Origin of the sequence: Sphingobacterium sp. InxBP1 (genome assembly GCF_026191775.1) — a bacterium.
In the GTDB taxonomy this organism is placed as follows: Bacteria; Bacteroidota; Bacteroidia; order Sphingobacteriales; family Sphingobacteriaceae; genus Sphingobacterium; species Sphingobacterium thalpophilum.
In genome coordinates, this window is the sequence record NZ_JAINDX010000044.1 from 346,030 (window position 1) to 403,700 (window position 57,671).

Genomic DNA, 57,671 nt, shown 5'->3' on the forward strand with positions numbered 1-57,671 from the left:
GCGGCACAGTATATTTTCTTATTGGTCGCCTGTCAGAAAGCGGACGAATTTGCAAAAGATTAAATTTATCCCTCCTTTAATGCCATAATAGCATACACCATCGGAATTTTATCGTCCAAATGCTTGATCCTATATTTTTTAGGTTCTTGTTCGACTGTGTTGTTGAAGCAGTCGTAGGGCGAATAATCGTACTCTTCAAAAGACTTTATTAGCAGTCCATTCGTGATCAGACTAGTGATCACCTCGCTTAGACTATGGTTCCAGCCCACCGTTTTGAGCGATATATCTGCAGTTCTTTCTGCATAAGTGCCTGTTTCATAAGTTACAATGGGGCCTGCATTAAAATATCTGTAGGATATCTTATCAAAACTATCGTCAAACATCCATACCACAGGGTGAAACTCCACGAATATCAGCCTTCCATTGGGCTTCAGAAATCTGGAGATCAGGTTAGCCCACTTGTCGAGATCGGGTAACCAGCCGATCACACCATAGCTGGTGAAGACAATATCAAACCGCTCATTCAAGTAACAGGGTAGATCATATATGTCGCAGCATATAAACCGAACTTCCGCACCGGCTTCCTGTGCCAGCTGCTTTGCCCGCTCTATGGCGACATCCGACAGGTCTACCGCTGTTACTTCTGCTCCCAGCCTATTCAGCGAAATCGAATCCAGACCAAAGTGGCACTGCAGATGCAAGACTGATTTGCCGTTTATATCGTTCAGCAATTGTCTTTCAACTTCATTTAGCGAACTTTTCCCCGCAAGAAATCCGTCGACATCATAAAACTCTGACCGCAGATGAATCTCTGTTTTCGTATTCCAGGACTGACGGTTTATCTCTATATAATTTTCTTCCATCTGAGATTTATAAGTGCTGCTAAATCTACTTAAGCATGGCGCAAATCGGGCAGCTGTTACTTACTGTGCAAAGCTGTCCATTCCTCATAGCTGATCACACCAAGCTGTGGCTGCCCCTGACCGTCCAATATATGGATAAACTCAAGCTGATTGCCATCCGGATCGTCAAAATAAAGAGCCAAAGCCGGCATCCACGCAAAAACCATCGGCTTATTCGTGCCGTCCTTCAAAAAATTATAAGCTTCTAAGCCGTTGGATTGTAAAAACTGGTTGGCTGAGTCCAGGATAAATGACTTGCTACAATGAAAAGCGAAGTGCCTTTTCTGCAGATGCTCTTTTTGTTCCCACAATCCGAGCATTGCTTTCTTGTTTTCCCCGATCCATAAAAAAGCGATGGGCCGGGTGTCATCATAATGGGCGAGCTCCAGCCCCAAAACCTCTGTATAAAATTTTACTGCATTCTCCAGGTTACTTACCTGTACATGTGTTTCGTATAAACCTTCGATCATCTTTCTCCTATTAACAAATTTCCGCGAAGGGATCGTCTTAACTGCTTCCCTATACCGTTAAGATACTAAGTTACGCAAATTATAATTAATCCAGCCTCTACTGGGCGTGATGTTCTACGTTGTCGGCAAACGGGCTGTTTACTTACGTGTAAAAATAGGCCAACAGCTGTATGATCACGTTCTAGTCAAACCTCATACGTTGTATCCGAACGGCGTTCAGGATTGCCAGGAGTGCCACACCGACATCTGCAAACACCGCTTCCCACATCGTGGCCAGCCCACCTGCCCCCAAAATCAGCACCACTGCCTTTACGCCAAATGCCAGGACGATATTCTGTAGCACGATTCTTTTGGTCTGCCTGCCAATTTGGATAGCCATCGGAATTTTGGAAGGCATATCGTCCTGTATGACAACATCAGCAGTTTCTATGGCGGCGTCGCTGCCCAATCCTCCCATGGCGATCCCCACGTCACTCCACGCCAGTACAGGCGCGTCATTTACGCCGTCTCCCACAAAGGCAACAAGCCCCCGTTCCGTTCTGATGTCCTTTACTTTGTTGACTTTATCCTCGGGCAATAGGTCTCCATAAGCACTGTTAATTTGCAGCTGGTCTGCCACTTGCCGCACGACCAGGCTTTTGTCGCCGCTGAGCATGGTTGTATGCACACCGAGTTTATGCAGCTTACTTACCGCGTCCGCAGCGTCGGTCTTGACACTATCTGCGATAGTCACATATCCTGCATAGCGCCGGTCATAAGCAATTGCCACAACTGTCGAAGCGATTTTTTGGGGGGCCAGATCATAGCTGATATTGTATCGGTCCAGTAGTTTAAAATTGCCGACCAATAGTTCTTTACCATTGGCCAATGCACGAAGACCATGTCCCGGAATTTCTTCCACATTGTGCACCCGGATCTGGGCATCAGGTTCACCCAAGTAATTACGGATGGCCGTTGCAATGGGATGTGTGCTCTGGCTTTCAAGTGCGTTGACGAGACCAAGTATCTCATCCCGGTCGTATTCGTTGCTGATGAATAACTCCTGAATATTAAAAACCCCTGCTGTCAAAGTACCGGTTTTATCCATCACCACATGTTGTACTTTGGCCAGTGCATCCAGAAAATTGGAGCCTTTAAATAGAATGCCATTTTTGCTGGCGGCCCCTATTCCCCCAAAATAGCCCAGGGGAATCGAGATAACCAGGGCACATGGACAGGAAATCACCAGAAATACCAAAGCCCGGTACAGCCAGTCACTAAAGACATAGTCATTAACGAAAAATGCAGGCATTAAGGCAATTGCTATCGCCAGGTAAACAACGATAGGTGTATATATTTTCGAGAATTTTCGAATAAACAATTCCGTAGGTGCTTTTTGCGATGCAGCATCCTGTACCAGTTTGAGTATTTTACTGAGCTTACTGTCACTATAGGCTGTCGTCACCCTGACTTGGCAGACGACAGTTAAGTTGATCATACCTGCCAGGACGGTTTCCCCTTTCCGCTTGGTGTCCGGTTTACTTTCTCCCGTGAGGGCGGCTGTATTGAAAGAGGCACTTTCTGAAAGCAGTTCAGCATCCAGCGCCAGCTTTTCACCCGGCTTTAGCTGCAGCACATCGCCTATGGCAGCTTGCTCAGCAGGTTTGGTTATCAATTTGCCGTCCTGCAGTACGGTTACTTTGTCGGGACGCTGATCCAGCAACATTTTGATGTTGCGTTTCGCTCTTGACACCGCGAGCGTCTGAAAGGTCTCCCCGACAGCGTAAAACAGCATGACGGCCACAGCCTCAGGATATTCGCCGATTGCAAATGCGCCAATCGTGGCCAAGGTCATCAATAAAAACTCGGAGAACAAGTCTTTTGAACGTATGCTGTCTGCCGCTTCTTTAATGACCGGTAGACCGACAGGAATATACGCTACCACATACCATAGTAGCCTGACCCATCCCGCAAACCAGTCCTGCCTGAAATAGTTGTCAAACCCAATGGCTGCAAGAAGCAGGATCAGCGAAATCGCTGGCTGTACAAAAAGACGGAAAGCCGACGAGCCTGCCGTCTCATGACTATGCTCATGTCCGTTACCGTGGTCATGGCTGTGATCTTCTTCCCGGATGCCCGGTCCTTTAGCGACGCTTTCTGAGGGATGGCAGCATAGCTGCCCCGTCTCAGTGTCGTATTGATGTACGTGATCATTTTTTTTGGTAAGTTCCAGATGATTATCTGTACTGCAACATATTTTTGACATAGCTGTTTATTTTAATGATTCAACAAGACAAAGCTATGTGGAGAGTTTGGCAACCTGGTTGCAAAGTGAGGTGAGTTGCCCTTGACGCGGACTAGTCTGCTGCAGTCTAAGTTTTAAAAAAACGTGAGCAGTCGTCACAATACCCTTTCATGACGAAGTTGATGCTTGCAAGTAAAAATTTTTCAGGCAGCTGAATCGGGGGCACAGAGATGCTTTCAAGACAAAAGGTATTTTTACAGCGTATGCAGTTAAAATGCACATGGAGATCATCGACGGTACACATGCAGTCGTCGGTACAGATGGAATATTTCATTGAACCGGAGCCATCATCAATACTATGAATGAGCAGATTGTCGTGAAATAAATTCAGCGTCCGGAAAATGGTGGACCTATTGACAGTTTCCAGTTCTACCTCCAGGTCAATCAAGCTGAATGCTCTCTTAAAACCATGCATTGTTTTAAAAATCAGTAATCTTACCGCCGTTGGCTTAATGTTTCTGTTTAACAACTTTTCTTCCAAACTTTTCATGTGTGCCCTCCCTTTAAATTTAATCCTTTCAATTCGACTAAATTTATGAAAGCTTACTATAAGAGTTTTATAATTTTTTGGTTAAGAGTTGTACAATGTACTGGGGTTTAGCTTCAGTATTTTTAATGCACCAGATATGTTCGCTAATGGACAGAACATGTCCGGATATGAACAGTAGGCGGCCGGATTGACATGATACATGCGATTCTATTCATTGCAGGATTTATTTTAGTGATTGCCTGCATCAACTTTATGAATTTAAGTACTGCTCGCAGTGAAAATCGCGCTAAGGAAGTTGGTGTCCGGAAAGTGACAGGAGCCTACAGGAGCTTACTTATTGCCCAATTTCTCACCGAGGCTATCCTCATCGCTTCTATTGGCGGCGTCATCGCCCTTGCTGCAGTATGGCTCTGCCTGCCAGCTTTCAATAATCTGCTTGGAAGCAAAGTTGCTCTGGATTTCACCTCGCCGATGTTGATGAAGCCTACGCTAAGAAATTTAAAGACACTCGGCGACAAGGCATATTGGCTGGGACCTTTACCATGGTTACCATTTTTGTATCCTGTCTTGGCCTCTTTGCCCTAGCAGCGTATATGGCCGAAAAGCGCAAAAAGGAAATCGGAGTCAGAAAGGTCTTGGGGGCTTCTGTCTTTTCCATCACTGGCCTGCTGTCCATGGAGTTTATCCTGTTGGTACTTGTATCGTGTTTGGTCGCCTTTCCTTTATCGTATTGGTTTACAGATCACTTTTTTTTGCAGATGTACAGTTAACGTACGCCTATAAGCTGGAGTATCTTTATCCTCTCCGGGATAGGCACCCTGTTATTGGCTCTGGCTACCGTAAGTTCGCAGGCAATCCGGGCGGCTCTGGCCAACCCTGTGAAAGCATTGCGGGATGAATAGGCTGCCCGTGGCAACAAAAAACACTGTGTCTGCCAGCAGAGTCAAGGTGTTTAAGAACAGGAAAGTTCCGTTCCGGCCTTTCCTGTCTTCAAAATCTGCACTGTACTAATCCAAGTCCTCGATTGTAGCTTTCGGGGCATTGGCTTTTACTGACTCAATCCCCTTTTCTCTACCGCTCTCAGTTTCATATAACTCACTGTTGCCGATGATTTGGCCATTTGTAGCCTTCAGGTTAAAATAAAATTTGCCGTTCGCGGTAATCTTACGTTCAAATTTGTTGTCGTCCTGTGAATTTCGTTTGACCGATTCCACACCATTCAGGCAGCTGGCTTTCGTGCTGTACCCTTCGCTGCTCAAAATGACCTGCCCGTTGCTCGCTTTAAGATTAAATTGGAATTCTCCGTCTTTTCGTGTTTTTACTACAAATTTTCCCATTGTATCAATTATAAATATGATGTATTGTGTTGGAATGTTGTTCCACCCCAATCATAACGATCTATTTTATTTTTATTGTAATACAATCTAAAAATTAATACGCTGCTAACGCTAAATTTATGGATTCAATCATTTTAGTAGCTTTTTTTCTACAAAGCATCGAGAAAACGATCCATCGTTCACTACTCGTTACGGAGATCATACATGGTTTTCCTCATGGCATGGAGATACTCATCCGGATCAAAAGCATCGCCTTTGTTGGTGAGTACGATCAAAGTGAGCTTATTTTTTAGATCTCGCCAGAACAGGCACCGAAATCCGTCCAGACCACCGGTATGGAATACTTCCATGGCTGACCTGTCAACATACCAGCCAAATCCGTAACCCCTTGTGTTTCGTTTATCGATTGTAGGAATGCTGTACATCGTCTCGGTATTTTCTTTATTGAGGAGCGTCCCCTCTCTCAGCGCTTTATCAAATTTCAATAGATCTCCTGTGGTTGAATAAATCCCTCCATCTCCTGTTGTTAATTGCCTATAGTCAAGAATCTGGTTTTTCTTATCAAAACCCGTCACTTTACCCGGAATCGGATGAGCCATATTGTCAAATACAAATGTGTGCTTCATGTCTAGTGGGGCAAGCACGGTTGTACGCAGAAATTCAGCAAACGTTTTTTTTTGATCCGTTCGATAATTATTGACAGCAAGATATAACCCGAACTGCTATATTTAAACTTCGTCCCCGGTGGAAAATCCAGTGCAGCGGCCCGGCTAAGCCATGCTAATACATCAGCGTTCTTCAACGCATTAATACTCGTTTGTGTCGGTGCTTCATAATCTTTTATGCCCGAAGTGTGATTAAGCAGCTGCCGGATGGTCACATCGGCTGCATATTTTGGCAGCTCTTTAATATATGCGGAAGCATGGTCGTCATAACGCAGTAAATGTAATTCCTGGAGCTTCATGATGGCAGCCGCGGTTAAGGGCTTAGCCAGTGATGCAATGTAGAAACAGGGATCCGGTGTATTAAATTCAGTACCCAGCGAAGGGTTGCTGTATCCGAATACACTGTCAATAACGATCTGGCTGTCTTTTGCCAACAGAATAGCCCCGTTCAGTTTCCCCTGTTGGTAAAACGTTCTTGTGATGTCGGCTGCTGTTTCTTTTCTGCAGGATTGGAATGTGATCGAAATACAAATACAACAGTAAAGAAGAGCCTTTGCCGGGCGAGCTGACGTGAAAAAGGACTTTGACACCATACTATACTTACTATTCATTGCGCAAATCATCCGAAATATTGGCACGCGATACTCTGATAATATGGATGCCGACGGTAGTTGCCACGGCCAGTAGAATGCCTATTGCGCTCAATCCAAACAGCCAGCCAGTCAGGCTGATGCGGTAAGCAAAGCTCTGTAGCCATTTCTCTGCTGCCCACCAGCTTATCGGAATGGCGACCACGATTGCAACGGCTATGAGCTGTAAATATTGACTGCCGAGTAACACGCTAAGATGCAGTAAATCTGCCCCCAGTACTTTGCGTACGCTGATCTCTTTCTGGCGCTGTCCAATCAGGAAAGCCGTCAGTGCAAACAAACCTATCAATGAGATCATGATGGCAGTAATACCGAAAAACGATACGATACGCTGCAGACGGATATGGCTTGAAAACAGCTGCTGAAAATTAGCGTCTAAAAACGAGTATTTTAAGTCAAAATCGGGTTCGATCTTCTTCCATACTTCTTCTATTGCCTCCACGACCCTTTTGACATCCGTTCCTTCGATTTTGACCAGGATGGCTCCCCCAGATTGGAATCTGCACGCATTGTTACCTATGGTATATACCGCAGGCTGCACCTGCTGCTCCAGCCCCTGTACATTGAAGTCTTCGACTATACCTACCACGGATAACGGTACGCTATCGCAGCCAGCAAACGCTATTGAAGTAGCTTTCCCATGCCGATGTCCCAGTTTGTCGGCAGCGGCTTTGTTGATAATTGCCGAACGGGTATGCTGATCTGCATAACTTCCGTCAAAGTAACGCCCGCTTATCAGGCCAATATCCAGTGTTTCAAAATATGCTTCGCTAACTTTCACTGAATTCATCCTATAGGTTTGTCCCGCTGCATTAAATTCAATTGTTGTCGTGTCCACATGCTGGTCACCGGGTACTGTTGTTGTCTTTGCGACGGATTGCACGCCACTTATTCGCATCAGCTGGGATCTGACGGTTTCAAAATTCTCTTCCCTGGTACTCATTTTGTACGCCTGTATCCGTAGAACCTGTTCAGCAGAGAATCCCTTGTCCCGGGTCTGCATAAAATCGAGCTGATGGCTAACGACTGTTACGCCGTAAATGAAAAATGCCGCCACCGCAAATTGTACAATGATTAGTCCATTGCGGAATGCTATGCCCCCCCTCCCTCTTGAATAATCGCCTTTCAGTACTTTGGTCGTATTAAACCGTGTAAGAAAGAGCGCAGGATATAGACCAGACAGTACGACGACAATAGAAAGTGACAACAGTACCTGCAACACGAGGCGTAAGGTTATCCCGCTGTTTAAAAAGTTGATATTGACATTAAATTGTGCGTTGAAATGCGGCAGGATGAGCGAGAGCATCAGTATAGCCAAAACAAAAGCAATACTACATTGGATGGCCACCTCCCCCATAAATTGCCAAAATAGTCTGGCCCGGCTGGAACCCAATACCTTTTTGACGCCGACCTCTCTGGCTCTACGCAAGGAAGCTGCAATAGAAAGGTTGCTAAAATTGATGGCTCCTGCGATCAGCAGCATTGCTGCGAGCACTAGCAATATGGTCACGGTTTTGATGTTGCTGCTGCCATGTTTCGGAAAATTGTGAATGTCATGAGCAAAATCCAAAAACAGCCCTTCCTGTGATCCGCTCTTTTTAAATTCCGGATACCCCTGGTTATTGTGCTCTTTTCTTAATTGCTCATCGTAATAGATCCGATCCACTAACGTTTCAACAGCGACCCGGTTTACTAACGGTTTGGTTTTGATATAGGTTAAATAAGAATGGTTTCCCCAATGATAGTTATTCTTTTCATTGGGATTACGGAATACTGCCTCAATATTTAAATGCGACGGGCCTGTTGCTCCTTTCATCACAGCAGTCACGGTACACTCATAGGCATTAAATATCTTGATGGTTTTGCCGACCGCGTCCTCTTCTCCAAACATTTTTTTTGCCAGATGCTCACTGATCACGATGGCGTTGGGTTTATTGAGCGGTGCTATGCTTTCTCCCGCGGTGATTTCGTAGGGAAATACACTAAAAAATAGCGAATCTGCTGCTACGATCCCTTTCTGTATTATCCTTTTTTCTGCGGTGGACAGTGGTGTTTCGAAACTTTCATCCCGAGTCATGTTTGTGGCTGCTGCCACCATCGAGACTTTGTCGCGCAGTAATGCAGCCAATGGTGCCTGAGTCGATTGATATACATCCTCCTTTCCCTTTAGAGATACCCGCGCCACCCGCTCCAGCTCGGGGCTCCACCGGTCGTAGTTGAGTTCGTGATTGAGGTACAGCAGCAAGATCATGAAGCTGCATATGCCAACAGCAAGCCCGAGGATATTGATGAGCGAATAGCCGAACGAGCGTTTTATGTTTCTAAAAGCCAATTTTAAATAATGTCGCAACATACGGTGATAGAGGTCTAAAGGTTACACATGGCTTCACATAGTGCATATGCCGGACCATTTTTCTAAAACTCTATTTCATAGTTATTTAGATGGTTGACGCATTATCAACCTGTTCGAATTCGAACAGTAACTGTACAGAAGCGAACGATCAAAATCATTCCATTATTTAAGTTTCTTTTCCACGACATCCAGACGTTTGCGCCAAGCCATCATTTGAGGATCCTGATAGACTGGCTTGCCATCTTCGTCAATGAGGCCCAGGGCCTTCGCCAGATTCCGGCTGAGATCCGCAGATTTATCGTTTGATTTTTTCCATTCACGCTGGTCTTCGAAAATGTCTTTTTCATAGGCGCTGAGCGCTTTTTTAATCATACTTTGTTCTTTCTTGTAGGCCTTCTGCTTACGGTACAGGATCATCAGCCGGTTGTAGGCGGTGGTGTTCAGACTGTCTTTTGTGAGGATCGCCTTGTAGTCCTTTATAGCCTCTTCCGTCTTGCCTTCAGATTCTAGCGCACGCGCGTGTTTGAGCTGCTCATTGATAGAGACACGTTTAGCCTTGCTGTCTGCCATACTGTGTTACTTTCATTGTTTATGGTCAATAACAATCATCAGCTACCGTTGGTTTGAGGGCACTTTCTTCAGAACACCATGTTTTTTGGATCGGCTGAGAGTTGAAGGGGAAAATACGGACGTGCGCCAATTAATACGTTCTTCGTCCGTGCTTGTGACATATACGCAAAATATCCAAACCATTACCGGCAATATAGCCTTCATCAGTAGCAAGGTGACCATTTATCTTTAACCGGCAACGCTGTTTCTCAGTTCCGCTAAAGATGATGTATTGAACTGAAGTTTAATTTAAAATATCTGTAATATGCTTGCAATGAACTACCGTGGACCATACCGTATTCGGGCCGACCGTAATATGCCACTACCAGAAATCCTCCATCCGCAGGATGCCATCGTCAAGGTGCTGCGTTCCTGTATCTGCGGATCCGACCTGCATCTCTACCATGGGCTGGTCCCCGATACCCGTGTTGGGACCATATTTGGCCATGAATTTATTGGCGAAGTGGTGGAAGTCGGTTCCGCCATCGACAACCTGAAGGTGGGTGACCGCGTGATGGTACCCTTTAATATCGCCTGCGGCAAATGTGCATTTTGCCAGCAGGGACTGTATGGCAATTGTCACGAGTCCAATCCGGAGGCCACAGCGGTCGGCGGTATATTCGGCTATTCGCATACTGCCGGCGGCTATTCCGGTGGACAGGCCGAATATGTGCGGGTACCCTATGCCGACGTGGGGCCGGTAGTCATCCCGCCATGGATGGATTCTGACGACGCAGTGCTGCTGACTGACGTGGTCCCCACAGGCTATCAGGCGGCAGAGATGGCCGGCATTCAGCCCGGAGATACCGTGGTGGTATTTGGTGCGGGGCCGATTGGAATCATGGCTGCTAGATGTGCATGGCTCTTTGGTGCAGGCCGTGTCATTATCATAGACCAGGTCGAGTACCGGCTTGAGTTTGCCGAACGGTATGCACAGTGCGAGGCGGTCAACTTCCGTTCCATCGGTGATCCGGTCGTATTCATTAAAACCATCACAGATTCACTGGGTGCCGACGTGTGTATCGACGCGGTCGGCTGCGAGGCTGCCGGCAATGCCATAAATACCGTTTTGGGACGTTACATGATGCTTCAGGGTGGCTCCACCACTGCCCTCCACTGGGCCATCAATAGTGTCAAAAAGGGTGGTATTGTATCCATCGTCGGCGTATATGGTCCCATCAATAGTCTCGTGCCGATCGGCAACGTGCTCAACAAGGGCATTACGATAAGGGCCAACCAGGCTTCCGTCAAACGGCTGCTGCCACGGCTCATCGAGCATGTACAGTCCGGCATCATAGATCCCAAGGCGCTGATTACCCATCGGGTTCCCCTCGAGGAGGTCGCAGATGCATACCACATGTTCTCCAGTAAATTGGACGGCTGCATCAAAACGGTATTGTTACCCCCATCCATGTAAAATTTAATATTGTCAATTATGATCACAGACCAAACCACATCCAAAGATTTTATCCATGACAGAAAGCATAACTATGCCCATATCAAAGGCTGGGGTATAGATGCCGATCGGAAAAACGATCCCACCTACCCCATCAAACAGCGAAACAATGCTGAGCATCGGGGCTATTCCTGGCAGCGTCCGCTTCCGCAGGACAAAACGGTGGAGATCCTGCAGTCTGTCGAGCGCCCCAATCTGACTGCCGTATTCGGTACGTCGGTCCCACCCGCTGGCATCAGTGGCATGGTCAGGCGCGTGGCGTTTAAATACAGCGAGTCAAGCTATGGACGCTGGCTGCCACTCATGCTCGCCGACCGCGTCCAGGTGCTGGAAGGCATTGTGAAAGATCTCAGCAGTGGACATATCCCCAATATACCTAAAGAGCTTGGCCTCTCATCCGAATGGAAATACAATAGAAAGGCGATGCTCACAAAAGCGGCCGTAGGCTTATTGGTCGCGGGAGCGGTCATATTCCGGCTCTGCAGATCAGGAAAGCGTCCATAACTTAAACTGACAACAGCTATGAAAATATTCAGCACCAGGACTCACGGCTACCTGGATTATCTGGTAGGCGTTTTTCTCATCCTTTGCCCATTTTTATTTCACCTTGCCAATGATCGGCCCGAGGGAGCCGTGTTTGTGGTGCTCGGAATACTGACCTTGGTATACAGTGCGATAACCCACTACGAGCTGGGCTTGGTCAGAATCATTCCCATGAATGTGCATCTCGTCCTTGATGTGCTTTCGGGCTTGTTTCTGGCCGTCTCACCCTGGCTGTTCGACTTCGCAGATATAGTGTACTTCCCACATGTCATCATCGGTATTATCGAAATCGGTGTGGCACTGACGACGAAGTCGGTACCTAAAATACCGTTTTGATTGGAGGAGTGCCCGTTGCAGCCCACGAAAGGGCTAAATAAACTGCCAACCAAATCGTCCCAAGGGACGTTTGTTTAAGGAGCGATAAGCCCTTCTGAACGGTAATTTTATGAATATAAGAGAATTTAACAAATTGTATAATTTCATTGGATGTCAGCAGATAATCCGATATATTTGGTTCCTGTACACAGCATCGACTATGAAACAACATCACCTTATCCTGCTTTCGCTTGGCTTGTTCGCAGCAACGGCATTGAAGGCGCAGGAGAAATCCAATTTGGTCAAACTGAATCTTCTGCCGCTGACGGCTGGCAATGTGGCGCTTGAATATGAAAGAGCCCTTCAGGACCGCATTTCACTGAGCGGTACACTAAGCTTTCGGCCCAAATCCGGACTACCCTTTCGTTCACTATGGGAGTCTGCAGTTGATGACGAGTACGATATCCTGGGCGGCGCCAAACTCGGGGCTTTTTCGTTTACGCCCGAGGTCCGGTTTTACCTGGGCGACAAAGAAGCACTGCGGGGATTCTACGTCGCTCCTTTTGTCAAATATTCCAACTATACGCTGAGTACAGTTCTTTCGGTCGACCAGTCGAACTACCAGAAAGAAGTCGCCATATCGGGCGCATTGAATGCCTTTACTGCCGGTGTAGCCATCGGTAGCCAGTGGCGCCTCGGCGAAGATATTTATCTCGACTGGCGTATCATCGGTCCCAGCTATGGTTTTAACAAGGGGACGTTTGAGGGCAAGACGCCGCTCAATGCGGACGAACAGCGCGAGGTGCAGAAACAGCTGGATGACTTTGACATCGACGTCATCGATCTCCAAAAAGAAGTCAGCGCTGAGGGGGTGACCCTCCGTACGAGCGGACCATTTGCCGGGATCCGCACAGCCCTGTCTTTTGGTTACCGTTTTTAGACTGCCGCCCTGAGGATCGTTAACTGGTATAACTGATTGTAAATCAGTTGTTCTGTTCGCTCTCAGGCGCAGCAGGATACCAGTTTTTAGCTTCAGACCTGTGCTCCGTTTCCATTTCCTTTTCTGCCAGTATTGCAGGATAACTGGTTCTAAGCGTCAGACCAGGCTAGCTGATGCGCCCAGCAGCAGCCTTGTGTCAACTAATGTCTCTCCGCTAAAACACAGCAGTGCTTTTGATTGTTAAGCTATCAACGTCTTTGGTCGCATCGAATGTGATACAGCCAAGGCTTAACAATATGCAGAAAACCATATAAGCCGATGAATGCACTTCAAAAACGGATCAAAGTCCTGCTGCCGGGGTACTTTGCCATGGTCATGGCCACAGGAATTATTTCCATTGCCTGTCTTCTGGAAGGATTTTCCGTCCTCGGCAGGGTACTTTTTTATCTCAATATCCTGTTTTTACTCACATTATTTGCCGCCAATCTCTATCGGATGATCCGTTACTGGCCCGATATGGTAGCGGATTTCAAAAATTATCAACGCGGACCCGGATTTTTTACGCTTATCGCGGCTTTGTGCATTATGGGCAACCAGGTTATCCTTTTTGAAGGCATGAGCGGCCTGGCTACGGCATTGCTGATTCTGGCTGCCGTGATATGGGCTTTTACGATTTACGGTTTTTTCTACAATCTGACGGTGACGGATGATAAAAAACCGTTGAAAGAAGGCATCAACGGGACCTGGCTTGTCATTATCGTTTCCATTCAGGCCATATCTGTACTGATCTCTTTTGTGTCGGATGGTCTGGGCGACGCTGCTGAGATCTACCTGTTCATTGCCGCCTGTCTATTTTCTGTGGGTTGTATCTTCTATTTGTATCTGATGTCTCTGATCATTTACCGGATTTCCTTCTTCCCCTTAAACGCGATGGAACTTGGTGCTCCATACTGGATCAATATGGGGGCCACAGCCATATCCACGCTTGCCGGATCCATGCTGATCCTCCATGAAAAGCAATTTACTTTCCTGGTCGAAATCCGGCCGTTTTTAAAAGGGTTTGTGCTGTTATTCTGGGCTGCCGGCACCTGGTGGATCCCTTTGTTGGTCCTATTGGGAGCCTGGCGGCATATTGTCAAAAAAGTGAAGGTGCCTACAACGGCCGCCGGTTATGACCCCACCTACTGGGCGATGGTATTCCCGCTGGGCATGTATGTCGTCAGTACTTTCCGGCTCAGTGAAGCCCTTGATATTGCCTTTCTGAAATTTATCCCCAATGGTTTCATCTACCTCGCCCTATTTGCCTGGACCGCCGTGATGACTGGCTTTGTCAGACAGCTGTTGAAGGTATTTTTGAGCCGTAAAGTTTAGCTGATTATACTGAGCAAACAATTTAAAATCTCTACTGTTATAAAAATAGACTAATAGATTTCTATGTTGAAGCTTGTAGACTTAAAAGCCTTTGTTATAGCCAGTGCTGCGACCCTTTTGACGCTCGGGATGATCCTGGTTGGATCGCGCAGGCTGCAGAATTTTGATGCAGCTCTGGTAGCCTATCTATTCGGTACACTGTTTGCCGTTTTTGGAATTGTCTATCGTTACACCGTCTGGATACAGCGTCCCCCCACCCGTGTTTATTTCAAGAGCAGCCTAAAGATCCTGTTTTCGGCGGAAGGACTCCGTTTTTTGGGATACACGGTCAAAGATTTTGTACAGAACATCGTTTTTCAGCGCTTTATTATCCGTAGAGGCCAGTCCCGAGGCTTTGCCCATCTGATGATGGCCATCGGCTGTATTTTAGCCTTTTGTATCACGATCCCTCTTACCTTTGGCTGGATACATTTTACACTTGTCCCCGCGTCAGGTTTGGATCCCGCTGCACCCAAAATTTATACCGCGCATTTCTTTGGATTTGCCGTGATGAATTTTCCGGTAAAGTCAGTCATGGGCTTCCTGACCTTCGGGGCGCTCAACTGGTGCTCGATTCTGGTGATCATCGGAGCCACTTATTTTCTGCAAAAACGGTTAAAGGATCCGGGACTGATTGCCACGCAGACTTTTGAAGGCGATATCCTGCCCCTGCTGCTGCTGATTCTCGTTTCTTTGACGGGTCTGGGGCTGACTTTGGATTATGAATTTATGCATGGAAAGGCTTACGAATTTATGGCCGTTACCCATGCTTTTTTTGTGATCGTCTTTCTCGTCTGGATGCCTTTCGGAAAGTTTTTCCATATCATCCAGCGCCCGGCCCAGATTGGTGCTCATATCTATAAGGAAGCCGGACGTAAAAAGGGCATGCAGCACTGCAAGTTTACCGGAAAGGAGTATACAACAAAATTGCATGTCGAAGATCTCAAAAAAATCACAAAACAAACGGGTTTCAACCTTGATAATGCTGAGGGAGACTCTATCCTGGATTATAGTCCCGAAGGAAAGCGGGATCTTCTTGCCATCGCGCATTATAAAGCCCGCAAAGAAGCCGGTGAATTTTTTGGATAATCTGTAGTTGGTACCTTAAATAAAAGAATTAAATGGCAAAATTACCCATACCCGTAGAACAGATCATTGCGCAGTTTGGTCCGCACTTACATTTTCCGGATCCTGAGGGTACTCCGGGCAGAGACGAGCCGGATAGAATTGTCGAAACCCACTGCTGCTTCTGTGGTATGCAATGCGGGATAAAGTTGCTGGCCAAAAATAATAAAGTGGTTGGATTTGAACCTTGGATGGAGTTTCCTTTCAATGAGGGAAGGTTATGTCCCAAGGGCGTGCAACGTTATTTACAGGACAATCATCCCGACCGGCTGACCAGTCCTCTGGTCAATACCCCCGGAAAGGGATATCTGCCGGTCGCATGGGACGAGGCCATGGACAGAACCGTATCCGAAATCAAACGGATTCAGGAGAAGTATGGCCATGATGCCTTTGCTGTTCTTTCGGGCGTATCCCTGACCAACGAGAAATCCTACATGATGGGCAAGTTTGCCCGTGTCGCTTTAAAAACCAAAAATCTGGATTACAATGGCCGTCTATGCATGGTATCGGCGGGTGCTGGCAACAAGAAGGCGTTTGGCCTTGACCGTACGTCCAACAACTATACGGATCTTGCCCATGCTGAGGTGATCATCGTTACAGGCGCCAATGTCTCCGAAACGTTTCCTACACTGACCTATTGGCTGTGGCAGGCCCGTGACAACGGTGCCAAGATCATTGTGGTCGATCCGCGGCAGATACCCCTGGCGCGCACAGCAGATATCCATCTAGATATCAGACCGGGAACCGACTCGGCACTGTTTGGCGCGATTCTTAACTATATGGTTCAGCACGATATGCTGGACCACGAGTTTATTGCCAACCATACTTCCGGATTTGAGGATGCTATCGCGGCGGTCAGGGACTATAGCCTCGAATGGGCCGAAGAAGTCACCGGTGCAAAAAAGGAAAAAATAGAAGCCGCTGCAAAGCTCTGGGGCAAAGCTTCCACCTCCTTTCTGTTGCATGCCCGCGGTATCGAACACCATACCAAGGGGGTCGAAAATGTGCTGAGCTGCATCAATATCGTACTGGCTTCGGGCCGGATCGGACGCCCCTACTGCGGTTATGGCACCATTACCGGGCAGGGTAATGGACAGGGCGGACGCGAACATGGCCATAAATGTGATCAGCTGCCCGGTAATCGCGACATTGAAAATCCCGAACACCGCCGGTATATTGCTGAGGTCTGGGGAATAGATGAAAAAGACCTTCCGGGCAAGGGGCTCACTGCATACGAGATTATCGAAGCGATCCACCGCGATGAAATAAAAGGACTCCTATCCATCTGTTTTAATCCGCTGGTGTCGCTGCCCAATAACAATTATGTGCGCGCCGCACTTGAAAAACTGGAATTTTACGTGGGTATCGATTTTTTTATGAGCGAAACCATCCGCCACTGTGACATTATCCTTCCCGGCTCCCTGCACGAAGAAGAGGACGGTACCGTGACGACTGCCGAAGGGCGTGTGGTGCGGATCCGGAAAGTCGTCGACCCACCCGTCGGCGCACGACCCGATTCGGAAATTATACAGGAGATCGCCCGACGCCTCGGTGCAGGCGACAAATTCTCCTATGCCAGCAGCGAAGCGATCTTTAACGAGCTCCGTATAGCTTCTAAAGGCGGTACAGCCGACTATTACGGCATCACCTACGAGAAAATAGAACGGAACATGGGTGTCTTCTGGCCCTGTCCAGACCTGGATCATCCCGGCACACCACGGCTCTGGGAGGACCGCAAATTCAAGACACCTGATGGAAGGGCGCACTTCAATCCGGTGCAATACCATCCCAGCATGGATCCGACGGACGCCGAATTTCCGGTCATACTGACCACAGGCCGCGTGGTTTCACAATATCTCAGTGGTACACAGACGCGACGCATCGGCAAGCTGGTCAAACAATTTGCGCAGCCCTTTCTGGAGATACATCCCGTGCTGGCCCACACAATGGGGATCAGTCAGCATGAAGACGTACGTGTAGTCACCAAACGCGGGGATGCTATTTTTCCGGCCAATATTGTGGAGACCATCCGCGAGGATACAGTGTTTATCCCCTATCACTGGCCGGGGAAAAAGTCAGCCAATCAGCTGACCAGCGGTTTTTTGGATCCTATTTCCAAAATCCCTGAGTTTAAGGTCAGCGCCTGCCGCCTGGAACCTCTGGGAACGCAGTCATATATTGGCAATGACGCACGGGATTATCAAAGTATCTAAATCACTATAAACGGAAAGACTATGGCAGAGTATTATAAGTTACAGGAAGAATTTTTTGTCGACATGCAGCGCTGTATCGGCTGTAAAGCCTGTGAGGCGGCATGTGCCGAATGCGAAACCAACGGACAGGAGTCCATGATCCATGTCAATTATGTGGACCGCAGTACCACCATTCAGACAACCGTGCAGGTTTGCATGCATTGCGAGGACCCCGTATGTGCCAATGTCTGCCCTGCTGATGCGATTAGCAAAGACGAGTTTGGCGTGGTGCATACTGCCAACACATCGCGCTGCATCGGCTGTTCAAACTGTGTGATGGCCTGCCCTTTTGGTGTGCCCAAAAAGATGGAATCCTACGACCTGATGATGAAATGCAATATGTGTTATGACCGGACCAGTGTGGGCAAGAAGCCCATGTGTGCCACCGTATGTCCCAGTGGTGCCCTCTTCTATGGTACGCGTGAGGAGATACAGGCCAAGCGTCCCAATTCAACCCCCATTAATACCTTTCTCTTTGGAGAGGAAAAGGTCAGCACAAAAGTCAACCTGATGATGCCCAAAGGCAGCACAGAACTGCGTGTCCTATAATCAGTGGTTTATGTGATTTTAATCCCTTTTGCTATGAGCAATGAAGATAAACATTGGAAGAGAGATTTCCCGATCAGCCGGCCAGAATCAAACGAGGTCAGCCGGCGGGACTTTGCCCGGATCTTAACAGTGGTATCGGGCGGGATGGTCCTGGGAAACGCTGCCATCGCAGCAAAGGCCTTCTTCACCAAAAAGGAAAGGGCTTCGAAACGGCAGCGGATCTGCAGCACCAGCGATATTCCCGTGGGCGGCACAAAATCTTTTGTGCTCGAAAACAGCGCGGTCCCCTATATACTGGTCCACACCGAAGATGGTAACTTTTATTCGTACGAACAAAAATGCACCCACCTTTCCTGTGCGGTGTATTATCGCCCCGGCACCATGAAAATAGAATGTCCGTGCCACAATGGCTGGTTTGATGTCAAGACCGGCGAGGTGCTCCAGGGACCACCGCCCAGACCGCTCAATAGACTTGATGTTTCCATTGAAGGTGACGATATTTACGTGCAGAAAACTTAATGATCAAACCGTATGAGTACATTTAGACGAGGACAGGAACAGTCCCACCCCCAAAAGAAAAACATGATCATGTCCACGCTGATCGCCGTATTGCTGATCAATCTGCTCATACAGATCTGGCTGCTGTATACGGCGCTCAACAATGCGCTCGAAGGTCATCCAGAGGTAGCTTACAGTACTTTTGTGGCCTCGCTTATACTCTTTATTGCCTGTGTGGTCTGGCTGTATCTTTTACCACGCAAATAGGATGCGTCCGAAAATCTGGTCTTGATCATGACTACCGAATTCTCTTACCGCTTTATTGAGCCGGACAGCAGCATCGCTGATTTTGTGGAAAATCTGGGCACCTTTCGTAATGACGGTGACCAGCCCAAGGAAGTGGTGGTCGTCCCCGACGGCCGCGTAGATCTGTTTTTTTCAGTTTCTCCGGCAGCACCATTTGAAGTAATCCTTATCGGACTGGAAACCTACCCCGAACAGCGGTATATCCCGCCGGGGATGACCGTCTTTGTCATCAGTTTTAAACCGCTTGCTGTAGAATATATCCTGCAGACGCCGCTGGCAGAATTTCTGAACAGCGCATGTGAGCTGCCGCCCGGATTCTGGGGTTTTGAGCCCGGGGATATCGCGGATTTTGAACGATGCTGCGCAAAGGCGACCCAAAAGATCTGCGCCCTGATTCCTGCCGACGTGGACGATCGGAAGCGCCGGCTATTTGAGCTGATCTATTCTTCCAAAGGAGAAATGAGCGTGCAGCAGCTCTCCGATGCCGTGGGCTGGAGCAGCCGGCAGATCAACCGTTATTTTACCAAACAGCTGGGATTATCTTTAAAGACCTACACAACGATTTTGCGCTTCAGAGCATCACTGGCGCATATCGCTCAGGGAAAACTGTTTCCTGAACTGAATTACACCGATCAGAACCATTTCATCAAGGAAGTCAAAAAATACTGCGGCGTGCCGCCAAAGGAACTGTCCAAAAACCGAAACGACCGATTTGTACTATTATCGGTTCTCAAAGGAGCATAATTTTGCAGGGTAAATGTAAAATAACATGCTGATAGACAACAAATCAATTGCTATTGTCGGCGGTGGTCCCGCCGGCCTTACCCTCGCTAGGCTTCTGCAGCTGCAGGATGCCGAGGTCAACGTGTACGAAAGAGATATCAACCGACATGCACGGGTCCAGGGCTCACCCCTGGATATGCATGAGCATTCGGGTCTCGCAGCTTTGCGGGCTGCCGGGCTCCTGCAGGTGTTCCGGACGACTTACCGCCCCGGAGCAGACCGGACGCTCATCCTCAATCCGCAAGCAGAGCTGCTGTACAGTGATCATGACACCAAACCGGCAGAAAATTTTGGACACGAGCACTTTCGGCCCGAGATCGACCGTGGCCCTCTGCGAAACATGCTGCTGGAATCGCTACGGCCCGATACAGTGGTATGGGATAGTCATTTTCTGTCCATGGAGCCACATGGCGACGGCTGGTTGCTGCATTTCAAAAACGGTACCTCAGCCTACGCGGATCTCGTTGTCGCTGCCGATGGCGCGAATTCCAGAATTCGTTCTTATCTGACTGCCATTAAACCCATGTATTCAGGGGTGATTATGCTCGAAGGCCATGTCGCCAAAGAGAATGCACCCCAGATCAACGCCCTGATCAAGGGCGGTAAAATCATGGCATTCGGAAACAAACAGAACATATTAATGGGACAGAAAGGCGATGGCGAACTGGGATTTTATGCAAGTTTTAAGGCCGATGAAAACTGGGCGGTTGCCAGTGGACTCGATTTTTCGGATAGCACGCAGGTGCTGGAGTGGTTTAAACGAGAATACGTAGGCTGGAACCCGTTGTGGCAGGAACTGTTTGCTCATGCTGACGTTCCGTTTATTCCCCGGCCAATTTACTATATGCCACTTGATCAGCATTGGGAAACCAGTCCAAGCCTCACATTGATCGGTGATGCGGCACATGTGATGCCTCCCTTTGCAGGAGAAGGTGCCAACATGGCCATGCTCGATGCGCTGGAGCTGAGCGAGCATCTTAGCGACCCGCGGTATGCGACATTGAAAGATGCCATTGCGGCCTACGAAGACAGGATGCGACGCCGTGCGGCAGCCGCTACTCAAGAGTCTCTGGATAATGGTGAAAGAATGCATTCCTCAACGGCACTGGAAACCATGCTCGGATTTTTCGGCGGACATGCTGAGCAGATCTGAACAGGATGACCATGGATCGGCTGCCTTGTTTCGGCCCGTCCGGCATATTATCTAAGTTTTTTTGAACGATCAGACGCCGACTGCTGTTCAGATTACAAACTAAACTCACAAAGCAATGAAAAGAACATTTTTGACCCTGACGATTGCCTTATCACTTTTTGCGATGCAGAGCTGTGGTGGCGGAGCATCCAAAGACAGTAAAGATACTGCAGACAGTATCAACGAATCTAAGGCACCTGATCAGATCGCCGACAATCCAGTAGCAGGCACACCGGTGGCTGTTAATGAATCCGATGCCAAATTTGTGACCGAGGCCGCAAACGGCGGCATGGCCGAAGTGGAGTTAGGTGAACTGGCACAGCAGAAAGCGCAACACGCCGACGTCAAAGCCTTTGGTGAGATGATGGTGAAAGATCATTCCAAAGCCAACGACGAGCTCAAAACGCTTGCGCAGTCCAAAAACATCACACTGCCCGCCGCGGTAAGCAGCGAACAGCAGAAAGTCAAAGACGATCTTTCGAAAAAATCGGGAGCTGACTTTGACAAAGCTTATATCGATGAGATGATAAAAGATCACGAGAAAGATATCAAACTGTTTGAGGATGCCAGTAAAAACCTCGCAGATGCTGAATTGAAAGCTTTTGTCGACAAAACGTTGCCGACCTTGCGCAGCCATCTCGACCACTGTAAAAGTGTAAAGGAAAAAATGAAATAAGGTTATCCGGGCGATAGCTGCCGTATGAAACAAAAAAGGTTTTTCCGCAGGAAAAGCCTTTTTTTGTGTTGTCATTGCCTATCAAGGTCACATTTTGTCTATCTTTGGGACACAAACCTACTAATCACGATCATGAACAACGCATCGTTCCGGCTCGCGCTGAGGCCGACCACAGTTGAGGACCTTGAGACGCTCTTTACATTTCAGCTCGACAAAGAATCCAATTACCTGGCTGCTTTTACTTCGGCTGATCCGGCGGACAAGGCTGCCTATCTGGCTAAGTACAGCCGTCTGCTCAACGAACCCAGCGTAAATAATCAGACTATTCTTATTGACGGAACGATTGCTGGCAGTATCGCAAAGTTTGTCATGGAAGGCGACCATGAGATCACCTATTGGATTGACCGCAGGTTCTGGGGACGTGGTATAGCGACACAAGCATTGCGTACACTTTTGGCGCTGGAGACGGTGCGGCCTATTTTTGGACGGGTTGCCTTCGATAACCGGGCTTCGCAAAAGGTGCTGGAACATTGTGGCTTTGTCAAAATAGGCAACGACAAGGGCTATGCGAATGCCCGACAATCCGAAATCGAGGAGTATATTTACAGATTGGATACATAGTATAAGACGATTGCATATGTTTAAACTTATTTATTGCGCTGCAGTTCTGATCCTGACATTAGTCAGAACCTGTGCGGATACACCGGCACAGCAGTCCGCCACCATCGAGAATAAGCCGCGTCCGGCCTGGCTGAAACCGGTATACCATGAGGCGGTGATGATAGAAGATTCCGATTGTACAGAAAAAGACGGTACCTACCTGATTGACCGCGCCGTCGATTTCCATCCCGATAGCATGGCGGTGTTTTTTGTTGCCGCGAGGCTGCCACGCGAGCTGTTTGAAAATGCGGAAGGGTTCTATCCCGAGCTCCGGGAGTTCATTCTGGTGATGCCCGACTACGAAGCCTATGAACAGGTCGCCAAGGATGCGGAAAAGCAGGGCATCACACTGGAGCCTGCTGTCAGCAATTATTACTACTACGTCAAGCGCGAGGACGGGAAGGCCACCGTGGACCGCTATCACCTGACGGGCGGAGGGCAGCCGCAGCTGCACTACGCTGCACCAAAGATTCCGAAAGATAAAATACTGGTCTATCGCACCGAAAGTTATGGATCTGTCTGTTGTCCCAAAGACGAGCGGCGCGTACTGGAGGCAGTTGATGCCTCTTTCATCCGGCAGTATGAGCAACAGCATGGTGTCCAGATTAAAGGCAGCTTCCGCCAGATCAACGGCAAGGAAGGCGAGCATAATAACTACTACACGCTCAGCGGCCTCAACAGCCGACAGCGGCTGGACTTTTTGCTGGCCAAAAACAGGCAATGGCAATTTGAAGGCAAAACATTGTTGCCAACATCGGGAAAGCAGATCATTACGCCGGCGCTGGTTCAGATAGAGACTGAAGGAATCCGCAAGCTGGAGCCTATAGCCTACCGCTAATTACAGTTAATAAGTCGCCTTGGCGAAAATCGTCCGCAGCTGATCTTCCAGTCCCTTGCCCCGCAGGTTGCGTGCGATGATCCTGCCCTCAGGGTCGAGGAGGAAACTTGCTGGAATCGCATTGATGCCATACAGCTTGGCGGCATGGCTATCCCAGCCTTTGAGATCGGAGACCTGTGGCCAACGGAGCCCATCATCCGCTATCGCTTTTATCCACTGCTGCTGCTGTGCTGCCCGGTCGAGCGACACCCCCAGTATCTCAAAACCCTGTGACCTGTATTTGTCGTATAGTGCCACAAGGTTGGGGTTTTCTTCCCGGCAGGGCCCGCACCAGCTCGCCCAGAAATCCAGCAGCAGGTATTTGCCGCGGAAATCAGAGACTTTCATTGTTTTGCCCCCGGGGGTCAGAAGCTCCATATCCGGAGCCAGCTGCCCGACTTTGGTTTTTACAGCCGATTCCAGCTGCAGGGGGATCTCCGCAGCCAGCGGGTACTGTTTGAGCTGTTCGGATATACCTGCATATACCTCGGCCGCAGCGGCAGCGAACTTTTCCTGGCCGGCCACAAAAGACAGGCTGATCAGGCTGAGGTAAGACGCGGGGTGCTGCCGCGCAAACGCCAGATGCACAGCATACAGCTCATCCATAATCGCTTTTTCCCTATCGATGAAACCGGCGCGTACCGCCGAATCGGCCTGCTGGGCCGCTGGCAGGGCGGCAAACTCCTTATTCAGAGCCGTAAACTTGTCGTCAACGCCGCTTCGCATCTTTCGGAAGATGTCCTGATCTGCGTTCACCTGCGATCCCGTGATCACGATATTTTTAAGGGAATCCGCTGCCCGCATATGCATCACAACAGGTTCGAGATAAAAGCGGAAATAGTCCATCTGCTCCTTCGGTGCCAGCTTTTCGACGTAAGGGTTTTTATGGAGATACAGGGTCGAGGACACAGGATAGCCGATCCTGCCCGAAAAGGAAAATTGGCCTCCGGCTGAGACGGTGGAGTCCACCACCGAATTCCCGTCAATCTCGTATATCAGAAAAATTTTGGAACCATTTTTTAACTTGCTCACCTCCCCTCTGATCGTGTAGCTGCGCTGTGCGCAGGCCACTACGGGGATTATGCAGAGCCATGCTAGCCATATTTTTGGGATTGTCATCGTCGTATCAGGTTTATATTCAAACTATTGTCTGTGCATAAATATACAGATTATTCCGCAGTCGCTGTATTTCCAATGGGTAAAACTATCGTGGGACCGTTTTTGTTCCTGTCTAAAAGGAGGAACTATGCCCTGGTATAATGGAAACTACCCACCGTCCTATAAGAATCAGCCTGCTAGGATCCGTGATAAGGCGACCGAAATCGCCAACGCCATGCTGGAAGAGGGCGTCGAAGAAGGCATTGCAATCGCCACCGGACTCAAAAAAGCGCGCGAATTTTATGGTGAAGATACGCAGGATGAGCAAAATCAAGAATCCAAATAAGAAAGTGAGCACCCGGGAGTGCTTGAATTGTTGACGTTAAATTGAAAAACTATGCCAGAACTACCCGACTTACAGGTTTTCAGCAAGAACCTCAACCGTATGATCAAAGGTAAAACGCTTGAAAAAGCGATCATTCACAACAAGCAGAAGATCAAGGTCAAAGAAGCGGAATTGCAAGCCCTGGAAGGAAAAACACTGAACAGGGTCTTCCGCCGGGGCAAAAGGCTCTTCCTTGATTTTGGTAAAGATGCCATCCTTGCCATTCACCTGATGCTACACGGCAAGCTGGAATACAGCGATACGCCCGATCCAAAGTATGCCCTTGTGTCCCTGACTTTTAAGGGAGGTAAAATACTTTCTGTCACCGACTTTCAGCAGATGGCCAATATAGAGCTGAATCCGCCCTCTGCGGAAGCCATCGACGCGCTGTCTCCCCAGTTGACGGCGGACAAGCTTGAGCAGCTTTTGAAGGCCAGCAGGGCCAAGATCAAGACCGTTCTGATGGATCAAAAACTCATCGGTGGCATCGGCAATGCGTATGCTGACGAAATCCTCCATGCGGCGCAGCTCTCACCGCTCTCCATTGCCGGCAAGATCCCCAAAAAGAAGGTGCAGCAATTGGCTAAGGCCATCAAGGACGTGCTGGAAGATGCCGAACGGCAGATCCAGAAGACGCATCCGGATATCATCAGCGGCGAGGTCAGGGACTTTCTGAAAGTGCACCGCAAGCAGGCAAAACACGATGCCTCCGGGCAGACCATAAAACAGACCAAAGTCGGGGGCCGTATCACCTACTATACCGCTGATCAAGAGGAGTTCAGCTAAAATGCATGGCCAGGATGAGCCGTGCGGGTTAGATCTCCATTCGCATTTCGAGCAGGTTGGGCTTGAAACCTGCTTTGGTATACGCTTTTTTTGCGCTTTCATTGGCATCGTAGACCTGAAGTCTTATTTCGGAGATGCCCCTTGCCCGCGCCCAGGCAGTCAGGCCTTCAAGGATCATCCCATTGATCCCACGGCCACGGTAGTCCGGTCTGACATACATAAATCCCAGATGGGCAAACTGCCCGTGCTTCAGATAAGGTCTGGCCGGCAAGATTTTAGCGTATCCTGATCCAACGAGCTCTTCCCCTGCCGCCGCCACCAGCACCTCGGCATCCGGAGAACGAACCAGTTCCAGGAGATCGTAATAATGAATCTCCCCTTCCTTTAATGTGCCGTCATATGGACGCTCAGCTTCGACAATACCTTGTTCAAATTCGAGTAATCGATCGATTTCATGTGCCTGCGCCGGCCTGATTTGTATTTCCATTTTCGAAAGGATGTTATGTACAGCGTGAATACACAAATATATTCAATAAAGTTTATAGTTAGCGGACAGAAGGCACCAAACTGTGACAGGGGCATCGCTTATCGTCTTTTTGATTTTTTCTAAACGATTTTTTAACGGAGGAGGTTCACCTAGGAGACTATGGATGTTAACAATAAAATCAACACTATGACACAATTTAAAAATCCACACACAAAATATCCTGTACCGCCATTTCCCAAGCAGGAACAGGAAGTTCCCGGTACAGAAGCAGCGATGCAACCACAGGCCGACCACGGCGAAGAAAGTTATGTCGGCAGTGGCAAGCTGACTGGTGCAAAAGCGATTATCACCGGCGGTGATTCTGGTATAGGCCGCGCAGTGGCCATAGCCTATGCGCGCGAAGGTGCAGATGTGGTCATCAGTTATGGTTACGATGTGGAGGATGAGGACGCTGCCGAAACTGCACGGCTAGTGGAGAAGGAAGGCCGTAAAGCCATACTTTCCAAAGGCGACCTTCGTGAGGAAAGCTATGCAAACCAGCTGATTGAACTCGGTGTCCGCGAACTGGGCGGCATCGATATCCTGGTCAATAACGCCGCCTATCAAATGGCACATAAAACGCTCGAAGAATTGACCGCCGAGGAATGGGACCGTACGTTTGAAACCAACATACGGAGTATGTTCTATCTGTGCAAGGCTGCCGTACCACATATGCAGCCGGGCAGTTCCATCATCAATACTGCATCGGTCAATTCCTATCATCCCAATGCGGTGCTGCTCGACTATGCAGCCACCAAAGGGGCGATCCAGAACTTTACCGCCAATCTGGCGCAGATGCTGCTCGAACAAGACAAAGGAATCCGTGTCAACGCTGTTGCTCCCGGTCCGGTGTGGACACCGCTGATTCCGTCGACTATGCCAGAGCCCGAAAACTTCGGTAAGGACAGCCCGATCAAAAGGCCGGCACAGCCTGCAGAGATCGCACCGGCCTATGTATTTCTGGCCTGCGAGGATAGCAGCTACATTGCCGGAGCGACTATTGCCGTAACCGGCGGCAAGGTTGCCATGTAAGAAAATAAGTAATCTCAATCTCTCTCTTTTTACGTATTAGCCTCATGCCATTTTGGTTCATGAGGCTTCTTATTACAACAGATAGATACTTCGGCGACCATGCGCCCACGGCACACCGCTATTGACCGGCTTTTTTTTGGTCGTCATTTCTGATCTGCTTTTCCTTTGAGCGGTAAGCATTCGGTCTGTTTTTGCCAAACTGCCATGAAAAGGACAGACCAAAGGACCTGAAAGGCAATGCAAAGTTTCCTTTTTGAATAAACAACGGCGTTTCAGAATAGCTGCCGAGGTTTTTACTATTGCTAAAAGGGTCGACGATGGCGAGTCCCAGTATGGCTGCTTCGTTCAATACTTTCTTCTTGAACGATATGTTCCATAGGTTGAATGCAGCGAATTCCCCCTGGAAAGTTCTTTGGGGCGAATCATGGAATAAATAAGAATCCAGCATATAGCCTTTACCGAGATTCAGGTCCAGTCCGGCAAAGGTTTTATAGATCACAGTGGTTTTGTTCGCCATGCGCGAACTGTACAGAAACTTTTCTGCCGGATCGTTTGCATATGTGTATACGTCCATATTTGCTTTAATATTCACGCCTTTGAACAGCGTTATCGAAGTATACACGCTGGCTCCGATGTTTTTGTTGGTTCCGATATTCTGAAAAGTCTGCAGGAGGACCGTACGCCCGCCGGCGGTGGTTGTCTCCAGTATAGGCTCTATGCTATGATCCGTGCTCCTATAATAGACAGCGGCATAGAGCTGTCCCCTGTTGCGCAGCAATGCAAAGTCGCCGCCGAGCTCAACGTGCTGAATGATCTCTGACCGGAGATTGGGGTTGCCCTGCATCTGATTGCTCCTGTCTGCTTCATTTCGGAAGGGATTTAAGTAATATAAGCTTGGCCTCTGGATCCGTTTGGCATACGACATTTTAAGCGTGGAGTTTTCACTGTAATTATACGAAACACTTAAGTTAGGAAACAGATCGTTTGTATGGTTCATAAACTGCGCTATATGCGCTGACTCTTCGGCTTTCAGTATGGTTTTTTCCCAGCGCAGTCCTGCCTTTACGTTGACAGATTTTCCGATGGGAAAGCCTACGGCAGCATATCCTGCCCACACCTTCTGTGTATATCCGAAGGAATAGCTGCGCTGCATATCCCGCACAGTTTCTCCTATCTGTGTTGACGAATCGATGGCAACTGTCGAGCTGATATTCCGGTCCACGAGCTTAACACCAAAATCCAGCGCTATTTTCTGGATCGAACGTTTAAAATCCACTTGCGTTGTATACTCGTCACTGTTACCCAAGTTTTGCCCTCGCTCGGACAGCAATCCGTAGATGCCCTTGTATGTGGTATTATTTTTACCATTCAGGTATTGAAACGACAGTGAGATCTCCCCGGCCTTTTTGCTGAATTTACGAATATAATCCGTACTGAAATCGAAATTGCCGGCCGGTTGCCGGTTGTCCACACTGGCTCCAATTGCAGTACCCTCCTCCCTGTAGACAGTCTGCATTTTATTGCTGGTGACGAGCAGCAACTGGTTGAAATTAAGATTGGATACCAGCATAGTGTTTGTGTCCAGCTCATAATCCATGGCTACTGAGATCTGCGTTCCGTTACGGCGGTTTCTGCTGTCGTTGGTCTGTGAAAATATTGTCTTTCCGGAGAGTGTCGAATTTGCTGAGGTGATGCGGCTTGCAATCGGATAACTCCAGGTATTGCCCACACTGCCGGTGATGCCAAAACGGCCGATCCGGCCAGCTATGCTGCTGTTTTGGTTACTCTGCCGTGTACCTATGGTCGTGCCGATGCTGCCGTTGACGCCTGAGACTGTTGGTCTGCCGGTCAGGATGTTGATGATTCCAGCAGCACCTTCAGCATCATATTTTGACGGGGGATTTGTTATGATTTCCACGGATTTAATCTGTTCCGAAGGCAACATCCGCAGGGCCTCCGCGAGATTGCCCCGGGTGATGCTTGACGGTTTGCCGTTGATAAAAATCCTGACGTTCTGGTTGCCACGGAGTGCTGCCTTTCCATCGTAAGACAGCGATACCATAGGCAGCTTCCGGAACACTTCCTCCGCTGTGGTACCCCTGAGACTGGCATCCTTGGCCACATGATAGATGATCTTGTCCTCCTTATTTTCAATTACCGGCAATCTTCTCCGGATCTCGACGGCCTCCAGCCTATGCCGGCCGGCAAGATCAGTCAGACCAGTGTCGGGTGTATGTGCAGATTTTGGAACTTTGCTATCCATTTCCGCACGACGGGCGGAATCAGCGTTCTGCGCATATGAGTAAGTGGTACATGCGGTAAGTCCGAACAAAAGAAACAGTAAGGTCAAGGGAATGATTTTTTTGGTCATTTTTTCTTTTAAAACTAGATACAACGGGATCTTAATTCTACATTCTTTCCGTCAACCGTCTGATATTTTACGCCAAGCGCATAGTATACCCGAGAAAATATGTTTAACATTACGGGAAAATTAATTCAGCAGGCTAACGGTATAAAAATGGCCGTTAAAGTATATACATTCATATGAATCGAAAAATCTATGAGGTGATCCTATTGATCTGGTTTTTATCGTCCATTTATCTGTTATTCGGCGCCATAATATTCAATAAAGCCTCTTCCTTTGGTGTCGCGCTGATCATCCAGTCCCAGATCATTCTGCTGATCATCATTTTGTTGACGGCCACCTCCATCTTTCCAAAAAACTGGGAAGCAAAGCGATGGGGATTGATCTCTTTTCAGATCATCGGCCTTAACCTGATCTGTGTGCTGATCCGCTACATTGTCGAGGAGATTATCTTTGTCCGTCTGGGCTTTCCAAAGAGCGAACCTTTCAATGCCCTGTTTTTTGTCTATGATAACTTTTACTATTCACTTCCCGGCTTCTTCATCGGTTTTATTACCTTCTTGGTTTTTAAAACCATTGCGGTGGAAAAGCGCAACAGCGAGCTTCGGCAGGCCGTACAGGAGGCCGAATTAAACCTGTTAAAATCGCAGATCAATCCGCATTTTCTGTACAACGTGCTCAACTATATGTATGCTGTTTCTCTGCCCCTTTCCGAACGGCTTTCGGGTACGGTTGCAAAATTGGCAGGGACCATGAGGTATACCCTGACCAAGTCGGACGTCCAGATGGTCCCGCTGCGGGAAGAGATCGAATTTATACAGGACTATATTGATCTGCAATCCACGCAGTTTGACAAAGGCCTGCACTACTGCCTGCACAAAGAACTCGAGGATGACAGCGTGATGCTACCCACTTTGATCCTCATTGCCTTTATTGAAAATGCATTTAAGCATGGTGTGGTCGACGACCCCGCACTGCCATTAATAATAGCGGTCAGATCGACCGACAAGGACCTAACCCTGGAGGTGGAAAACCATATCCAGCCAAAGCGGAAAGATCCGGGCAATGGAATCGGCCTGGTCAATGTAAAGCGCCGGCTCGAAATTCTCTATCCCGACAAACATGTGCTGCGGACGGTCCGTACGGACGAGCGTTTTTCAGTTTACCTTCAATTGTCTTTATAGAATGGAACAGCCACAGCGTCTCAACTGCCTGATCGTCGATGACCAGGCTTTTGCTATCCGGATACTGGAAAACCACCTTGCGCATTTTCCGGAGTTTAAGTTGGTCTATGCAGGATCAGATGTGTTTGAAGCGCTTCGTTTATTGACTGAATGCAACATTGATCTGGTTTTTCTCGATATACAGATGCCCGATATGAGCGGGCTTCAGCTCCTGAAACTGAGCCGAAGCAGAGCCCGGTTTATCTTTACCACGGCCTACCCGAAGTATGCCTTTGAGGGTTACGAAAATGATATCACTGATTTCTTGTTAAAACCCATCACCTTTGCCCGTTTCCAGAAAGCGATCGATAAATTTAAGCAGCAGGTACAGGTGGAGTTGCAGCAAAATACAGCCGCTTCAAAAGACCATGTACTGATCAAGGGAGACGCCAAACAAAAATATCATAAAGTTCAGCTGGTGGATATTCTTTATGTGAAAGGACTGGATAACTACATCAGTATCAGTACAACGACGGGGGTAATCGTCACGTACATGAACCTGAAGGATCTGACGGCCCTTTTGCCGGCACATAGATTTTGCAGGATCCATAAATCGTACATTGTGTCTTTGGAACATATTGCGTATGTGGAAAAAAATTCAGTTCGGATCAGGGATGACTTCTTTCCCATCGGACCTGTGTTTAAGAAGGACTTTTTCCGGCGTTGGGATTTAAGGCGCTAAAAAAGCGCCCCGGCCTAGGGCGCTTTCATTGGTTTATTGATAACCTTGGTTTTGCGTAAATTCGTCCTTGTTGGTGATGGCATCCAGCTGGTCCTGCGGAATAGGTCTCACCTTATGGAAATCCTGAATATTTTTGGCGATATCCGGATTATGAGCCCTTACCCTTTCGACCAGTTTTCCCGTACGTTTGAGGTCAAACCAGCGGATCTGCTCGCCGGCAAACTCCCGGGCTCTTTCGTCGAGAATGAAATCAAGAGTCATCTGACTGGCGCTCACTTTCATTTTTTCCTCCGAACCGGGCTGCGCGGCACGCGCGCGGATGATATTGACCCAATGTGCCGCCGAGTCAAGATTGCCCAGCCGCAGCTGTGCCTCCGCAGCATTTAAATAGAGCTCGGCAAAACGGATCACGAAGACGTCCCGCGCACTCTGGGCCTCGTTGGACGAGGGCCGTGTAGGATCCAGAAACTTGCTTAAAGTCGGGTAGCGCAGCTGATCATTGACTTTACCGTCACTCGCATATATGTAGTTTCTGTCGTAGATCTTATACGGCTTGCCCGTATTGCTAATCGCACGGCGGGTGGCATACACTGCGGTATCCCCCAGTTTAACTGTTGCCGTCGGGTTATTCGCATAAAACACCTCCTTAAAAGATGCCGCATAGCGGCTGTCGCCTTCGGGGTACAGATCCAGCAGAAAACGGGTCGGCATATAGCGGTTGAACGGGCGGCCGTTGGCCAGGTCACGTTGCATACCTGTTTCTGTATCATACTTCATTAAAAATAACAGGTGGCCGTTGTTGCTGCCGCGGTTGTGCCCCAGCGGGTTGAGTATTTTGTCACTGATATCATTGAGCGCCAGATTGGTCGAATAATTGACGGTGTAGACCACTTCTTTATTTTTCAGATTGGCCATATTCCAGAGATCCGCATAGTTTTTGAGCAGTTCAAAACCGTAGTTGCCTTTGATGACCGACAATGCATAGTCGTTGGCCTCTTTATATTTCCCTTCCGACAGGTATACGCGCGACAAAAAAGCGCGGGCAGCGGGATTGGTCACGCGGCCATAATCTTTGCTTGTATTCGGTAGATCCTTGATCGCTGCGAGCAGGTCCGATTCGATCAGGGCATAAAACTCTTCGGGCGCCGTTTTATTAGCCGTCGTGATGATGCCTGCGGTTTCGGTGGTGGTCAGGTGCACGCCGCCCCAGGTCTGCAGGATATGCCAATAGTAAAAAGCACGCAGGAAACGTAGTTCGGCCAGCCGGATAGCCTTGGTGTCCGGCGTTAGACCAGCAGCGTCTATACGGCCGATACCTGCGTTGCAGACATTTATGGCGGAGTACAAAGCCTTCCATTCTGTTGCTATTGCGCCATTGTTGCCTTGAAGGTTGATATATTTCATCAGATCAGGAAAGGTATCGCCGGCACCGCTCATCCAAAGATCGGTTCCCATTTCGGACATGCTGTAGCCCTCCTCCTTACCATACCACCAGCGCTGATACGAATACGCCGCATTGACCAGGGTCTCGAAGCCCTCGGGCGTGGTGAAGACCGTTTCGGCGGTCAGGCCGCTTGGGTTGTATTCGTCCAGAATCTTTGAACAGCCTGATGATGCCAGCGCCACCACTGAAGCCATGACAATATTTTTGATAGTTCTTTTCATTTTTTGTAGCAATTAAAATCCAACATTCACACCGAAAACAAATAATTTGGTCATCGGGAAGTTTTCCGATCCACCCCTTTCCGGATCATACGAATTGAGCAGGTCCGATTTGGTCCAGGTAAATGGGTTCCTGGCCGTACCATATACCCTTAATTTTTTGATAAAGCCATCCTTCAGTACCGACTGCGGAAAATTGTAGCCCAGTGATATATTCCGGATGCGCAGGTAAGACCCGTCCACATAACCCAGCGAGCTGGAGTACAGCGTGCTCGCCAGTGAGAGCCCAGAGTTGGGCCGCGGATAGGCGTTGGTTGGATTCTCCGGCGTCCAGTAGTCTATGATGGCCGCACTCTGACCCAGGCCCTGCGGATCGTAGCGGCGTAGGAAGTTGGGCTGTATGGTCTGTCCCCAGCGGACAAAAAGCAATACGTTGAGGTCAAATCCTTTATAGCTAAAAGTGTTGTCCCATGAACCGAACCATTTTGGCCGTGGAGTACCGATGATCACGCGGTCATTTGTGGCATCGATTTTCCCGTCCCCGTTGACATCGCGCACGCGTATATCACCGGGTTTCTGGTTGAACTTGGCAGCTTCCTCCTCCTGACCCAGCTGCCAGATACCCAGTTTGTCGTAATCGTAGAATACCACCGTGGGATAACCGATAAACCAGCCGTTTCCGATGTCATCCGAACTGGTAACCAGCTCGACAATCTCCTCTTTATTACGTGTATAGGAGATTGAGGTATTCCACTTCAAGTTGCTGTCTTTCAGTACATCCGCGTTTACGGTTATTTCGAAACCGCGATTCCGGGTTTTTCCAATGTTCTGGATCACATTGCTTACGCCTGTCGAAGGCGGCAAGCCCCGCTCGAGCAGCAATTTCGATGTTCTGGAGTCATAGTAATCCAGGGTACCTGTAACGCGTCCATTAAGTATCCCAAAGTCGAGTCCCGCATTGGTCGTCGCTGTGATCTCCCAGCCCAGGTTGGTGTTGCCGATCTGTGGTGAAAAAGTATAGCCCGTTGCCGAAGCATCATCGTAGGCAAAAGCCACACGGCTGAGGTTGTTCTGTGTTGAGTACGGCGACACCGCGTAGTTGCCTGCCCGACCCCAGCTCAGTCTGGCCTTGAGTTCGCTAAATACGCTCTGGTTTTTCATAAACGACTCATCGACAATGCGCCAACCTGCAGCAATGGAGGGAAAGAATGCCCATTGGCTGCCCTTTGCCAATATGGACGAACCATCAGAACGGCCGGTGGCTGTCAGCAGGTACCTACCTTTGTAGCTGTAGTTGACACGGCCGGCAAACGAGAGCAGATTGTTCATGCTGTATGCCGTCGTCGTCGCCAGATTTTTGGAGGCATTGCCCAGAGCATAGAAAAGCTGTCTATCGAGGAGCAGGCCCTCACCCGAAGCGTCGATACGGTCCGAGCGATTCCACAGGATACTGTTGACAGCCGTAATGTTCAGGTTGTGGTCACCAAAGGAGTTCTGATAGGACAATACATTTTCCCAGTTGATCAGATGGCTATTCTCTGTACTATAGGTGGCTTTCGATGCCGATCCGTTGCGGTCGATGGTATACATCCCCGCAAAGGTCCCCTCGCGGTTATTATTGAGGGTCACCCCGATGGTCGACTTGCCCGAAAATCCTTTCCATGGTTTCAATTCGAGATAGCCATTGATCAAGGTGCGGGTCACAAGATTCTGCGCATCATAGGCGTTAGGTTCGAGGTCAGCCAGCGGATTGATAGCCGATCCGTTGAGCGGATAGAGGATCAGGCTGCCGTCGTCGTTGTAGATTTTGCCGAGGGGGCTGATCTTATTGGCCTGATTGAGCGGGTCGCGTGCCGCCTGAATTTTGTAGTGCGTCACCTGCGACTGCATTCCAGCCCTGAAGTACGTGCCCAGTTCCTGGTCTATGTTGAGCCGGCCCCCAAAACGGTTGGATTTATCCTGTTCGAAGATCCCCCGTTCATTCAGGAAATCTCCGGAGAAGTAGACCTTTGTTTTTTCCGTCCCCGCGTTGATGCCGACCTGATAATTCTGTTGGAAGCCCTCTTTGACCAAGTGATCAAAATAGTTGGTGTACTCGTTGTTTTTGATAGCCTCGAGCTCGGCAGTATTGAAAATAGCCGCATCGTTAGATACGTCGTTCCATTTACCCGTGGTACGATAAGCCTCGCGTCGAAGTTTCACCCATTGGTCGAGGTTCATGACCTCTGGGTAGCGGGCCACTTTAGACACACCGGCGTAGGCATTGAACGCAATCTGTGCAGCACCGGTTTTTCCCTTTTTGGTGGTGATGATAATGACCCCATTGGCTCCTCGGGAGCCGTAGATCGCCGTAGAAGAAGCGTCTTTGAGTACTTCCATCGATTCGACATCATTGGGGTTGATATCCTGGATATTGCTGTACTGGATTCCGTCAACAATGTATAGCGGACCATTTTGTGCCGTGATGGACCGGTTGCCGCGGATGGTGATATTGACACCCGAGGATGCAGATCCACTGCTGCGCGTCACATCCATACCCGACACCTTGCCCTGCACCGACTCCAGCATATTGGCCGAAGGCACCTTGGCAATCTCATCCCCTTTGACAGAAACCACCGAACCTGTCAGGTCACGTTTTTTGACCGTACCATAGCCAACGACGACCACCTCATCCAGCGTTGCGTCGTTTGACTGCAGGACGACCGAAAGAGGCTTGCCCGGTACGATGGTCACCTGCTGGGCGTCAGCCCCCAGATAAGTGATGGACAACTGTGTGACCGTGGCGGGTATTTTAATCGAAAAATTTCCATTGGCATCGGAAGATGTTGATAAGCTGCTGTTACCGACAGCGCGGATCGTCGCTCCCGACACAGGCTTTCCCTGGGCGTCTTTTACTGTACCGTTTACATTTTGTTCCTGCGCCCTCACATAAGGAGCGGACAATACAAACATGACACTCAGAGCAGCAGTTTTTAGGATACTACTTTCCCATTCAATCTTTGGTATCATAAGGTTTATAAAGTTTAAAAATTGTTTTCCCTTTGCGGTTGGATGCAACCGCTTGCATAAACTGAAATTAGAAATTTAAAATGCAAACTGCTAAACTTATTTACGCAAACGTTGCCGGTAGCCCCGTTCCGTAGCCCCATGTGGAGGCTATAAAAGAAAAGCTGCCCCAACATCCAGGGTGCGGGGCAGCTTTCAGTATTTCATCCGTTGGGAAAACTTAGATGTTAGGGAAGCTTAGAGATCAAACTGTATCCCCAGGTTTGCCATGGTGCCCGTACCCTTGATGTAATAGCGGCCTTCGTTGGTAGCGCCACGTACTTCGGCATGCACAGGGTAATAATCGGCGTTGAACAGGTTGTTGACCGAAAAGGAGAACGTGAATTTCTGATACCTGTACCGTGTCTGAAAATCCACCAGATTGTACCCTGATATCGGGTACTTTCCATAGTTGTAAGCCTCCACAGGAAACACATCCCTTCCGCCGAGATGCAGGTACTGTAAATATATATTCCATTGGTCGGTGAGTTTGACATCCACGTTCAGATTGATTTTGAACGGTGAAATGATCGAGTTGTCCAGTTTATCTTTGTAGGAACCCTCATTTTTCAGGTCCTGGCGGCCATCCATATAGCCCAGTACAGTGCCGAGGGACAGCCATTGCAGGGGTCTTACATTTCCGACAAACTCCAGACCGTAGATACGCTGAGGCACCTGGCTCAGTTCGTAGACGCCGGGCTTGGAAGTTTCGGCAAAAGTCGTCCCTTTCTTGGACGTACTGTAATAACCGGTCAGCTGATAGTCCCATATGGACAGTTTACCATTGAGGCCCAGTTCGAAGTTGTTGACCACGACCGGCTTGGGGTCGAGCTGGCTCAGCGGAACCCCATTGCGCAGGATCAGGCCGACGTCGCCTATAGAATAGCCCTGTGAGAAGGAGGCAAAAGGCTGGGCGTAGCTGTATTTGTTGTACCGTGTCGCCAGGTTGAATACAAAAGCGTCTGAGTTATTTTTCTCCCCCGGCGTCAGCTTTCCGTTTTTGGTCAGATCACCGACTTTAAAGCGGATATTCTCGTAGCGGACCCCACCTTTCAGAATCCAGTCGGCAGCCAGATTCAACTTACCCTGCAGGTAGAGGGCCAGATTATTCATATTCATATCCGGCGTGACCAGTTCGTCTTTCAGTGTCTTCTGCACGGTATGATCCTTCAGCAGGTCTACCCCATAAATCAGCGACAGTGTGGAGGAGCCGCTCAGTTGAAAAGGCGTATTGAAATTGAGCCGTGCACCTTTATGGTCCGAATAATTCTGGTTATACGTTTCGAAGACCGTATTCATATCCTCGTAGTACAGGCTCAGGTTTGCGGCGGTCTTGCCATATTGGCCGTCATACTTGAGGTGAAGTGCTTTGTTGTACGGCGTTCCGCCGTTGATAACAGTATCTGAAGGAATGCCAATGGCCGGCGATTCACCAAATTTACCGGTGGTACCCACATATTTGCTGTCCTGCAGGCTACGATAATAGTTGCCCATAAACTCGACACGATGATCGGGAGCAATCTGATAGCCTATTTTAGCCAGGGCATTGTAGGACTTTGTTTCACCGAGCCCGTAAAACGGGCTGACTACCGCTGCATCGGCACTCCGCACTACGCCAGAGCGGCCGATTTTGCCCTGCACGACGTAGTCCCATTTATTGACTTCACCCGAGAAGAGCTGAGCGATATTATAGCCATAGGTTTCGTCCGGTTTGACAAGGCTCAACGAATTGTTGAGGTAAGTGGATGAGCTTAGTTTCTTCCCTTTTTGCGGTTTTTTGGTAATATAGTTGATCACACCGCCCGCTGCCCCGTTGCCATACATTGCCGTGGCACCATTGATCACCTCGATGTGGTCTATGGCACTGGCGTCTATCGTCCTTAGGTCACGGCCACCATTGCGCAGTGGCGTGGACTGCGGGATCCCATCGATCAATACCAGAAAGTTGCGTCCCCGGATTTTGGCGATAAAGTTATTCTGGCTTTCCTCACTGGGCGATATACTCGGCACTTTCTGCATCAAGATCGATGGCAGGTTATCATTGATCTGCCGCTGCTGATCCAGCGTCTTACCGCCAATATAGGTAATGGACGATGGCACCTCGTCGATATGTTCTGCCAGTCTGCTTGCCGTGACCACAACCTCATCCAGACTATGCTCGGCAGCTGTCAGTGTAATGGTCTCGAGCAGGTGCTGTTCCTCCAGCAGTTCAAGATCGAGCGAGACATTTGCGAAGCCCACTGAGCTCAACGTAAGGCGGTATTTCCCATAATTGATATCCGATAACCGGAAAAAACCATTTTTATCCGACTTGGTACTCTTTGCTCCGTGCAGCTGTACATGCACGTTGGCTAAGGGGGCGCCCTGGGCATCCACCACCTGACCGGTTATCACACCCTTTTGCTGGGCCTTGTCGATAGACAGGTGAAATGGTCTATTGCCGGTCACTAGCCCGCCTGCTGCTGATGCGGGTAAGGAAATGGAACAACATAATAAAGCGGCAGTTATTTTAGCGATGCTGTTTGGATTAGCTTTCATTGCTTGTCGAGGTCTGGTAGACAGTTATGGTGTCAGTTTTAAATTCAAAATAATAACGGGGCCAAAGATATTATTATTTTGAATAAATCTAAATACAAGTCAATAAAAAAACATCTGGCCGTGGCTATTTATGGCTAAAAATAGAAAGCGGCTGAATTTTTACTTTCAGCCGCTTCTTATGTTATACGAAAACTTTGTTATTTCAACTTCTCGATTTCTTCAACAGTAAGCCCTGTGCCCTTAGCAATGTCTTCTAACGGCAATCCCATTTTTTTAAATTCCAAAGCAATCGCAATCGCTTCTTCACGCTTACCTTCAATCCTACCCTCTATTTTACCTTCTTTTTTTGCTTTGTCCAATAAATACTCGTTGGTGCCCATAACAATGTTCCTCCCAGATTTTGTCTTTAGTTCCTGTTCAAATATAGTTAAATTAACCTGATCTTCAAAACGCACATAGTACATCAGGAAGTCATAAATTCCTTTACGTGTCTTTCTGTCCATGTCCCTGTTTATCATTTCATTATATAGATCGTGTTTAATATCTTTTAATTGATCGTCGCTTAGCTTCTTGTTTAATATGGCCAACAATGCAGTAAGCACTACTACTGCAAAAGGATTTTGATTTGCCCGCAACTCAGATTCATCTTGATCCAGAATTTTGTAACAATTGAAAGTGTAGCTCATCTGTGTCCCCATAAATTCCTGTACATAGAGGGATGGTCTATAATTGCAATTGTCATCTGCCAGGATAGCAATTGCTGTAATGGGGACTTGATATTTGTCAAATATTTTGTAAAAATATCGGAACATGCGTTCGGCGAGATCTCCCTTCCCCTTTCGGGACTGTACCTCGATGTGGCATAGTACAAATTTTTCACGTCCGTCTTTCAGATAAACCTTCACCAGCTTATCCACAAACCGGACCCCTTTGCCATTTGGCTCGGGCGGGAATAAACTCTCGAACTCTTTGTCGAGATAATCAAACCGTTTGGTTAGATCGAAGATTTCATCAGCTCCAACAAAGAAAAAACGAAGGAAATGTATGAAAGTATGTTCTAAAATAGATTTCCACAATAAGTCATCTGTTCGATGTATCAATTTTGCCATTACTTGGTTATAATCAGTTCATGTTCAAATATAAGAAAAATTAATACAAAATACTAATATTTTTAGTATAAGTAAGTGTGTTGATGTGTACTGCAATATCGGTGAGGGCCGACGCTTATATTAAACCTAATGTCATTTGTTAAAAAGTAGCTGTTCAATAGCCAATAAATTCCTATTTTTGTACGGCTTCCAATAACAATCTAATTTAGTCAGTAACACGCATTATGCAATTTAACTTCTCATTCGATTCCAGTCCCTTCAAGACACTGATTTCCTTTCACAGGATCATGAAGTCATTTGAGGAGACAGCACTATCCGAAGTGGATTTTCAGGCCAGCTATGCGCGGTCGCTGCTGGCGGAAATCAAGAAATATCCCGAGCTGATCAATGGGATCGAAAAGACGGAAGATCTGCACCGCTACGAACCCATCATTAAGGTTCTGGTCGCCGATTTATTTCCGCACTCACTGACGAAAAACGAGATAAAAGCCATCACCATCCCGTTTCATCTGTATACCTTCAATCATACCGAACGGCTGGAAAAAATTCTGGAAGATGCCGGAGATCATTACCAGTTTAGTTTCAGGGATCTCTCCGCAGACTACTATTACATTCTGAACTGCTGTGTGATCATAAGCCATTACTATGGATTTAAGGTTGATGCGATGGAAGCGCCCCTGTTTCTGGATATCCCGGACAAGAACAACATCATGCATCATTACCGTGTCTTGTTCAACGCCGATTTTCTGGATATCGTCCCGACCGAGCGCGCCGTGGAACTGTCGGAAGAAGACATTATTGAGCTCATCGACAACTTTTCGGATATCAGCCTTTGGAAGTCCAAATTTCCGGAGCAGAGCTGGATCCTGAAGGGCTTTTCCATCATGACCCTCTTCGATGCGACGATTGAAAATGCCGTATCGACCTTCAAGAGCAATTTGCTCCGCGAAGAGAGCACGATCCAGATGGACGAAATTGAAGCGATATTCAGATCAATTTACAAAATCGACGACCTGCGGATCGGGCTCACCTCCTTCGAGAAAGTCAGGGAAGAGTTTAATCTGAGACTCGTTGAAAAACAGCTATACAGCCACCTGCTGTACAATTCGACGATTGCAGAATGTGAAGAGATGCTCTGCAATGACACGTTGGAGAACATGCTGACCAAACAGGAGATGCTGGTGGTGCCGGATATCGATAAGATGCCCCTCGCAGATCCAAAGCAGGCCTGCTTTATCCGCAAGCTCAAGCAGCAGAATGTGAAGAGTTTTATCTTTGTACCCCTGGTTCAGGATGACAAGGTGCTGGGCCTGCTGGAAATGTCCTCTTCCAGAGTGCGCGAACTCAATTCGGTGAACGCCAATAAGCTCAACTTTATCCTGCCTTTTATCAAGGACAAGGTGTCCAAAGCATTTTTCGAAACAGAAAACAAGATCGAAGCGATCATACAGAAGGAATATACCTCGATTCACCCCAGTGTCAAATGGAGGTTTCAGGAGGAAGCCATCCACTACCTCAACGACAAGGCCTTTGGAAAAGACTATACGCTCCAGGAAATCGTGTTTGAGAACGTATATCCCCTGTATGGGCAGATCGATGTGCAGGGTTCGTCAGAATCCAGAAATCAGGCCATCAAGCAGGATCTGATCCAACAGACCAGCGATCTGATCGCAGTATTTACACAGATCAACCAGGTCCACAAGCTACCCCTGTTTGAACAGAAAGTCTTTGACCTCGAACGGCATCTGGAGAACCTTCAGCAGTCGCTGTCGACCGATACGGAGCAGGTCATGCTGGATTATTTTCATGCCGATATCCATCCCATACTCGAAAACTTTAGAAAGAACAATAAAGACAGCCTGATCACCAACGCGATCAACAGCTATTTTGACCGGATAAATGCCGCTATCGGTGGTTTTTACGAAGCGAGACAGGACTACGACAACTCGATCACGCTGATCAACAAAAAGCTGGTGACCATTCTTGACGAGAAACAGCACGAAGCACAGGAGTATTTCCCCCATTATTACGAGCGTTTTAAAACAGATGGCATCGAGCACAATATGTATATCGGCGCATCGATCGCTCCGGACCGCAATTTTGATGTCTACTATCTAAAAAATCTGCGCTTGTGGCAGCTGCAGGTGATGTGTGAGATGGAAGAACAGTTCAGAAAGCTCCAGCCTGAGCTGCCGCACCAGCTGGAGGTGACCTCCCTGATCCTTGTTTTCGGCAATCCGATTTCCATCCGTTTTAAAATGGATGAAAAACAGTTTGATATCGACGGATCTTACAACGTCCGCTATGAGATCGCGAAAAAACGTATCGACAAAGCCAAGATAAAAGGTTCGGCCGAGCGCATCACGCAGAAGGGAAAACTGGTCATCGTCTATTCTCATCTGCATGAAGAAGCGGAATATATGGGTTATATCAACCTGCTGCAGCACAAGGGATTATTTGAAGGTGAGATCGAGAAGTTTGAGGTAGAAGATCTACAGGGACTCATCGGACTTAAAGCACTCCGCGTGCAATTTAAGTTCCCGCTGGCCAGCCAGCAGCCGGATCAGCAGGCCCGCATACAGAACGTATAGAATCAAGTGGAAGCCCTTAAAAAAACGGAGGCCGGGCACCGCGATACCCGACCATTCCGTCAATCAGCAGAAACGAAATTCTGTCGATTATGAACAAACCAAAGCCGTGTTCGTTTGCAATAATTAAGCTTTCTTGCTGGCCTGCGTTTGCCCTTCATCCCGGTGATGCTCCGGTAAAAACATCAAAACAAGAAGCTATATTTTAACACGGACTGGAAGCCCCGCAATGGAATGGCCTGGCGGTTTTCCAGATTTGCACTGATACTATAGCTCGAGTACAGTCTCTTATTGAGGATATTGTTCACATTCAGCTCGAGGCTATGTTTACTTTTGAGGGGCTGGTAGCGGATTGAGGCGTCCAGGAAGCCGTTGGCAAACGGATCAAGTGCGCTGCTTCGGTAACTTCCATAATTCCATGCACCTTTTACAAATAAATAGGTACCCACCATATACAGTACGCTCAGGCTATGTGTTTGTGAGGTAAACTCGCTGGACTGTTGCTCGTGCTGACCTTTCAGTTTATTCAGCAGCCTGCTATAAGCGTACTGATAGGACAATGTCGTATGCGAGATGCCCTTGTATTCGAGCCTCGGGCTTACGTTCAGCGCCATGCTTGTTGCAGACACCAATTGCTCATTCAACAATTGCTGGTATTTGTTTTGATTGATCCCCCCGTTAAAGCCCAGAAAAACACCTTCTTTCAAAAAGGATTTGGAAATACCCAGCGTCAAGGCATTACTGCTGGTATGATTGGCCTGAGGGATCAATTTGCTGATGATTCCCTGTGGTGCCACTTCCTGTCCCAGCAGATAATCGGTTTTCGTTTTCAGATGCGAGGCCGTTACGTTGACATACAATAAGCTGATCGGCCGCTCCAGAGCATAGCGCAAGATATAAGACTGACTTGAAGTGAAATACAGTGGTGCATCGAAACTTTTGATTTCCCTAAAATTACTCAGTATCGGGTTTGGGTAGAGCTGGTCCAGATCCGAATTTTCCCGGTTGAAACGTAGCGTCAGCAGGAAATTGTCCCGGTTTGGTAAGAAAGCCTGCAGGGAAACAGCTGGTGTAAACAGCAATTTTTTGGTCAAGCTTGTTCCGTCCGCTTGGCGGTCCTCCATATTCCATCTATTCGCGGTCAGCGGGAAGTTTCCGGAAAATATAAAATCTTTATTTTTCCAGTCCAGCTTTATGCCCGCAGAAGCCTGAGCTTGTCTCCACAGCAAATCATTATCCGGAAAATTTTCATGCGCGTATACACTCCCATCTTTGACCAGGTTCAATACCGAGCCCAGCTCTTTGCTGAGGTAACGCAGGCCCGCGAAGTATGTCCGCTTCAAGCTCGACCTGTTGCGTGTGTAAGCGACCTGAATATTGCCGTTGGTCTGCGGCAGTGTAATGGACTGGCGGACGGCATCGTAAGGCTGCGATTGATTCAGGTAGTCAGCCATCACACCGGGCAGCACTTCCAGCCGGTCCCGATGCCATTTGCGCGCCACATCGAGGTTGAAAGTCAGCAGATCCTTGTTCTTTAGCTGCGGCGTGTATTCCATGGATTCTGAGATAAAGCTCAGCCGGTCCCGGCCCCACTGATCATAGCGAGTGCTGTCGTCCAGCAGCCAGGTATGATGATTTTGGTTTTCGGCTTTATAGCTGAGGCTGTTTTTAAAATAAAACCTGTTATCGTTGCCCTCCAAAGTGAAGCCTGCGCGGCCAAAAAAGGGCTTTTTGGTCGTATGGTACGTATTGGTGTAAGTGACCTGATTGCCATCGGCCAGCAGGTATCTCTGCGTCCCATCGCTACTGCGCCGCTCACGGTCGGCCCATAGGTTGCCATTCAGACTGGCTGTCCAGCGCTCGGACGATTTATAAAATTGATTGACATTAAGTGCCAGAGACCGGTTGTCGTAGTATTTGTTCTTTGGCACAGAGGGCGTTGCAGCAGCGATCGGTTCGGTGAGGTTGAATGAACTGGTCGGTTCGACATCATTGTCGATGCCCTCACCGATTGAATTGTATTGCAGGGTATTCAGTGTCTTATATTTCTTTTTAAAGCTCATGGCATTCCCATTGACAAAAGCATCGGCCGGAGCTGCCAGTCCCAGTGTGGCTTCACCCGACCAGATCATTCTGGCGTCTTCATTGAGGACCAGGTTCAAAGCCACGTCTTCGGAATTGCTTACGCCCTGTTTCACCTTTTTATGCTCATGATTCTGTATGAGGTCCACGGACTTTACCGCCTTGGGCTGTATGGTCCTGGTGCCGACACCATAGCCATTCTGAAACACGTTGTCGCCGTCCACGTACATGCGGCTGACGGTCTTGCCATTATGTTTGATGACGCCGTTGTCGTCCACCTCTATACCGGGCATACGGCGCAGCACATCCCCGATGTTCCGATCTTCGGGCGAAGCAAAGTTATTCACCGCGTAGCGGGTGGTATCACCGGCACGGCACACAGCCAGCGGCTTGCTCTTGACCGTGACATCCGCGAGCTGAATGGACTTTCTGACCAGCTCAAAGTCCATTCTTTTGCCGATATCCTTATACTCCTTACGGATTTTTTCGTATGAAATATGGCTGACCTCGATCCACTGAACCTTTGCCCTATCTTCTTTGGTCAGATTGAACACATACTCCCCTTTGCTATTGCTCCGGACCGTCTGGAGGCTGCTTTTGGCATAGCCGATGACAATGGTGGCATAAGGTACGGCCTGTTTGCTGCTGCTGATGGTTCCCGCGATTTGCTCCTGGGCAAATAACACCGTGGGGCCCATGGCCAGACATAAGCTACATAAGAAACTTTTCATCCGGATCCTTAATTAATAGTACGTTCGACAGGGTTATTCAGCTGGAATTGCTGTTTGTCTTTCCCTTTCTCCTTCATCAGTGCCTCGGCCTGCTCCCGGGAGATTTCCCTGCCATCCTGGGTCTTGAATTTGACAACAGCGCCCGGAGGCAATTGAGCCATCATGGCGCCCAGTTTATTCGATTTGCTGTTTTCAAGTGCCTTCCGGTATTTGTCGTACGGGAGCTCGGGCAACTTATCGATGTCCATCAAGGTTATCCGGTCCATCACCTTGTCCAGTCCCGCATAGCGAAAGCGCACCTCATTGGTAGAATCTGCCGCTTCGAGAATCGCGCCCGGTAAGCCATGAAGCTTCCACGGTCCTACCGGAAATGGGATTTCTTCCGTAAACCAGGCCACATAGTTGCGGCCGCCGAATTGGCCGGTGGCCTTGTGGCAGGTATAGCCGCCGATATCCTTCTTTTCGTCGGTGATCGTCCAGTCGATTTTATAGCCTTTATTGGGCTGTACTTTATACAGGCGGCCCAGCATGGCGACCAGACAGGGTGCCTCGCCAGCAGCAAAAGGCGTATAGAGATTGACCAGTGCATCAGATTGGTCAACGGCATCCATACTCATGTGGAAAGCGCCCTGTGGCTGGCTTTTTTCCATAGGTGCCATGGCGTAATAGGAATTCTCATCAGCGATGTACAGGTATACCGAACGCGTAATGGGTTCCGTTCTTTTACTGCTGTCGGCGATATGTTCAAAATCGTATTTGATAAACATATTCACCTGGTTGTGTTGCGCCAACAGCTGCTGGCCTAAGAGCAGCAGACCGATAATCACGGCCATCGAAAATTTTGTTGTGTTCATTTTTATTACTTTTAGGATGTCAATGCACCAAAAGTAGAATGGAACGGTAGGTCGCGCTCCAATGGCTTTGTTAATTACTGTTAATCGGAGCCCGAATTGTTAACTACTGTTAAGTAATGTTATGAACTGTTAGCAGATCCTTGTTTTTCGCAGATTTTAGCTAGCATTGTAGGATTAATTATGACTACACATCAAAAAACACGCGTTATTATCACCCTGTTGATTGCCAGCACGATCGCTGTGATCGTCATGCAGGCATTCTGGTTGTCCAATGCGTTCAGGATCAATCAGCAAAAGGAAAAGATGGTCGTCCAGAGCGCCGTCAAAGATGCCATAGATGTGGTGCGGCTCAAGACATATTTTGGTATAGATAGCTCACTGTCCAAAGAGCAGTCCTCTATCCTGCGTGCGATGGGTGGCATACTCGACCAGGTCTCCAACAACCAGCTAAAGGACGTACAGATCCACCGGGAGATCAAGACGGACTCCATAGATAAAAAAAGTGTGGCGGCACCTTCCAAAAAGATCGCCCATGAGTTTACCATGAATATTGCGGCGGGCGCGAAAAATGCGGAAAAAAAGCTGATTGATTCGATCATGAGAGCCGATCTGGCAGGCAAGCGGCCCAAGCACATCAAGTTCACGACCCGTCATTTGCCAGATACCCCTGTTCAGACTGTCCCGCAGAAGAAGCCATTCGCCAATTCTATCGTGAAGGTCTATTCCACTGAATCCACACAAAACGACGTGGATACGCTAGTCATTGGCCAGCTGCTGGACTCGCTGATCGGCAGCAATTTTGATGAATTACAACTGAAGAATCGCTTTAAGGTCTCTTTTTGCGCCATACAGGATAGCTTAAAAAAGCCATTGGACTCCGTCGGGCAGTACCTGCAGGTGCGGAGCGCCATCAGTCCCGCCTACCTGGCAGAGATTACGGTCGAACCAGACGTGCTGAATAGTTTAGAAGGCATGAAATGGTTGCTATTTGTGTCCCTGCTTATTTTGGGCATGCTTTTTTATACAGCACTTGCCCTGATCAATTCCTTCAACCGCGAGAAGCAGATGACCGAGATCAAGAATGATTTTATCTCGAATATGACCCATGAATTCAAGACCCCCATCGCAACGGCGAGCCTGGCGGTGGAGCTCATGAGCAAATTTGGGATCAAAGACAATCCCCAGAAGCTGGATGAATATCTGCAGATCTGCGGAGCCGAACTGAAGCGTGTATCATCCATGATCGAGACCGTACTTCGGCTGGCGCAGGACAATCCCTATATGCTGCAAAAAGAGCCCACAGATTTCAGGCAGATCCTCGATGATTTCCGCCGGCAGACACGGTCCAAACTCGAGGACGCGCAGGGCACATTGTCCCTGACGATTGCCAATGATTTTCCATTGGTCGATGTGGACAAGGCCCATCTGGAAAACATCCTGTACAATCTGCTCGACAATAGCCTGAAGTACAGCGATCAGGCCCCCGATATCCGCGTGGATGTCAGCCTGCAAAAAGAGTACCTGCGCCTCTCCTTTTCCGACAATGGTATCGGCATTCCCAAGGACTATGTTGACCGCGTATTTGATCAGTTCTTCCGTGTGCCCAAGGGCAACGTGCATGCGACAAAAGGATTTGGGCTGGGTTTATCGTACGTAAAAAAAATCGTGGAGCTACATGGCGGCACGATCCGGGTGGAGAGCCAGGTCGGCAAAGGGACCACGTTTATCCTGCATATTCCGGTTAAATCTTAATTGAATGTTATCGACTGTATGAATAAAATAAAAGTACTATTGGCTGAAGATGAACCCATGATGGGTAAACTGATCAAAGAAGCGCTGGAGCTCCGTGACTTTGAGGTCGTCTGGGCTGTGGACGGGCTCAAAGCCTATTCTTCGTATTGTGTCGCGCGGCCCGATATCTGTATATTTGATGTCATGATGCCTTACAAAGATGGCTTTACGCTGGCGCAGGAAGTACGTGGGCTCAGCAGTGAGGTGCCCATTATCTTTCTGACGGCCAAGTCCGCCATTCAGGACCTGGCGACCGGCTTCGAAGCCGGAGCCAATGACTACATCAAAAAACCGTTCAGTATGGAAGAGCTGATCATCCGGATGCGCGCCCTGCTGAACAGACAGTCCCTGACGAAACCATCAGGTACACGCGATGGCGAATATACCCTCGGCAAATTCCGGTTTAGCTTCAAAAACCTTCATCTGAGCCTCGGCGACCGGCAGCAGCTGCTTTCCTACAAAGAAGCCCAGCTGTTAAAATTGCTGATCGACCACCGCGATGCTGTACTCGACCGTAAGGTCGCCCTGGATTATGTCTGGGGAGATGACAGTTATTTTAATAGCCGTAGCATGGATGTTTTTATCAGTAAACTGCGCAAATTTCTGGAAGCAGATCCAGCCATTAAGATCGTTAATATTCGCGGTAAAGGTTTTAAGTTGGTTGTCCATACATAGACGCGCCTAGGTGAGTGTACAGGTCTTACCGGGAGACTGGTCCCAAAAAAGCTGGCAATCCTTGGTCATCAGGTGGTCATTGGCTCGCGTTCACATGGAGAGGATCTCATGACGGGAGAAGGTCTTTCCCAGGCGCTGGAAAATACAGAGATCGTAATCGATCTATCCAATTCCTCCGCTCCTGAAGAAGAAAATGCAATCCGCTTTTTTCAAACCGCGGGAAAAAATCTGGTAAAGGCGGAGCGTTTTACTGGCAAAGAACGTGCAGCGCTTAGTATCATTGATGATATTGGCAATAAATCGACAGTGCTATCTTCCTAATTTTGTATTAGTTTTTAATACAGAAAAATGAAAGCAGTTATTTTAAAAAAGCAGGGTGATGTTTCGCAATTGGAATTAAAAGATCTACCCGTTCCTAGTCCTGGTAAAGGTGAAGTATTGATAAAAGCAAAGGCTATAGGAATCAATCCTACAGATATTTATGCCAGGACAAATGTAGCATTGGATTATATATTTAACGGTGAATCACCTAAAATACTGGGCTGGGATGTTGCGGGTGATATTGTGGAGCTGGGTGAAGGTGTATCAGACTTTGAAGTAGGAAACGCAGTTTTTGGTCTGCTCAATTTCCCGACTTCCAGCAGCCCGGGACATGCCAAAGGGTATGCAGAATATGTAGTTGCCCGTATCAGGGATATTGCGCTGAAACCGGAAAATATCTCTTATCAGCAAGCTGCCGCTGCGCCTCTTGCAGCTTTAACGACTTGGCAACCTCTAAATAAAGTCAAAATTAAACCCGGAGACCGAGTTCTGATCACAGCAGCAGGTGGCGGTGTCGGGCATCTGGCCATTCAGATTGCGAAGAGCTTCGGAGCATATGTTATTGCGATAGCCTCAGGTTCAAAAAAAGAGCTCCTTATGGAGCTTGGTGCAGATGAATTTATAGATTATCAGACAACAAATTTTCTGGATATCCTTCAGCCTGTGGATTATGTAATTGAGGCCTTGCGTGATGAACATATCGAGCAGACCATCAAGTTGCTAAAGCCGGGCGGAAACCTACTGAGTTTATGGAACCACATCGAGGGAACAAAATGGGAAGTTTTGGCAAAAGAAAAAAATGTCAACATTTTCTACAACGCAGTAATATCAAGTGGAACGGACATAAAAGCTTTGGCCCATTTAATGGGCAAGGGTATCCTTCGACCGCACGTTTCAAAAACATTTAAACTTGAAGAAATGGCGCTAGCTCATCAGGAAATGGAGACAAACCATACAACCGGTAAGATTGTTGTTAGTTTGCAGTAGGTTTGCAGCATGATAACTTTTGGCAGATATACTGCTTGATTGCCCGGTAACAAAAAATCTTATCAGAATTGATAAGATTTTTTGTTTAAAAGCCAGAAGATAAACTTATTGAAAGCGCTAGATACTTTCAATAATTAATTTACGGTGCCTTTTTCCCCACTCGATCATCTGGTTTATCAGTAAGGCGTATTCTTTGGAATATTCAGTAAATTCGTATTCGATGATGACAGGACTTTCAGAATACGCTCTTCTTGTAATAATCTTATTATCCAGAAGCTCTTTTAAACTCCTGGATAGCATTCTTGTAGTAATCCCCGGAATACTGCGTTGAATATCCTTAAAATGCTTATTGCCATTGCAGATTGAAAACAGAATAGGTAACTTCCACTTCCCTCCGATCACATATATGGTGTCCTGCAGGGCCCGCGTATTTTCTGCGGTCAAAGGAATGACATTAATATCTTTCATATTTTTTTATTAAAATTATTAAAATATTTTCAACGATCAGGCAGTCAACTCGTTGATTTTTTTTGCTCTTAATTTTAAATCTTAGGTGGTTCCTCCCGTGATACTGCCAGGCTAACAGTAAATAATAAAACCTTAAATTTGTCTATCAAGCGGTGTGCATTACAGTTTTTATTACGATGGGCAGAAAAAAAAATTTTATTGAAGAAGATATACTGGACAGATCGATTGTTCTTTTTCAGCAGCTGGGTTATCATGCAACCTCACCTGAAGAACTCGTCAACCACCTTAAGATCAGCCGCTCAAGCCTGTATGCAACATTTGGTGACAAACGCGGTCTTTTAATAAGGGCTCTCCATCGTTATTCAAAATTAACCACTGACGCCCTTGAGCAGATCAGGCGCAATGCCAAAAACCCGAGGGAGGGTATCAGCAAGATCTTCGATCTGGCTGTCAAAGGATGCTACCAACCCGGAATGCCCAATGGATGTTTCCTTGTTAACTCCATCATTGAGTTCGGCCCGCACGATGAGCAGGCCCTCCAGATCATCCGGCAAAGCTACAACGACAGCAGGGATGCAATATTACATTTCCTGGAAATGCTCAAGAACTCCTCTCCTTCGCACAGCAATCTCGATATAGAAACTGTCACCGACTCTTTGGTAAACACTATGTCAGGAATAGTCGTATCCACCAAAGCGGGGATGGATGAAGAGGCCTGCCGCAAAATGATCGGACACACACTTTCCATTTTAAAATGATAAAAAACCGGGTTCCATTTCAGAAACCCGGTTCCCCTTATTAATTGATAGTAGTCTAAACCAAAATATCCAATATGGTTCTTATAAGCTGAAGTCTGGTGATCTTCCACCCTTGTTCTGTTTTAAGCAATTCTAGATGGTAATGACCAAAACCATGCAGCTTTTTGTAGGGAATCTCTTCCCGCTTAGCAAAGTTGATCAGATCTTCCATTGCCCATATCGCTGTGGCACGGTGTTCGGACAACAGTTCAATTTCTGGGCTATGCACATGATGGACAGAGCGGCCACCTTCCAGCACAGGTGCGGTGACATTCACCATTTCTTCGGGACTGTTAAACTCAAAAAGCCGCTCGCCTTTTTCTCCTTCGAAGAGCATATGGGCATTTTTGTCAAATAATTCTTTAAAGGAATCCCACTGTTTTGTATCGACAAACCTGGTGTAGCGGGCCATTACGTTTTTGATCTCGACAATTGCAGTGAGATCTTCATGACTTAAATTTTTCATAGCCATACGTTATGCGCTGATACCGCCGTCAATTACGATACTGCTACCGGTAATATAGGAAGATTCAGGTCCGGCAAGGAAGTTTGCAAGTGCAGCAATTTCCTCCACCTTTCCAAGACGCTTAAGCGGAATAGCATTTGTATAAGCCTGACGGATCTCCTCGTCTTTTGGCATCATATCCGTATCAGTGGCGCCGGGCAGAATTGCATTCACTGTAATATTTCTTGAGCCGAGATCCCATGCAAGCCCTCTGCTGTATGCCGAAACCGCAGCTTTGGTCGCAACGTAATCAGCCATGCCGGGGCCTCCAATTCTATTTCCACCAACGGAGCCTATGTTGATGATTCTTCCGCCATCGGGCATAAATTTAATAACTGTTCTAACCGCTTCAGCTACGGCGCGGATATTCACGTCTATCATCTTATTGTAGCCTTCAACCTGAAGGGACGCTTGGTCGATTGTTCCCGGAATGGCAACAGCGGCATTATTTACAAGGATATCAATCTTTCCGAATTTGGCATTAGCCTGATCCAGTGCATTTTCTAAACGTCCTGCTTCTGAGGCATCAGCATGGATGGCAAGCGCTTTTACCCCCTGTGCTTCTATTTCCGCTACCATCTTTTCAGCTTTTTCTGCTGAGTTGGCGTAGGTGAATACGACATTGGCTCCTTCGGAAGCAAAACGTCTGACAATTGCTTCTCCCATTCCTCTTGTACCGCCTGTGATAAAAGCGGTCTTATTTTCTAGTGTTTTCATTTGTTTTAAAGTATATTTCAATTACTGGAATTTTAGTTCCAAAATTAATCATTAAAAGGATCACTTTTTAAGTTGGTATCATCAATGATATTTAAACCAGCGGGCTTCCTTAATATTATTGGCGTCGGCGAAATTGCTGAAATCTCTTAAAATTCAAATATTTTCGTAAACAATTTGTTCCATAGCAATATCATCAAAAAGAACGCTCCAGTTAATGGAACCTCTAATAGAAAAGAAGATTGGGGGGAGAGGAATCGCAGTGTGGGATTTTGAAATTATAAAACCATTCCACCATCAATAAGGATTTCCGTTCCGGTCATGAAACTTGCCACATTGTTATCTGACAGATAAATAACAGCTTTGGCAACATCTTCCGCAGTTCCCATTTTTTGTAAGGGGATTCCGCTGATTAACCATTCATCAAGACCTTCCAATGTTTTTTCGTCCAATCCTGCTTTGGTCATAATCTCCGTTTTTGTAGGCCCCGGACTGACCAAATTTACTCTGATTTTTCTTGGTGCCAATTCTGCGGCAGCGGTTTTTGCAATGGAATTCAATGCTGCTTTGCTTGCCTGGTAAATCGAACTATTGGGTTTAGAGGTGGTCGCGACGTTGGATGAAAGGAACACCACTGAAGCACCATCGTTCAACAGGGGAATAAATTTGCTCAAGGTAAAATAAGCTCCTCTGAAATTAATACCCATTACATTGTCAAAATTCTCGGCATTCATATTTTCGATCGGACCTAAAGTTCCCGTGATTCCGGCATTGATAAACAGGATGTCAACTTTTCCGAATTGCTTTTCAACTTCGGTTTTGAAATGATCAATGTCATCCAATTTTCCCTGATCCGCCACAAAAGATATGGCCCCTAACTCTTCAGCAGCCTTTTCAATGGCTTCTCTTCGTCTTCCGGTGATAATTACTTGTGCTCCTTCTGCGATTAACTCTTTTGCGGTTGCATATCCTATTCCGCTGTTTCCACCTGTTACGATGGCTAATTTGTTATTCAACTTTTTCATTTCTTTGATTTTTTTTACAAAGTTATAAGGGAAATGCTGTCATTAACTCGCTTTGCAACGGCAACCGACGTTTTCGCGAAATTGAAAGAAGTATCCCCGGGATTACGACAAGAATGCTTTCAAAAGAACTGAAAGATATGGAGTTAAATAAGTTGGTTAAACGAACTGTTTATCCCGATACTCCTGTTTTAATTGAATATGAACCCACTGCATATTGCAGGACTTTCGGGAATATTATTTCGGAAATGATTATTTGGGGTAGAGAACATCGAAAAATGATTGTGGAAGATAAGGTTTAGCCGCGGAGGGTAGTACATATGAAATGCTTAGAGAGTTCTTAAAGGAAATAGGTCATGTACTTATGTAATCTGATGGTTTCCTTAAAGCTTATTCCAGCTTCAAGAACGACATTATACATGAAATGCCCGGGATAGGTTTTTTAGTTTAATCTCACTGTCAACTGGATTTTTAGTTGAACTTTTGCCAATTGTTATTAAATCCGATTTGAAACGGGCTTTGCTATCTCATTTGGCGTCTTTCCGAATTCTTTCTTGAACGCATAGGAAAAATGCGACAGATCTTCAAAACCTACTTCGAGATAGACATCACTTGGTTTTTTGGATTGCTCGGCGATTTGAAAATAAGCTTCCTGCAGTCTTTTTTTCTTGAGCCAGATGCCCGGGGTCGTTCCGAATAAGCGTTGAAAATCCCGCTTGAAAGTCGATAGGCTCCTCCCTGTAAAAAATGCAAATTTTTCCAGGCTGATGTTAAACCTGAAATTTTTGTTCATGTATTCCTTTAAATTAATCCGATCAGGCGACGAGAAATTGAACAGTATGTGAATCAGGTCAGGATTCGATTTCAATAGAATAATCAGCAATTCCTCCCTCTTGACGTCAACAAAATCCGCATTGATCTCCAGATCACCGGTATAATAGGGTTCCAGGGATATTATAAAATTCTTGATGAGCTTGTTTTCCGGTATAAAAATAAAGGAGTCACCGATGGTTGATGGCTGGATTTCATACACATGTCGTTCAAGAAATCGCTTCAGGAATGCCTCATCCAGGGTGATAATGATTTTTTCAAACGCATCATTGTCCTTGTATTTCGTATAACGTACCAAATGATTTTTCCGGGCGATACAATAGTCGCCCGGTGTCATTGTGTAGTTTTTTTCGCCGTCGTAAGCCGTCATATCGCCCTTCAATAAGTATAGAAAATAGTTTTCCGGTATATAGTTTTCCGGAGAGATGTCCGGGCCAAGGTGGCAGGATTGGATGTTGTTTACTTTCATGGTTTACCAAATATACTGTTCCCTAGCGATTAATCCTGTACCTGACTAAATTTTAAACTGTCCACGCTTGCAAGTATCGCTTGTTCTTTCACACGGGGATGCCAGTCTAGCATTTCTGTCGCTTTTTTGTTAGACATTTGCGTATACTCTTCGACTGGAGTGGGCTGCATGGAAGCAATTTTTCCGGCCAGTTCGGGACGTTCTTTTTTGATCAGTTCGGCTACGTCATAAAAAGACATTGCCCCTTCCGATGTTGCGAGAAATCGCTGTCCGGCAGCTTTGGGATGTAGCATCGCCTTGATATGGATATCAACGACATCGCGTACGTCCACCACACCGAAGGTGAAGGGCGCATTTTCCGTGATCAGCCCATCAATAATTCCCTTGACGACCGTATCCAGTGAAGCTGAGGAAATTCCGCCGAGCATAGGGCCAAAAATTCCGACGGGATTGATGACCGTTAACTCCATAGCTGTGGCCGCATCCTCCATAAATTGCCATGCAGCCTTTTCTGCTATTGTTTTTGATTTTATATAAGCCTGTATCGGTGCGTTTTCATCCGTCCAGTCAAGTTCTGTAAAAACATGATTTCTGGGATCGGTGCTATAACCGATCGCAGCAAAAGAGGATGTGAGCACGACACGCTTAACTCCTGCTTTTTTCGCCGCTCTCAACGCTCTCAACGTACCTTCTCTTGCAGGGATAATCAGCTCATTTTCATCTTTAGGCTGCTCGGCGACAAATGGCGAGGCCACATGCAGGACATAGTCACATCCCTGCGCCGCTTCATCCCAACCGTTGTCGGAAAGCAGATCGGCCTCATAAAAAGACAGCTGATCAAACGTGCTGATGCCTCCTGCTGTAAGGGCATCTAGAATCTCGTTTTTTCGGGCGAGCGTGCGCAGTGTTGTTCTTACGGTAAATCCCCGCTCAAGTAGTGCAAGAATAGTATTAACGCCTAAAAATCCGGTACCACCGGTTACTAAAACTGTTTGATTGTTCATTTCGGATCAATTATTTGAATTCGTAGGTCAATTATTGGAATTTGTAGATCAATTGTATGGCGTTTTCCGCATAATCCCAGAGCCTTTTGGCAAGCGCTTCATCGTTCATCGCTGCGGTATGATGGTTTGATAGGGCCGGATATCCCGCGTATTCTTTCGGACCGTCCGGGCCATAGAATTTACCGCCTTCGACAGATGGATCTGTCGCAGCAAACAGGCTGGACAGGGCACCCTGCCATGGCTCCATCACCTGATCAAATGCGGCAAACATTCCTTCCAGATTTTCACCCGGGATATTCCGCTGCAGATCGGTTCGCGTGACGCCGGGATGCGCCGCCACAGAAATGGCTGACATACGGGCATTTTTGAATCTCCTGTCCAGCTCATAGGTAAACAATATATCTGCCAGCTTGCTCACCGCATATTCACGCCATTCATCATAGCTCTTTTCCAGTCTGAGGTTGTCAAAATCTATGCTATCCACCAACGTAGCCGCCCCACTGGATAGAGTCACTACCCGGGCATTGGCTGTCTGCTTAATGAGCGGCAGCAAATATCCTGTCAGCGCAAAGTGCCCCATAAAGTTTACGCCGAACTGCAATTCAAATCCGTCATCCGTTTTAGCGGCCGGGGGAACCATTACGCCGGCATTATTGATGAGCATATCCAGTTTTGTATGCTTTCGCATAAAGTGATCTGCAAACTGCCGAATCTGGCCGATGTTTGCAAGGTCGAGCATTCCATAGTCCAATGTTCCCATCCCAGCCGTTTCGGACTGGATTTTTTGAATCGCATCTTTTCCTTTCTGGAAATCCCGTGCGGCAATGGTCACATGTGCGCCTGCTGCATACAATGCCTTTGCTGTTTCGAATCCGATACCAGTATTTGATCCGGTAACGATTGCTATTTTCCCCGATAAATCAGGAATGTTATTTTTTGTCCACATAACCCTTTGTTTTTATTCTTCTACAAAATTCGTGGAATAGCTGTTACGCCGTTTTGTTGTGAAGTTCAAATTTTCTTTGTTGTGGAGTTCACTTTTCCCATTTACGCTATCGTTTTCAATCAAAAATTTTTTAAAGCAGTGCATTGACACCAGCTTTTAATTTAAAAAGTGTCGAATAAAGGGATCTAAAGAAATACTTCTGTGTTATCGCTACAGACCCCTGTATTCCTGATCTTTAATCTTCAATTTCCAGATGAGTACTCAAAGCAATGCGGTTCCAGCCATTGATGGTGACGATGAGCATGATGATCTGAGCGATCTGGCTTTCGGAGAAAATTTGGGATGCCTTGCTGTAGGTTTCTTCACTTAATCCATGTTGGTGGATAAGGGTTATTTCCTCTGTCATAGCCAGTATGACCTGCTCTTCCTCGGTGAAAAATTTGGCAGCCTCCCTCCAGGCACTCAACAAAAAGATACGCTCCGGTTTTTCACCATTTTTAATGGCATCCTTGGTGTGCATGCTGATACAGTAAGCACAGCTGTTGATCTGTGATGCACGGATTTTGACGAGCTCTTTTAGCGTTTGTGAGATATCAATTTTTGAAAGATAACCTTCCAATCCTAACATTGCTTTGAATGCCTGTGGTTCCGTTGTGCTGATGTTGATACGTTTTTCCATGTTTCTTATTTTTTAATTTGATACTACAAATTTGGAAAATGGAGAGCCGGAAAAACTTAAACGGGTTTAAGAAAAATTCTTTTTGCGGATTTCGCTGAGATACTCCGGTGTAAAGCCTAGATAAGAAGCAACGTTAAACCTTGCCAACATTTGCATTTTACGATGTTTTTAAGAATCCCAACATCGAAAATGAACTGGTTAATTACCAAACACACCTATCGAATTATTTTTAAACTTTTCTTTATACATAAGAGCCTTTTGTAAAAAAGGCTCTTATTGTATCCCGCTAATAATACAACATCCAATAGACCCGATCTGTGCTTCCAGAGCGTCACCTGCAGATAGAAGGCCAGGCGTGGCGCTGCAACCGCGAAGAGCATATAAAAAGGATCCCAGGTACAATAAAGTAAAGTC

At 47.5% G+C, this 57,671-nt stretch carries 53 protein-coding genes and 2 pseudogenes; 30 read left to right on the plus strand and 25 right to left on the minus strand.

Going from position 1 to position 57,671, the window contains the following annotated elements; translation table 11 throughout:
* Window positions 1-65: 65 nt before the first annotated feature.
* From K7A41_RS12200 to K7A41_RS12215, 4 genes are all read right to left on the minus strand, one after another.
* Window positions 66-863, minus strand: coding sequence for a class I SAM-dependent methyltransferase (locus tag K7A41_RS12200; protein ID WP_265713892.1), 798 nt, complete (start codon window positions 861-863; stop codon window positions 66-68).
* 56 nt (window positions 864-919) lie between these two features.
* Window positions 920-1,372 carry a VOC family protein gene (locus K7A41_RS12205; protein WP_265713893.1) on the minus strand — a complete coding sequence of 151 codons (453 nt, stop codon included), beginning with the start codon at window positions 1,370-1,372 and terminating at the stop codon, window positions 920-922.
* A 181-nt stretch (window positions 1,373-1,553) separates the two neighbouring features.
* Window positions 1,554-3,617: a heavy metal translocating P-type ATPase gene (locus K7A41_RS12210; RefSeq protein ID WP_265713894.1), complete on the minus strand. Its 2,064-nt coding sequence runs from the start codon at window positions 3,615-3,617 to the stop codon at window positions 1,554-1,556.
* Between the two features lie 106 nt (window positions 3,618-3,723).
* Window positions 3,724-4,146, minus strand: coding sequence for a Fur family transcriptional regulator (locus K7A41_RS12215; RefSeq protein ID WP_028070365.1), 423 nt, complete (start codon window positions 4,144-4,146; stop codon window positions 3,724-3,726).
* 192 nt (window positions 4,147-4,338) lie between these two features.
* Between K7A41_RS12215 and K7A41_RS12220 the strand changes: the two genes are divergently transcribed.
* Both K7A41_RS12220 and K7A41_RS23630 read left to right on the plus strand, forming a co-directional pair.
* On the plus strand, window positions 4,339-4,731 hold the full coding sequence (locus tag K7A41_RS12220) for an ABC transporter permease (protein ID WP_416221949.1): 393 nt from the start codon (window positions 4,339-4,341) through the stop codon (window positions 4,729-4,731).
* A gap of 8 nt (window positions 4,732-4,739) precedes the next feature.
* Window positions 4,740-4,916, plus strand: coding sequence for an ABC transporter permease (locus tag K7A41_RS23630; protein ID WP_322784021.1), 177 nt, complete (start codon window positions 4,740-4,742; stop codon window positions 4,914-4,916).
* A gap of 237 nt (window positions 4,917-5,153) precedes the next feature.
* On the opposite strand, the gene K7A41_RS12225 is transcribed toward K7A41_RS23630, so the two are convergent.
* The 4 genes and pseudogenes from K7A41_RS12225 to K7A41_RS12245 all read right to left on the minus strand — a co-directional run bounded on the left by K7A41_RS12225 (window position 5,154) and on the right by K7A41_RS12245 (window position 9,721).
* Window positions 5,154-5,483 carry a YegP family protein gene (locus K7A41_RS12225; RefSeq protein WP_265713897.1) on the minus strand — a complete coding sequence of 110 codons (330 nt, stop codon included), beginning with the start codon at window positions 5,481-5,483 and terminating at the stop codon, window positions 5,154-5,156.
* 182 nt (window positions 5,484-5,665) lie between these two features.
* Window positions 5,666-6,771 (minus strand): annotated as a pseudogene (locus K7A41_RS23755) (serine hydrolase domain-containing protein).
* Entirely contained in the window at window positions 6,752-9,130 is a 2,379-nt protein-coding gene (locus K7A41_RS12240; RefSeq protein ID WP_265713900.1) for an ABC transporter permease, read from the minus strand. The pseudogene K7A41_RS23755 and the gene K7A41_RS12240 overlap by 20 nt, the downstream one beginning before the upstream one ends.
* Window positions 9,131-9,313: 183 nt before the next feature.
* The gene (locus K7A41_RS12245; RefSeq protein ID WP_265713901.1) at window positions 9,314-9,721 is read right to left on the minus strand and encodes a hypothetical protein; all 408 of its coding nucleotides are present in this window, start codon (window positions 9,719-9,721) and stop codon (window positions 9,314-9,316) included.
* 355 nt (window positions 9,722-10,076) lie between these two features.
* On the opposite strand from K7A41_RS12245, the pseudogene K7A41_RS12250 reads away from it, so the two are divergent.
* The 16 genes and pseudogenes from K7A41_RS12250 to K7A41_RS12325 all read left to right on the plus strand — a co-directional run.
* A pseudogene (locus K7A41_RS12250) lies at window positions 10,077-10,400 on the plus strand (alcohol dehydrogenase catalytic domain-containing protein); the annotation flags it as partial.
* Window positions 10,401-10,601: 201 nt separating this feature from the next.
* Entirely contained in the window at window positions 10,602-11,177 is a 576-nt protein-coding gene (locus tag K7A41_RS12255) for a hypothetical protein (RefSeq protein ID WP_265713964.1), read from the plus strand.
* An 18-nt stretch (window positions 11,178-11,195) separates the two neighbouring features.
* Window positions 11,196-11,720, plus strand: coding sequence for a hypothetical protein (locus tag K7A41_RS12260; protein WP_265713902.1), 525 nt, complete (start codon window positions 11,196-11,198; stop codon window positions 11,718-11,720).
* An 18-nt stretch (window positions 11,721-11,738) separates the two neighbouring features.
* A complete protein-coding gene (locus tag K7A41_RS12265; protein WP_265713903.1) occupies window positions 11,739-12,095 on the plus strand; it encodes an SPW repeat protein in 357 nt (118 codons plus the stop codon).
* A 199-nt stretch (window positions 12,096-12,294) separates the two neighbouring features.
* Entirely contained in the window at window positions 12,295-13,014 is a 720-nt protein-coding gene (locus K7A41_RS12270; protein WP_265713904.1) for a DUF3575 domain-containing protein, read from the plus strand.
* A 318-nt stretch (window positions 13,015-13,332) separates the two neighbouring features.
* Entirely contained in the window at window positions 13,333-14,385 is a 1,053-nt protein-coding gene (locus tag K7A41_RS12275) for a tellurite resistance/C4-dicarboxylate transporter family protein (RefSeq protein ID WP_037533551.1), read from the plus strand.
* A gap of 63 nt (window positions 14,386-14,448) precedes the next feature.
* Window positions 14,449-15,513 carry an MFS transporter gene (locus tag K7A41_RS12280; protein WP_265713905.1) on the plus strand — a complete coding sequence of 355 codons (1,065 nt, stop codon included), beginning with the start codon at window positions 14,449-14,451 and terminating at the stop codon, window positions 15,511-15,513.
* Between the two features lie 32 nt (window positions 15,514-15,545).
* Window positions 15,546-17,762 carry a molybdopterin oxidoreductase family protein gene (locus K7A41_RS12285; RefSeq protein WP_265713906.1) on the plus strand — a complete coding sequence of 739 codons (2,217 nt, stop codon included), beginning with the start codon at window positions 15,546-15,548 and terminating at the stop codon, window positions 17,760-17,762.
* A 21-nt stretch (window positions 17,763-17,783) separates the two neighbouring features.
* Entirely contained in the window at window positions 17,784-18,350 is a 567-nt protein-coding gene (locus tag K7A41_RS12290) for a 4Fe-4S dicluster domain-containing protein (protein WP_265713907.1), read from the plus strand.
* Between the two features lie 33 nt (window positions 18,351-18,383).
* On the plus strand, window positions 18,384-18,869 hold the full coding sequence (locus K7A41_RS12295; RefSeq protein WP_028070388.1) for a Rieske (2Fe-2S) protein: 486 nt from the start codon (window positions 18,384-18,386) through the stop codon (window positions 18,867-18,869).
* A 12-nt stretch (window positions 18,870-18,881) separates the two neighbouring features.
* The gene (locus K7A41_RS12300; RefSeq protein WP_028070389.1) at window positions 18,882-19,115 is read left to right on the plus strand and encodes a DUF6755 family protein; all 234 of its coding nucleotides are present in this window, start codon (window positions 18,882-18,884) and stop codon (window positions 19,113-19,115) included.
* 27 nt (window positions 19,116-19,142) lie between these two features.
* Window positions 19,143-19,898 carry a helix-turn-helix domain-containing protein gene (locus tag K7A41_RS12305; protein ID WP_265713908.1) on the plus strand — a complete coding sequence of 252 codons (756 nt, stop codon included), beginning with the start codon at window positions 19,143-19,145 and terminating at the stop codon, window positions 19,896-19,898.
* 25 nt (window positions 19,899-19,923) lie between these two features.
* Complete coding sequence (locus tag K7A41_RS12310; protein ID WP_028070391.1) at window positions 19,924-21,090, plus strand: FAD-dependent oxidoreductase; 1,167 nt, start codon at window positions 19,924-19,926, stop codon at window positions 21,088-21,090.
* 115 nt (window positions 21,091-21,205) lie between these two features.
* Window positions 21,206-21,805: a DUF4142 domain-containing protein gene (locus K7A41_RS12315; RefSeq protein WP_028070392.1), complete on the plus strand. Its 600-nt coding sequence runs from the start codon at window positions 21,206-21,208 to the stop codon at window positions 21,803-21,805.
* Between the two features lie 132 nt (window positions 21,806-21,937).
* Entirely contained in the window at window positions 21,938-22,426 is a 489-nt protein-coding gene (locus K7A41_RS12320; RefSeq protein WP_265713909.1) for a GNAT family N-acetyltransferase, read from the plus strand.
* On the plus strand, window positions 22,377-23,303 hold the full coding sequence (locus K7A41_RS12325) for a hypothetical protein (protein WP_265713910.1): 927 nt from the start codon (window positions 22,377-22,379) through the stop codon (window positions 23,301-23,303). Before K7A41_RS12320 ends, K7A41_RS12325 begins: the two co-directional genes overlap by 50 nt.
* Window positions 23,304-23,309: 6 nt before the next feature.
* Here K7A41_RS12325 and K7A41_RS12330 read toward each other — a convergent pair whose 3' ends face one another.
* Window positions 23,310-24,461, minus strand: a complete 1,152-nt coding sequence (locus tag K7A41_RS12330; protein ID WP_265713911.1) for a TlpA disulfide reductase family protein — start codon at window positions 24,459-24,461, stop codon at window positions 23,310-23,312.
* 127 nt (window positions 24,462-24,588) lie between these two features.
* Here K7A41_RS12330 and K7A41_RS12335 point away from each other — a divergent pair, with 127 nt between their 5' ends.
* Entirely contained in the window at window positions 24,589-24,786 is a 198-nt protein-coding gene (locus tag K7A41_RS12335) for a hypothetical protein (protein WP_037533554.1), read from the plus strand.
* A gap of 51 nt (window positions 24,787-24,837) precedes the next feature.
* Window positions 24,838-25,611 carry an Fpg/Nei family DNA glycosylase gene (locus K7A41_RS12340; RefSeq protein WP_265713912.1) on the plus strand — a complete coding sequence of 258 codons (774 nt, stop codon included), beginning with the start codon at window positions 24,838-24,840 and terminating at the stop codon, window positions 25,609-25,611.
* A gap of 28 nt (window positions 25,612-25,639) precedes the next feature.
* On the opposite strand, the gene K7A41_RS12345 is transcribed toward K7A41_RS12340, so the two are convergent.
* On the minus strand, window positions 25,640-26,098 hold the full coding sequence (locus tag K7A41_RS12345; protein ID WP_028070396.1) for a GNAT family N-acetyltransferase: 459 nt from the start codon (window positions 26,096-26,098) through the stop codon (window positions 25,640-25,642).
* A gap of 186 nt (window positions 26,099-26,284) precedes the next feature.
* Between K7A41_RS12345 and K7A41_RS12350 the strand changes: the two genes are divergently transcribed.
* Window positions 26,285-27,169 carry an SDR family oxidoreductase gene (locus K7A41_RS12350; protein ID WP_037533617.1) on the plus strand — a complete coding sequence of 295 codons (885 nt, stop codon included), beginning with the start codon at window positions 26,285-26,287 and terminating at the stop codon, window positions 27,167-27,169.
* 118 nt (window positions 27,170-27,287) lie between these two features.
* On the opposite strand, the gene K7A41_RS12355 is transcribed toward K7A41_RS12350, so the two are convergent.
* The gene (locus K7A41_RS12355; protein ID WP_265713913.1) at window positions 27,288-29,540 is read right to left on the minus strand and encodes a TonB-dependent receptor domain-containing protein; all 2,253 of its coding nucleotides are present in this window, start codon (window positions 29,538-29,540) and stop codon (window positions 27,288-27,290) included.
* A 173-nt stretch (window positions 29,541-29,713) separates the two neighbouring features.
* On the opposite strand from K7A41_RS12355, the gene K7A41_RS12360 reads away from it, so the two are divergent.
* A complete protein-coding gene (locus K7A41_RS12360) occupies window positions 29,714-30,718 on the plus strand; it encodes a sensor histidine kinase (RefSeq protein WP_265713914.1) in 1,005 nt (334 codons plus the stop codon).
* Window position 30,719: 1 nt separating this feature from the next.
* Entirely contained in the window at window positions 30,720-31,439 is a 720-nt protein-coding gene (locus K7A41_RS12365; protein WP_265713915.1) for a LytR/AlgR family response regulator transcription factor, read from the plus strand.
* Window positions 31,440-31,472: 33 nt separating this feature from the next.
* Here K7A41_RS12365 and K7A41_RS12370 read toward each other — a convergent pair whose 3' ends face one another.
* The 4 genes from K7A41_RS12370 to K7A41_RS12385 form a co-directional block, all read right to left on the minus strand.
* Window positions 31,473-33,104: a RagB/SusD family nutrient uptake outer membrane protein gene (locus K7A41_RS12370; RefSeq protein ID WP_265713917.1), complete on the minus strand. Its 1,632-nt coding sequence runs from the start codon at window positions 33,102-33,104 to the stop codon at window positions 31,473-31,475.
* Window positions 33,105-33,116: 12 nt separating this feature from the next.
* Window positions 33,117-36,110 (minus strand): SusC/RagA family TonB-linked outer membrane protein, encoded by a 2,994-nt coding sequence (locus K7A41_RS12375; protein ID WP_265713918.1) that lies wholly within the window; start codon window positions 36,108-36,110, stop codon window positions 33,117-33,119.
* A 234-nt stretch (window positions 36,111-36,344) separates the two neighbouring features.
* Window positions 36,345-38,684: a TonB-dependent receptor gene (locus K7A41_RS12380; protein WP_265713919.1), complete on the minus strand. Its 2,340-nt coding sequence runs from the start codon at window positions 38,682-38,684 to the stop codon at window positions 36,345-36,347.
* A gap of 197 nt (window positions 38,685-38,881) precedes the next feature.
* On the minus strand, window positions 38,882-39,793 hold the full coding sequence (locus tag K7A41_RS12385; RefSeq protein WP_265713920.1) for an Rpn family recombination-promoting nuclease/putative transposase: 912 nt from the start codon (window positions 39,791-39,793) through the stop codon (window positions 38,882-38,884).
* A gap of 224 nt (window positions 39,794-40,017) precedes the next feature.
* On the opposite strand from K7A41_RS12385, the gene K7A41_RS12390 reads away from it, so the two are divergent.
* Complete coding sequence (locus tag K7A41_RS12390) at window positions 40,018-42,384, plus strand: GAF domain-containing protein (protein WP_265713921.1); 2,367 nt, start codon at window positions 40,018-40,020, stop codon at window positions 42,382-42,384.
* 182 nt (window positions 42,385-42,566) lie between these two features.
* Here K7A41_RS12390 and K7A41_RS12395 read toward each other — a convergent pair whose 3' ends face one another.
* Window positions 42,567-45,194: a hypothetical protein gene (locus K7A41_RS12395; protein ID WP_265713923.1), complete on the minus strand. Its 2,628-nt coding sequence runs from the start codon at window positions 45,192-45,194 to the stop codon at window positions 42,567-42,569.
* Window positions 45,195-45,202: 8 nt separating this feature from the next.
* Window positions 45,203-46,048: a GLPGLI family protein gene (locus K7A41_RS12400; protein ID WP_265713924.1), complete on the minus strand. Its 846-nt coding sequence runs from the start codon at window positions 46,046-46,048 to the stop codon at window positions 45,203-45,205.
* Between the two features lie 180 nt (window positions 46,049-46,228).
* Between K7A41_RS12400 and K7A41_RS12405 the strand changes: the two genes are divergently transcribed.
* The 4 genes from K7A41_RS12405 (at window position 46,229) to K7A41_RS12420 (ending at window position 49,822) form a co-directional block, all read left to right on the plus strand.
* On the plus strand, window positions 46,229-47,800 hold the full coding sequence (locus K7A41_RS12405; RefSeq protein ID WP_265713925.1) for a sensor histidine kinase: 1,572 nt from the start codon (window positions 46,229-46,231) through the stop codon (window positions 47,798-47,800).
* 18 nt (window positions 47,801-47,818) lie between these two features.
* Entirely contained in the window at window positions 47,819-48,514 is a 696-nt protein-coding gene (locus K7A41_RS12410; RefSeq protein ID WP_265713926.1) for a response regulator transcription factor, read from the plus strand.
* A 108-nt stretch (window positions 48,515-48,622) separates the two neighbouring features.
* Window positions 48,623-48,835: a hypothetical protein gene (locus K7A41_RS12415; RefSeq protein ID WP_265713927.1), complete on the plus strand. Its 213-nt coding sequence runs from the start codon at window positions 48,623-48,625 to the stop codon at window positions 48,833-48,835.
* Window positions 48,836-48,862: 27 nt separating this feature from the next.
* Window positions 48,863-49,822: an NADP-dependent oxidoreductase gene (locus tag K7A41_RS12420; RefSeq protein WP_265713928.1), complete on the plus strand. Its 960-nt coding sequence runs from the start codon at window positions 48,863-48,865 to the stop codon at window positions 49,820-49,822.
* Window positions 49,823-49,939: 117 nt separating this feature from the next.
* Here K7A41_RS12420 and K7A41_RS12425 read toward each other — a convergent pair whose 3' ends face one another.
* The gene (locus tag K7A41_RS12425; protein WP_265713929.1) at window positions 49,940-50,290 is read right to left on the minus strand and encodes a winged helix-turn-helix transcriptional regulator; all 351 of its coding nucleotides are present in this window, start codon (window positions 50,288-50,290) and stop codon (window positions 49,940-49,942) included.
* Between the two features lie 176 nt (window positions 50,291-50,466).
* Between K7A41_RS12425 and K7A41_RS12430 the strand changes: the two genes are divergently transcribed.
* The gene (locus tag K7A41_RS12430) at window positions 50,467-51,048 is read left to right on the plus strand and encodes a TetR/AcrR family transcriptional regulator (RefSeq protein WP_265713930.1); all 582 of its coding nucleotides are present in this window, start codon (window positions 50,467-50,469) and stop codon (window positions 51,046-51,048) included.
* 55 nt (window positions 51,049-51,103) lie between these two features.
* On the opposite strand, the gene K7A41_RS12435 is transcribed toward K7A41_RS12430, so the two are convergent.
* The 3 genes from K7A41_RS12435 to K7A41_RS12445 form a co-directional block, all read right to left on the minus strand.
* A complete protein-coding gene (locus K7A41_RS12435) occupies window positions 51,104-51,553 on the minus strand; it encodes a nuclear transport factor 2 family protein (protein ID WP_265713931.1) in 450 nt (149 codons plus the stop codon).
* A 9-nt stretch (window positions 51,554-51,562) separates the two neighbouring features.
* The gene (locus tag K7A41_RS12440; RefSeq protein ID WP_265713932.1) at window positions 51,563-52,309 is read right to left on the minus strand and encodes an SDR family NAD(P)-dependent oxidoreductase; all 747 of its coding nucleotides are present in this window, start codon (window positions 52,307-52,309) and stop codon (window positions 51,563-51,565) included.
* Window positions 52,310-52,584: 275 nt separating this feature from the next.
* Window positions 52,585-53,331: an SDR family oxidoreductase gene (locus K7A41_RS12445; protein ID WP_265713933.1), complete on the minus strand. Its 747-nt coding sequence runs from the start codon at window positions 53,329-53,331 to the stop codon at window positions 52,585-52,587.
* 41 nt (window positions 53,332-53,372) lie between these two features.
* On the opposite strand from K7A41_RS12445, the gene K7A41_RS23760 reads away from it, so the two are divergent.
* The gene (locus K7A41_RS23760) at window positions 53,373-53,630 is read left to right on the plus strand and encodes a winged helix-turn-helix transcriptional regulator (protein ID WP_416221950.1); all 258 of its coding nucleotides are present in this window, start codon (window positions 53,373-53,375) and stop codon (window positions 53,628-53,630) included.
* Window positions 53,631-53,824: 194 nt separating this feature from the next.
* On the opposite strand, the gene K7A41_RS12450 is transcribed toward K7A41_RS23760, so the two are convergent.
* From K7A41_RS12450 to K7A41_RS12465, 4 genes are all read right to left on the minus strand, one after another.
* Window positions 53,825-54,628 (minus strand): helix-turn-helix domain-containing protein, encoded by an 804-nt coding sequence (locus tag K7A41_RS12450; protein WP_265713934.1) that lies wholly within the window; start codon window positions 54,626-54,628, stop codon window positions 53,825-53,827.
* Window positions 54,629-54,657: 29 nt separating this feature from the next.
* Window positions 54,658-55,632 carry an SDR family oxidoreductase gene (locus K7A41_RS12455; RefSeq protein WP_265713935.1) on the minus strand — a complete coding sequence of 325 codons (975 nt, stop codon included), beginning with the start codon at window positions 55,630-55,632 and terminating at the stop codon, window positions 54,658-54,660.
* Window positions 55,633-55,663: 31 nt separating this feature from the next.
* Window positions 55,664-56,578, minus strand: coding sequence for an oxidoreductase (locus tag K7A41_RS12460; RefSeq protein WP_265713936.1), 915 nt, complete (start codon window positions 56,576-56,578; stop codon window positions 55,664-55,666).
* A 235-nt stretch (window positions 56,579-56,813) separates the two neighbouring features.
* Window positions 56,814-57,257, minus strand: a complete 444-nt coding sequence (locus K7A41_RS12465; RefSeq protein ID WP_265713937.1) for a carboxymuconolactone decarboxylase family protein — start codon at window positions 57,255-57,257, stop codon at window positions 56,814-56,816.
* Window positions 57,258-57,671 lie beyond the last annotated feature (414 nt).

Excerpts from the sequence above, each read along its gene's own strand:
- K7A41_RS12200 (WP_265713892.1), bottom strand. The coding sequence starts at position 863 with ATGGAAGAAAATTATATAGAGATAAACCGTCAGTCCTGGAATACGAAA.
- K7A41_RS12205 (WP_265713893.1), bottom strand. The coding sequence starts at position 1,372 with ATGATCGAAGGTTTATACGAAACACATGTACAGGTAAGTAACCTGGAG.
- K7A41_RS12210 (WP_265713894.1), bottom strand. The coding sequence starts at position 3,617 with ATGTCAAAAATATGTTGCAGTACAGATAATCATCTGGAACTTACCAAA.
- K7A41_RS12215 (WP_028070365.1), bottom strand. The coding sequence starts at position 4,146 with ATGAAAAGTTTGGAAGAAAAGTTGTTAAACAGAAACATTAAGCCAACG.
- K7A41_RS12220 (WP_416221949.1), top strand. The coding sequence starts at position 4,339 with ATGATACATGCGATTCTATTCATTGCAGGATTTATTTTAGTGATTGCC.
- K7A41_RS23630 (WP_322784021.1), top strand. The coding sequence starts at position 4,740 with ATGGCCGAAAAGCGCAAAAAGGAAATCGGAGTCAGAAAGGTCTTGGGG.
- K7A41_RS12225 (WP_265713897.1), bottom strand. The coding sequence starts at position 5,483 with ATGGGAAAATTTGTAGTAAAAACACGAAAAGACGGAGAATTCCAATTT.
- K7A41_RS12245 (WP_265713901.1), bottom strand. The coding sequence starts at position 9,721 with ATGGCAGACAGCAAGGCTAAACGTGTCTCTATCAATGAGCAGCTCAAA.
- K7A41_RS12255 (WP_265713964.1), top strand. The coding sequence starts at position 10,602 with ATGGCTGCTAGATGTGCATGGCTCTTTGGTGCAGGCCGTGTCATTATC.
- K7A41_RS12260 (WP_265713902.1), top strand. The coding sequence starts at position 11,196 with ATGATCACAGACCAAACCACATCCAAAGATTTTATCCATGACAGAAAG.
- K7A41_RS12265 (WP_265713903.1), top strand. The coding sequence starts at position 11,739 with ATGAAAATATTCAGCACCAGGACTCACGGCTACCTGGATTATCTGGTA.
- K7A41_RS12270 (WP_265713904.1), top strand. The coding sequence starts at position 12,295 with ATGAAACAACATCACCTTATCCTGCTTTCGCTTGGCTTGTTCGCAGCA.
- K7A41_RS12275 (WP_037533551.1), top strand. The coding sequence starts at position 13,333 with ATGAATGCACTTCAAAAACGGATCAAAGTCCTGCTGCCGGGGTACTTT.
- K7A41_RS12280 (WP_265713905.1), top strand. The coding sequence starts at position 14,449 with ATGTTGAAGCTTGTAGACTTAAAAGCCTTTGTTATAGCCAGTGCTGCG.
- K7A41_RS12285 (WP_265713906.1), top strand. The coding sequence starts at position 15,546 with ATGGCAAAATTACCCATACCCGTAGAACAGATCATTGCGCAGTTTGGT.
- K7A41_RS12290 (WP_265713907.1), top strand. The coding sequence starts at position 17,784 with ATGGCAGAGTATTATAAGTTACAGGAAGAATTTTTTGTCGACATGCAG.
- K7A41_RS12295 (WP_028070388.1), top strand. The coding sequence starts at position 18,384 with ATGAGCAATGAAGATAAACATTGGAAGAGAGATTTCCCGATCAGCCGG.
- K7A41_RS12300 (WP_028070389.1), top strand. The coding sequence starts at position 18,882 with ATGAGTACATTTAGACGAGGACAGGAACAGTCCCACCCCCAAAAGAAA.
- K7A41_RS12305 (WP_265713908.1), top strand. The coding sequence starts at position 19,143 with ATGACTACCGAATTCTCTTACCGCTTTATTGAGCCGGACAGCAGCATC.
- K7A41_RS12310 (WP_028070391.1), top strand. The coding sequence starts at position 19,924 with ATGCTGATAGACAACAAATCAATTGCTATTGTCGGCGGTGGTCCCGCC.
- K7A41_RS12315 (WP_028070392.1), top strand. The coding sequence starts at position 21,206 with ATGAAAAGAACATTTTTGACCCTGACGATTGCCTTATCACTTTTTGCG.
- K7A41_RS12320 (WP_265713909.1), top strand. The coding sequence starts at position 21,938 with ATGAACAACGCATCGTTCCGGCTCGCGCTGAGGCCGACCACAGTTGAG.
- K7A41_RS12325 (WP_265713910.1), top strand. The coding sequence starts at position 22,377 with ATGCCCGACAATCCGAAATCGAGGAGTATATTTACAGATTGGATACAT.
- K7A41_RS12330 (WP_265713911.1), bottom strand. The coding sequence starts at position 24,461 with ATGACAATCCCAAAAATATGGCTAGCATGGCTCTGCATAATCCCCGTA.
- K7A41_RS12335 (WP_037533554.1), top strand. The coding sequence starts at position 24,589 with ATGCCCTGGTATAATGGAAACTACCCACCGTCCTATAAGAATCAGCCT.
- K7A41_RS12340 (WP_265713912.1), top strand. The coding sequence starts at position 24,838 with ATGCCAGAACTACCCGACTTACAGGTTTTCAGCAAGAACCTCAACCGT.
- K7A41_RS12345 (WP_028070396.1), bottom strand. The coding sequence starts at position 26,098 with ATGGAAATACAAATCAGGCCGGCGCAGGCACATGAAATCGATCGATTA.
- K7A41_RS12350 (WP_037533617.1), top strand. The coding sequence starts at position 26,285 with ATGACACAATTTAAAAATCCACACACAAAATATCCTGTACCGCCATTT.
- K7A41_RS12355 (WP_265713913.1), bottom strand. The coding sequence starts at position 29,540 with ATGACCAAAAAAATCATTCCCTTGACCTTACTGTTTCTTTTGTTCGGA.
- K7A41_RS12360 (WP_265713914.1), top strand. The coding sequence starts at position 29,714 with ATGAATCGAAAAATCTATGAGGTGATCCTATTGATCTGGTTTTTATCG.
- K7A41_RS12365 (WP_265713915.1), top strand. The coding sequence starts at position 30,720 with ATGGAACAGCCACAGCGTCTCAACTGCCTGATCGTCGATGACCAGGCT.
- K7A41_RS12370 (WP_265713917.1), bottom strand. The coding sequence starts at position 33,104 with ATGAAAAGAACTATCAAAAATATTGTCATGGCTTCAGTGGTGGCGCTG.
- K7A41_RS12375 (WP_265713918.1), bottom strand. The coding sequence starts at position 36,110 with ATGATACCAAAGATTGAATGGGAAAGTAGTATCCTAAAAACTGCTGCT.
- K7A41_RS12380 (WP_265713919.1), bottom strand. The coding sequence starts at position 38,684 with ATGAAAGCTAATCCAAACAGCATCGCTAAAATAACTGCCGCTTTATTA.
- K7A41_RS12385 (WP_265713920.1), bottom strand. The coding sequence starts at position 39,793 with ATGGCAAAATTGATACATCGAACAGATGACTTATTGTGGAAATCTATT.
- K7A41_RS12390 (WP_265713921.1), top strand. The coding sequence starts at position 40,018 with ATGCAATTTAACTTCTCATTCGATTCCAGTCCCTTCAAGACACTGATT.
- K7A41_RS12395 (WP_265713923.1), bottom strand. The coding sequence starts at position 45,194 with ATGAAAAGTTTCTTATGTAGCTTATGTCTGGCCATGGGCCCCACGGTG.
- K7A41_RS12400 (WP_265713924.1), bottom strand. The coding sequence starts at position 46,048 with ATGAACACAACAAAATTTTCGATGGCCGTGATTATCGGTCTGCTGCTC.
- K7A41_RS12405 (WP_265713925.1), top strand. The coding sequence starts at position 46,229 with ATGACTACACATCAAAAAACACGCGTTATTATCACCCTGTTGATTGCC.
- K7A41_RS12410 (WP_265713926.1), top strand. The coding sequence starts at position 47,819 with ATGAATAAAATAAAAGTACTATTGGCTGAAGATGAACCCATGATGGGT.
- K7A41_RS12415 (WP_265713927.1), top strand. The coding sequence starts at position 48,623 with ATGACGGGAGAAGGTCTTTCCCAGGCGCTGGAAAATACAGAGATCGTA.
- K7A41_RS12420 (WP_265713928.1), top strand. The coding sequence starts at position 48,863 with ATGAAAGCAGTTATTTTAAAAAAGCAGGGTGATGTTTCGCAATTGGAA.
- K7A41_RS12425 (WP_265713929.1), bottom strand. The coding sequence starts at position 50,290 with ATGAAAGATATTAATGTCATTCCTTTGACCGCAGAAAATACGCGGGCC.
- K7A41_RS12430 (WP_265713930.1), top strand. The coding sequence starts at position 50,467 with ATGGGCAGAAAAAAAAATTTTATTGAAGAAGATATACTGGACAGATCG.
- K7A41_RS12435 (WP_265713931.1), bottom strand. The coding sequence starts at position 51,553 with ATGAAAAATTTAAGTCATGAAGATCTCACTGCAATTGTCGAGATCAAA.
- K7A41_RS12440 (WP_265713932.1), bottom strand. The coding sequence starts at position 52,309 with ATGAAAACACTAGAAAATAAGACCGCTTTTATCACAGGCGGTACAAGA.
- K7A41_RS12445 (WP_265713933.1), bottom strand. The coding sequence starts at position 53,331 with ATGAAAAAGTTGAATAACAAATTAGCCATCGTAACAGGTGGAAACAGC.
- K7A41_RS12450 (WP_265713934.1), bottom strand. The coding sequence starts at position 54,628 with ATGAAAGTAAACAACATCCAATCCTGCCACCTTGGCCCGGACATCTCT.
- K7A41_RS12455 (WP_265713935.1), bottom strand. The coding sequence starts at position 55,632 with ATGAACAATCAAACAGTTTTAGTAACCGGTGGTACCGGATTTTTAGGC.
- K7A41_RS12460 (WP_265713936.1), bottom strand. The coding sequence starts at position 56,578 with ATGTGGACAAAAAATAACATTCCTGATTTATCGGGGAAAATAGCAATC.
- K7A41_RS12465 (WP_265713937.1), bottom strand. The coding sequence starts at position 57,257 with ATGGAAAAACGTATCAACATCAGCACAACGGAACCACAGGCATTCAAA.